General features: G+C 72.4%; 42 protein-coding genes, 1 tRNA gene and 1 pseudogene. 17 read left to right on the top strand and 27 right to left on the bottom strand.

What is annotated here, in order from left to right; all coding sequences use genetic code 11:
* On the bottom strand, positions 1 to 290 hold a 290-nt coding region (locus PSU4_RS21295; protein ID WP_147111297.1), incomplete at its 3' end, for a hypothetical protein.
* 392 nt (positions 291 to 682) lie between these two features.
* On the opposite strand from PSU4_RS21295, the gene PSU4_RS31460 reads away from it, so the two are divergent.
* The 3 genes from PSU4_RS31460 to PSU4_RS21310 all read left to right on the top strand — a co-directional run bounded on the left by PSU4_RS31460 (position 683) and on the right by PSU4_RS21310 (position 3,518).
* Positions 683 to 1,054 carry a hypothetical protein gene (locus PSU4_RS31460; protein WP_186817101.1) on the top strand — a complete coding sequence of 124 codons (372 nt, stop codon included), beginning with the start codon at positions 683 to 685 and terminating at the stop codon, positions 1,052 to 1,054.
* Positions 1,055 to 1,105: 51 nt separating this feature from the next.
* Positions 1,106 to 3,376, top strand: coding sequence for a protein translocase subunit SecD (secD, locus tag PSU4_RS21305; RefSeq protein ID WP_246115258.1), 2,271 nt, complete (start codon positions 1,106 to 1,108; stop codon positions 3,374 to 3,376).
* Between the two features lie 69 nt (positions 3,377 to 3,445).
* Positions 3,446 to 3,518: transfer RNA gene (locus PSU4_RS21310), tRNA-Gly, on the top strand.
* A 55-nt stretch (positions 3,519 to 3,573) separates the two neighbouring features.
* Here PSU4_RS21310 and PSU4_RS21315 read toward each other — a convergent pair.
* Genes PSU4_RS21315 through PSU4_RS21355 form a run of 9 tightly spaced genes read right to left on the bottom strand, consistent with a single transcriptional unit; the run spans position 3,574 to position 12,397 of the window.
* Positions 3,574 to 4,689 carry an acyl-CoA dehydrogenase family protein gene (locus PSU4_RS21315; RefSeq protein WP_147111303.1) on the bottom strand — a complete coding sequence of 372 codons (1,116 nt, stop codon included), beginning with the start codon at positions 4,687 to 4,689 and terminating at the stop codon, positions 3,574 to 3,576.
* An 11-nt stretch (positions 4,690 to 4,700) separates the two neighbouring features.
* On the bottom strand, positions 4,701 to 5,999 hold the full coding sequence (locus PSU4_RS21320; RefSeq protein WP_147111306.1) for an acyl-CoA dehydrogenase family protein: 1,299 nt from the start codon (positions 5,997 to 5,999) through the stop codon (positions 4,701 to 4,703).
* An 11-nt stretch (positions 6,000 to 6,010) separates the two neighbouring features.
* Positions 6,011 to 7,159 (bottom strand): thiolase family protein, encoded by a 1,149-nt coding sequence (locus tag PSU4_RS21325; RefSeq protein WP_147111309.1) that lies wholly within the window; start codon positions 7,157 to 7,159, stop codon positions 6,011 to 6,013.
* Complete coding sequence (locus PSU4_RS21330; protein ID WP_246115259.1) at positions 7,156 to 7,566, bottom strand: Zn-ribbon domain-containing OB-fold protein; 411 nt, start codon at positions 7,564 to 7,566, stop codon at positions 7,156 to 7,158. The genes PSU4_RS21325 and PSU4_RS21330 overlap by 4 nt, the downstream gene beginning before the upstream one ends.
* A gap of 11 nt (positions 7,567 to 7,577) precedes the next feature.
* The gene (locus PSU4_RS21335; RefSeq protein ID WP_147111314.1) at positions 7,578 to 8,387 is read right to left on the bottom strand and encodes an SDR family NAD(P)-dependent oxidoreductase; all 810 of its coding nucleotides are present in this window, start codon (positions 8,385 to 8,387) and stop codon (positions 7,578 to 7,580) included.
* Positions 8,384 to 9,619, bottom strand: a complete 1,236-nt coding sequence (locus PSU4_RS21340; RefSeq protein ID WP_147111317.1) for an acyl-CoA dehydrogenase family protein — start codon at positions 9,617 to 9,619, stop codon at positions 8,384 to 8,386. Before PSU4_RS21340 ends, PSU4_RS21335 begins: the two co-directional genes overlap by 4 nt.
* Positions 9,616 to 10,254, bottom strand: a complete 639-nt coding sequence (locus tag PSU4_RS21345) for a TetR/AcrR family transcriptional regulator (RefSeq protein WP_147111320.1) — start codon at positions 10,252 to 10,254, stop codon at positions 9,616 to 9,618. Before PSU4_RS21345 ends, PSU4_RS21340 begins: the two co-directional genes overlap by 4 nt.
* Positions 10,251 to 11,648: an acyl-CoA carboxylase subunit beta gene (locus PSU4_RS21350; RefSeq protein WP_147111322.1), complete on the bottom strand. Its 1,398-nt coding sequence runs from the start codon at positions 11,646 to 11,648 to the stop codon at positions 10,251 to 10,253. The genes PSU4_RS21345 and PSU4_RS21350 overlap by 4 nt, the downstream gene beginning before the upstream one ends.
* Positions 11,645 to 12,397, bottom strand: a complete 753-nt coding sequence (locus tag PSU4_RS21355) for an enoyl-CoA hydratase/isomerase family protein (protein WP_147111325.1) — start codon at positions 12,395 to 12,397, stop codon at positions 11,645 to 11,647. The genes PSU4_RS21350 and PSU4_RS21355 overlap by 4 nt, the downstream gene beginning before the upstream one ends.
* 98 nt (positions 12,398 to 12,495) lie before the next feature.
* Here PSU4_RS21355 and PSU4_RS21360 point away from each other — a divergent pair, with 98 nt between their 5' ends.
* Positions 12,496 to 13,632: a CaiB/BaiF CoA transferase family protein gene (locus PSU4_RS21360; protein ID WP_147111328.1), complete on the top strand. Its 1,137-nt coding sequence runs from the start codon at positions 12,496 to 12,498 to the stop codon at positions 13,630 to 13,632.
* A gap of 8 nt (positions 13,633 to 13,640) precedes the next feature.
* Here the strand turns inward: PSU4_RS21360 and PSU4_RS21365 are convergent, their stop codons facing one another.
* The 7 genes from PSU4_RS21365 to PSU4_RS21395 form a co-directional block, all read right to left on the bottom strand.
* Positions 13,641 to 14,330 carry an ABC transporter ATP-binding protein gene (locus PSU4_RS21365; RefSeq protein WP_147111331.1) on the bottom strand — a complete coding sequence of 230 codons (690 nt, stop codon included), beginning with the start codon at positions 14,328 to 14,330 and terminating at the stop codon, positions 13,641 to 13,643.
* On the bottom strand, positions 14,327 to 15,073 hold the full coding sequence (locus PSU4_RS21370) for an ABC transporter ATP-binding protein (RefSeq protein ID WP_147111334.1): 747 nt from the start codon (positions 15,071 to 15,073) through the stop codon (positions 14,327 to 14,329). The genes PSU4_RS21365 and PSU4_RS21370 overlap by 4 nt, the downstream gene beginning before the upstream one ends.
* Positions 15,070 to 16,107, bottom strand: a complete 1,038-nt coding sequence (locus tag PSU4_RS21375) for a branched-chain amino acid ABC transporter permease (RefSeq protein ID WP_246115260.1) — start codon at positions 16,105 to 16,107, stop codon at positions 15,070 to 15,072. Before PSU4_RS21375 ends, PSU4_RS21370 begins: the two co-directional genes overlap by 4 nt.
* Complete coding sequence (locus tag PSU4_RS21380; protein ID WP_147111337.1) at positions 16,104 to 16,967, bottom strand: branched-chain amino acid ABC transporter permease; 864 nt, start codon at positions 16,965 to 16,967, stop codon at positions 16,104 to 16,106. The genes PSU4_RS21375 and PSU4_RS21380 overlap by 4 nt, the downstream gene beginning before the upstream one ends.
* A gap of 3 nt (positions 16,968 to 16,970) precedes the next feature.
* Positions 16,971 to 18,503: a class I adenylate-forming enzyme family protein gene (locus PSU4_RS21385; RefSeq protein WP_147111340.1), complete on the bottom strand. Its 1,533-nt coding sequence runs from the start codon at positions 18,501 to 18,503 to the stop codon at positions 16,971 to 16,973.
* A 39-nt stretch (positions 18,504 to 18,542) separates the two neighbouring features.
* Positions 18,543 to 19,724: an ABC transporter substrate-binding protein gene (locus tag PSU4_RS21390; RefSeq protein ID WP_147111343.1), complete on the bottom strand. Its 1,182-nt coding sequence runs from the start codon at positions 19,722 to 19,724 to the stop codon at positions 18,543 to 18,545.
* Positions 19,725 to 19,935: 211 nt separating this feature from the next.
* Entirely contained in the window at positions 19,936 to 21,156 is a 1,221-nt protein-coding gene (locus tag PSU4_RS21395; protein ID WP_147111346.1) for a beta-ketoacyl-[acyl-carrier-protein] synthase family protein, read from the bottom strand.
* 185 nt (positions 21,157 to 21,341) lie between these two features.
* Here PSU4_RS21395 and PSU4_RS21400 point away from each other — a divergent pair, with 185 nt between their 5' ends.
* Entirely contained in the window at positions 21,342 to 22,004 is a 663-nt protein-coding gene (locus PSU4_RS21400) for a TetR/AcrR family transcriptional regulator (protein WP_147111349.1), read from the top strand.
* Positions 22,005 to 22,086: 82 nt separating this feature from the next.
* On the opposite strand, the gene PSU4_RS21405 is transcribed toward PSU4_RS21400, so the two are convergent.
* The 4 genes from PSU4_RS21405 to PSU4_RS21420 are packed head-to-tail and all read right to left on the bottom strand — an operon-like array spanning position 22,087 to position 24,617.
* Positions 22,087 to 23,157: a phosphotransferase family protein gene (locus tag PSU4_RS21405; protein ID WP_147111352.1), complete on the bottom strand. Its 1,071-nt coding sequence runs from the start codon at positions 23,155 to 23,157 to the stop codon at positions 22,087 to 22,089.
* Between the two features lie 4 nt (positions 23,158 to 23,161).
* The gene (locus PSU4_RS21410) at positions 23,162 to 23,587 is read right to left on the bottom strand and encodes a hotdog family protein (protein ID WP_147111355.1); all 426 of its coding nucleotides are present in this window, start codon (positions 23,585 to 23,587) and stop codon (positions 23,162 to 23,164) included.
* Positions 23,584 to 24,381, bottom strand: a complete 798-nt coding sequence (locus PSU4_RS21415) for an enoyl-CoA hydratase/isomerase family protein (RefSeq protein WP_147111359.1) — start codon at positions 24,379 to 24,381, stop codon at positions 23,584 to 23,586. Before PSU4_RS21415 ends, PSU4_RS21410 begins: the two co-directional genes overlap by 4 nt.
* A complete protein-coding gene (locus PSU4_RS21420; RefSeq protein WP_147111362.1) occupies positions 24,378 to 24,617 on the bottom strand; it encodes a biotin/lipoyl-binding carrier protein in 240 nt (79 codons plus the stop codon). The genes PSU4_RS21415 and PSU4_RS21420 overlap by 4 nt, the downstream gene beginning before the upstream one ends.
* 57 nt (positions 24,618 to 24,674) lie before the next feature.
* On the opposite strand from PSU4_RS21420, the gene PSU4_RS21425 reads away from it, so the two are divergent.
* The 3 genes from PSU4_RS21425 (at position 24,675) to PSU4_RS21435 (ending at position 27,655) form a co-directional block, all read left to right on the top strand.
* Complete coding sequence (locus PSU4_RS21425) at positions 24,675 to 25,028, top strand: nuclear transport factor 2 family protein (RefSeq protein ID WP_186817102.1); 354 nt, start codon at positions 24,675 to 24,677, stop codon at positions 25,026 to 25,028.
* 15 nt (positions 25,029 to 25,043) lie between these two features.
* Positions 25,044 to 25,958, top strand: coding sequence for an SDR family oxidoreductase (locus PSU4_RS21430; protein WP_147111368.1), 915 nt, complete (start codon positions 25,044 to 25,046; stop codon positions 25,956 to 25,958).
* A 152-nt stretch (positions 25,959 to 26,110) separates the two neighbouring features.
* Positions 26,111 to 27,655, top strand: coding sequence for a GMC family oxidoreductase (locus PSU4_RS21435; protein WP_147111369.1), 1,545 nt, complete (start codon positions 26,111 to 26,113; stop codon positions 27,653 to 27,655).
* Positions 27,656 to 27,704: 49 nt separating this feature from the next.
* Here PSU4_RS21435 and PSU4_RS21440 read toward each other — a convergent pair whose 3' ends face one another.
* The gene (locus PSU4_RS21440; RefSeq protein ID WP_147111372.1) at positions 27,705 to 29,336 is read right to left on the bottom strand and encodes an AMP-binding protein; all 1,632 of its coding nucleotides are present in this window, start codon (positions 29,334 to 29,336) and stop codon (positions 27,705 to 27,707) included.
* 351 nt (positions 29,337 to 29,687) lie between these two features.
* Between PSU4_RS21440 and PSU4_RS21445 the strand changes: the two genes are divergently transcribed.
* On the top strand, positions 29,688 to 31,175 hold the full coding sequence (locus PSU4_RS21445; protein ID WP_246115261.1) for an ATP-binding cassette domain-containing protein: 1,488 nt from the start codon (positions 29,688 to 29,690) through the stop codon (positions 31,173 to 31,175).
* 56 nt (positions 31,176 to 31,231) lie between these two features.
* Here PSU4_RS21445 and PSU4_RS21450 read toward each other — a convergent pair whose 3' ends face one another.
* Complete coding sequence (locus PSU4_RS21450; protein WP_373866085.1) at positions 31,232 to 32,296, bottom strand: helix-turn-helix domain-containing protein; 1,065 nt, start codon at positions 32,294 to 32,296, stop codon at positions 31,232 to 31,234.
* 119 nt (positions 32,297 to 32,415) lie between these two features.
* On the opposite strand from PSU4_RS21450, the gene PSU4_RS21455 reads away from it, so the two are divergent.
* Positions 32,416 to 33,555 (top strand): cytochrome P450, encoded by a 1,140-nt coding sequence (locus PSU4_RS21455; RefSeq protein WP_147111378.1) that lies wholly within the window; start codon positions 32,416 to 32,418, stop codon positions 33,553 to 33,555.
* Here the strand turns inward: PSU4_RS21455 and PSU4_RS21460 are convergent.
* Positions 33,548 to 33,943, bottom strand: a complete 396-nt coding sequence (locus tag PSU4_RS21460; protein WP_147111381.1) for a hypothetical protein — start codon at positions 33,941 to 33,943, stop codon at positions 33,548 to 33,550. The two genes, PSU4_RS21455 and PSU4_RS21460, sit on opposite strands and share 8 nt — an antisense overlap.
* Positions 33,944 to 34,054: 111 nt before the next feature.
* Here PSU4_RS21460 and PSU4_RS21465 point away from each other — a divergent pair, with 111 nt between their 5' ends.
* The 7 genes and pseudogenes from PSU4_RS21465 to PSU4_RS21490 form a co-directional block, all read left to right on the top strand.
* Positions 34,055 to 35,032: a quinone oxidoreductase family protein gene (locus PSU4_RS21465; protein ID WP_147111384.1), complete on the top strand. Its 978-nt coding sequence runs from the start codon at positions 34,055 to 34,057 to the stop codon at positions 35,030 to 35,032.
* A gap of 58 nt (positions 35,033 to 35,090) precedes the next feature.
* Positions 35,091 to 35,372, top strand: a complete 282-nt coding sequence (locus PSU4_RS31465) for a hypothetical protein (protein ID WP_186817103.1) — start codon at positions 35,091 to 35,093, stop codon at positions 35,370 to 35,372.
* Positions 35,369 to 36,304 carry a CobW family GTP-binding protein gene (locus tag PSU4_RS21470; protein WP_186817104.1) on the top strand — a complete coding sequence of 312 codons (936 nt, stop codon included), beginning with the start codon at positions 35,369 to 35,371 and terminating at the stop codon, positions 36,302 to 36,304. The genes PSU4_RS31465 and PSU4_RS21470 overlap by 4 nt, the downstream gene beginning before the upstream one ends.
* A 206-nt stretch (positions 36,305 to 36,510) precedes the next feature.
* Entirely contained in the window at positions 36,511 to 37,425 is a 915-nt protein-coding gene (locus tag PSU4_RS21475) for a polysaccharide deacetylase family protein (RefSeq protein ID WP_147111390.1), read from the top strand.
* 110 nt (positions 37,426 to 37,535) lie between these two features.
* Positions 37,536 to 38,528, top strand: a complete 993-nt coding sequence (locus tag PSU4_RS21480; protein ID WP_246115262.1) for an asparaginase — start codon at positions 37,536 to 37,538, stop codon at positions 38,526 to 38,528.
* 539 nt (positions 38,529 to 39,067) lie between these two features.
* Positions 39,068 to 40,081, top strand: a complete 1,014-nt coding sequence (locus PSU4_RS21485; RefSeq protein WP_147111393.1) for a LacI family DNA-binding transcriptional regulator — start codon at positions 39,068 to 39,070, stop codon at positions 40,079 to 40,081.
* A 125-nt stretch (positions 40,082 to 40,206) separates the two neighbouring features.
* Positions 40,207 to 40,923 (top strand): annotated as a pseudogene (locus PSU4_RS21490) (bile acid:sodium symporter family protein); the annotation flags it as partial.
* A gap of 159 nt (positions 40,924 to 41,082) precedes the next feature.
* Here the strand turns inward: PSU4_RS21490 and PSU4_RS21495 are convergent.
* The 3 genes from PSU4_RS21495 to PSU4_RS21505 all read right to left on the bottom strand — a co-directional run.
* A complete protein-coding gene (locus tag PSU4_RS21495; protein WP_147111396.1) occupies positions 41,083 to 42,102 on the bottom strand; it encodes a VOC family protein in 1,020 nt (339 codons plus the stop codon).
* Entirely contained in the window at positions 42,099 to 42,635 is a 537-nt protein-coding gene (locus PSU4_RS21500) for a VOC family protein (protein WP_147111400.1), read from the bottom strand. Before PSU4_RS21500 ends, PSU4_RS21495 begins: the two co-directional genes overlap by 4 nt.
* Positions 42,636 to 42,647: 12 nt before the next feature.
* Positions 42,648 to 44,406 (bottom strand): oxidoreductase (locus tag PSU4_RS21505; protein WP_147111402.1); only part of this gene is annotated, 1,759 nt, incomplete at its 5' end.

The raw sequence follows: 44,406 nt of genomic DNA on the forward strand, positions 1-44,406 counted from the left end.
GACTGGCCACCACCGTTGCCGCCGCGCTGGCCGTGACCGTCGCCGCGCGTGCCGTCGCTGTCGCCGCCGCGGTTGCGCTCGGTCTTCGGGTCTGCGCTGTGGCTGCGGGCGTTGGTGTGGTGGTAGCGAAGATCGTTCTTGTCGAAGGTCGCCGTGCTGGCGATGTCGTCGCCCGTCGTCTTGTGCGCTTCATTGTGGTTCTCGTCGGCGTGCGCCGCGGTGTTTGCCAGCAGCAACAGACCGCCCGACATGGCGGCGACGTACGCGCCACGGAGCAGGTTCTTGTTCACGTCCAGTCCTTCCAGCACGAGACGACCGGTCGGGGTGCCGGACGTCGGGAAATCTGCAGAAGCCTGGAGATACTCAGCGGGGAGCCGTATCTCCTTGATCTCCCCAGCGTTGGACATAGACGGGCCGTTACCGCCTTTTCCGAAGTTGCGCCGTGCAGCGCAACGGGTTGGCCGAAACTCGACGCAACCTCGGCCGTCCTCGCGCGTCCCAGAGGCGCGGGCGGCTCACCGACGATCACGGACCTTTCCGTCACGGTGCGCTCGTGTCTGGGCGGTCGCAAGGCGCGGGGCACCTTCCACATGGGTTGCACATGCCGCCGGCTGGACGAACCGGACATGTGGTGACGGACCGCCGGTACCGTGGCGGGGTCCGTCGATCCCCGAGGAGTGCCGTGTCCAGCGTCGCCGTGCGTGTGCCGCTGCGGTGGCCCGTGCTCCTGGCGCTGTTGGTGGCGTTGTTGGTGCCGGTGGGTCCGGTACCGGCGCGGGCGCACCAGCCGGGCGACGCGGCGACGCGGACGATCGGGACGGTGACGCCGGCGCGAGCGGAGTCGGGGACGCGGCGTGTGGCCGCGTCGGACTCCCCGGTGGTCCACGGTTCGACGGTCGCGTCCTGGCCCGTGATGTCGGCCGTCGTCGCGCCTGCCGCCACGACCCCGCGCCCGGCCGGGGCGTGGGCCTGTGGGTCCGAGGTCGCGACGACGGGGCCTGCCGCGACGTGGTCGCCCCGGTGCGGGCGCGGCCCTCCGGTGACGACGGTCTGACGCCGTCCGTCTCCTCACCCCGCCTCGCGCGGGCTCTCACCGAAGGTCCCTGTGAAAAGTCCTCTGCTCGCGCGCGCTCTGGCGGCGCTCGTCGTCGTCGGTGGGTCGGCCGCGGTCGCGGCGACCGGTTCCCCCACGCTCGGCCTGGATCTGCGTGGTGGCACGCAGATCGTCCTGGAGACCCGGGACGCCCCGGGTATCACCGCCGACTCCGAGGCGGCCGACCGTGTGCTGGAGGTGCTGCGGGGCCGGGTCGACGGGTTGGGGGTCGCGGAGCCGTCGCTGAACCGGTCGGGCGAGAGGCGCATCGTCGTGGAGCTGCCGGGGCTGCAGGACCCGGCGGAGGCCGCGGAGGTGTTGGGCCGCACCGCGCAGCTGACGATCCGGCCGGTGCTGAACGCGCCGTCGGCGGACAGCGAGCAGGTCGTCGACGACTCGGGGGCGCCGTTGCTGGTGGGCCCGCCCGCGCTGGTGGGTGAGGACGTGGAGTCGGCGCAGTCGGCGGCGGGGTCGCAGGGGGTGATCGGCTCGGTCGTCGACGTCTCGTTCTCGGGTGCGGGCGGGGAGAAGTGGCGGCAGCTGACGGCGGAGACGGCGTGCGCCCCGGCCGGGGATCCGGCGCGGCGGATCGCGATCGTCCTGGACTCGCAGGTGATCTCGTCGCCGCAGCTGGACCCGTCGATCGGCTGTGGCGTCGGCATGCTGGGTGGGAGCACGCAGATCAGCGGCTCGTTCAGCGTGGAGCAGGCCCGGGAGCTGGCGGTCCTGATCCAGGGTGGCGCGCTGCCGGTGCCGGTGGAGATCATCGAGCAGCGGACGGTGGGTCCGACGTTGGGTGCGTCGGCGATCGAGGCGAGCGTGCTGGCGGCGTTGATCGGGACGGCGTTGACGGGCGTGTTCCTGCTGGTGGCGTACCGGCTCGCGGGGTTGGTGGCGGTCGTCGCGCTGGCGGGGTACGCGTTGGTGGCGTATGCGGGGCTGATCGCGCTGGGGGCGACGTTGACGTTGCCGGGTCTGGCGGGGTTCGTGCTGGCGATCGGGATGGCGGTCGACGCGAACGTGCTGGTCGCGGAGCGGGCGCGGGAGGAGTACGCGAAGCGGCCGCGGCTGGAGCGGGCGTCGGAACGCGGGTACAAGGGCGCGTTCACGGCGGTGATCGACTCGGCGGTGACGACGTTGCTGGCCGGTGCGTTGTTGTTCTGGCTGGCGTCGGGGCCGGTGCGCGGGTTCGGGGTGACGCTGACGCTCGGTGTCGTGGTGTCGCTGTTCTCGGCGCTGGTGCTGTCGCGGCTGCTGACGATCTGGATGCTGCGCCGCAAGGTCATCCGCGCGCATCCGGCGTGGACGGGGTTGTCGACGATCGGGCCGGTGCGGCGCCGCTTGGAGAAGGCGGACCCGGGGCTGCTGCGGCCGGCGGGGCGCTACCTCGCGATCTCGGCGCTCGTCGTCGTGGCGGCGCTTGCTGGGCTCGCGGTGCGCGGGCTCGACCTGGGTGTGGAGTTCACGGGTGGGCGTTCGGTCGAGTTCACGACGACGAACCCGGTGGATGCGGACGCCGCGCGCGCCGCGGTGGCCGAGGCGGGGCTGGGTGGGCTGCCCGTCCAGATGACCGGCGACGGCGGTATCTCGGTGCGTGGCAACGACATCGTCGATACCGATGTGGCCGCGCTGCGGGAGGCCCTGGCCGCCGTGGGTGGCGGCGCGGAGCTGGAGCAGGACGAGCTGATCGGGCCGAGCTTGGGCGCGGAGCTGGCGCGGGGCGCGTTGATCGCCTTGGCGGTGGCGCTGGCTGCGCAGCTGATCTACCTGGCGGTGCGGTTCCGCTGGACGTACGGAGCGGGCGCGGTGGCGGCGCTGGCGGCGAACGTGGCGATCGTCGTCGGCTGGTTCGCGTGGACGGGCCGCATGATCGACGGCGTGTTCGTCGCGGCCCTGTTGACGGTGATCGGGTACACGGTGAACGACTCGGTGGTGGTGTTCGACCGGGTGCGGGCGGAGCGGGCGACGCGGCGGAAGGAGCCGTTCCACCGGGTGGCGGGTTCGGCGGTGCTGTCGACGTTGCCGCGCACCGTGAACACGGGTCTGGCGACGCTCGTGATCCTGGCGGCGCTGCTGGTGCTGGGCGGGGAGACGTTGGCGGACTTCGCGTTGGCCCTGATCCTGGGCATCGTCGCGGGCACCGTGTCGACGGTGACGGTCGCGGTGCCGCTGACGATCGCGCTGCAGCGACGGTTCGGTGACGCCGAGCCGGGGACGCGGAAGAAGCGGCCCGCGGGCCGGCCGACGCGCAGCCCGAGACGGGCCGACGGCGCCGTCGTCTGAGGGTGGCACCGGTGGCCGGCGTGATCGTCACGTCGGCTACCGTTGTCCCACCGGTCCGGTGCCGGACGTGCGGACGTAGCGCAGCTGGTAGCGCATCACCTTGCCAAGGTGAGGGTCGCGGGTTCGAATCCCGTCGTCCGCTCTCACACGCCCGAGAGCTCGTGAGTGGCGATAGTCGCTCTAGCGACTATCGCCGCTCACAGGGTGGTCACTCCTATCGCGGCGAGCAGCCGTTCGCGGTGTGCGGCGTGGTCGCCGAACAGCACGGCGTCGGTGGCGGCGCGCCGGAAGTGCAGGTGCGCCGGGTGCTCCCAGGTGAAGCCGATCCCGCCGTGCACCTGGATGTTCTCCCCGGCGACGAACCGGTACGCCGCGCCGCACGTCATGGCGGCGACGGCGACGGCCGCGGGCAGGTCCTCGGGTTCCTCGTCGGCGCAGGCGGTCACCCAGGCGACGGCCGAGCGGGCGGCCTCGACCTGGACGGCCATGTCGGCGCAGCGGTGTTTGATGGCCTGGAAGGTGCCGATGGGCCGGCCGAACTGCAGCCGTTCCCCGGCGTAGGCGACGGCGGCGTCGAGTGCGGCGGCGGCCCCGCCGAGCTGCTCGGCGGCGAGCGCGATGACCGCGCGGTCGAGGACGCTCGCGATCAGGGCACCGATGTCGTGACCGGCGCCGATGCGGCGTGCCGCGACGCGGGCCATGTCGACGCGGGCGAGCTGACGGTTGAGGTCGAGGGCCTCGAGCGGTGTGCGGGTCAGCCCCGTGGCGACGCTGTGCACGGCGAACAGCCCGAGCTCGTCGCCTGCGCGGGCGACGACGAGCAGCAGGTCGGCGCTCGCGCCTTCGACGACGAGGGTCTTGGTGCCGGTGAGCCGCCAGCTGTCGGCCCCGGGTTCGGCGACGGTCGCGACCGTGGCGGGGTCCCACCCGGCGGGGTCCTCGAGGTGGGCGAGGGTGGCGGTGGTGTCGCCGGACAGCAGCCCGTCGAGGAGGTCGACGGCGTCGTCGCACGCCGTGAGCGCGCCGACGGCGAGGACGGCGGTGGAGAGCCACGGCAGCCGCGACGGGACGCGCCCCAGTTCCTCGGCGACGACGGCGAGCTCGCGGATGCCGGCGCCCGCCCCGCCGAGGTCCTCGGGGACGTCGAGGGCGACGGCGCCGAGCTCGCCGGCGAAGCGGCGCCACACGCCCGCGTCCCAGCCGCGGTCGTCGCGCAGCTCGGCGAACACGGCGTCGACGGGGAGGTGCTTGTCGAGGAAGGCGCGCACGGTGGCGCGGAGCTCCTCGGCGTCGGCATCGGGCGTGTACCGCATGCGATCTCCCGTCAGTCGTCGTCGGCGGCAGCGGCCAGGACGTCGGCGAACCGGTCGTGGGCCGCGGCGCGCAGGGTGGGGCGGATGTAGGGCGGGAACAGCCCGTCGTCGGGGTCGGTGCCGCGCAGCAGGGCCTGCGCGAGGTTGACCTTGTGGATCTCGGTGGCGCCGTCGGCGAGTCCCATGTGGAAGGACTCCATGACCCATTTGCCGAAGGGCAGCTCGGTGGAGATGCCGAGCGAGCCGTGGATCTGGATGGCGCGTGACGACGCGTCGAGCAGGACCTTGGGCATGGCGGCCTTGACGGCGGAGATGTCGGCGCGGACCTTGCGGTAGTCGTTGTAGCGGTCGATCCGCCAGGCTGTGCGCAGCACGAGCAGCCGGAACTGTTCGAGCTCGATCCAGGTGTCGGCGATCATCTGCGCGACGAGCTGCTTGTCGGCGAGCCGGTCGCCCTTGGTGGTGCGGGAGACGGCGCGACGCTTCATCAGTTCGAACGCGGTCGTCACGAGGCCGACGGTGCGCATGGCGTGGTGGATGCGGCCGCCGCCGAGGCGGGTCTGGGCGACGGCGAACCCGGCGCCGCGCTCACCGAGCAGGTTCTCGGCGGGGACGCGGACGTCGGTGTAGCGCAGGTACTGGTGGGTGCCGACGGACTCCTCGTGCCCCCACACGGAGACGTCGCGGACGCGCTCGAGGCCGGGGGTGTCGGCGGGCACGACGAACATCGACATGGACTTGTGCCGCGGCGCGTCGGGTTCGGTGACGGCCATGACGATGAGGAAGTCGGCGAACAGGGCGTGGCTGGAGAACCACTTCTCACCGTTGATGACCCAGTCGTCGCCGTCGAGGACGGCGGTGGTGCGGAACCCGGTGGGGTCGGAGCCGCCGTGGGGCTCGGTCATGGAGAAGCAGGACACGATCTCGTTCGCGACCAGCGGTTCGAGGTAGGTCTTCTTCAGGTGCTCGGTGCCGTAATGGGCGAGGATTTCCGCATTGCCCGAATCGGGGGCCTGGCAGCCGAACACCACGGGCGCGGAGTGGGAGCGGCCGAGCTGCTCGTTGAGCAGCGCGAGCCGGAGCTGGCCGTAGCCCTTGCCGCCCAGCTCGGGCCCGAGGTGACAGGCCCACAGACCGCGGTCGCGCACGACGTCCTGCAGCGGCTTGATCAGCGCGTTGCGCGCCGGGTCGTGGACGTTCCAGGCGTGCTCGATCACCTGGTCGACGGGTTCGATCTCGGTGCGGACGAACTCGTCGACCCAGTCCAGCTCGCGCTGGACGTCGGGGTCGGTCTCGAAGTCCCAGCCCATGTGCGTGCCTCTCAGCGGGTCAGCACGGTGCACGCGGAGATGCCGGGTGCGCCGTAGACGTGGGTGAAACCGACGCGCGGATCGCCGGGGACCTGGTGGTCGCCGGCCTCGCCGCGCAGCTGCAGGGCCGTCTCGTAGACCTGCCGCAGCCCGGACGCGCCGATGGGTTCGCCGTTGGCGATGCAGCCGCCGTCGGTGTTGACGGGCAGGCTCCCCGTGATCGTGGTGGCGCCGGAGGAGATCAGCTCCTCCTGCGCGCCGTGCTCGCACAGCCCGGTCTCGGCCATGTGCATCAGCTCGGCGCCGGACTCGGTGTCCTGGACCTGGGCGACGTCGACGTCGGCGGGGGTGAGCCCGGCCTGCGCGAATGCTGCGGCAGCGGCGTCGACGGTGGGGCTCTGCGCGGCGTCCACGGCGAGCCAGGGGCTGAACACCTCGAACGAGCCGTAGCGCCGCGAGCGCAGCGCGGCCCCGCTGAGGTGGACGGGGTTCTCGCAGTAGTCGTGGGCCCGGTCGGCCCGGCACACGACGAACGCGACGGCCCCCTCCCCCGGCGAGCAGTACATGTACTGGGTCAGCGGGTGGCTGATCATCGGCGCCGCGGCGATCTCGTCGGCGCCGATCTCCTTGCGCCGCCACGCGTTGGGGTTGAGCGCGCCGTTGCGGAACGCCTTCTCGGCGATCGTCGCGAGCACCTCGGTGCCGATGCCGTGGGTGTGCAGGTAGCGCTGGATCTTCAGGCCGAAGAACTGCGTCGTCAGCATCAGGCCGGTCTCGCCGTACCAGGCGCCGATGCCGTGCGAGGCGGGGTCGGTGTTGAAGGCGCCGCGCGGGTGCTTGTCGAAGCCGACGACGAGCCCTAGGTCGTGGGTGCCGGAGCGGATCGCGGCGTCGGCGCCGATCAGCGCGCTGCCGCCGGTGGCGCAGCCGTTGGCGACGTTGATGAAGGGCAGGCTGGTCAGGCCCAGCTCGGAGACGAGGGTGTCGGGGTCGCCTGCCGACCAGCTGCCGCCGAACCCGAACTGCATGTCGCCGAACCGGACCCCGGCGTCGGCGAGGGCGGCGCGGACGGCGTGCACGGCCTGGGCCCGGCCGGAGACGCCCTCGGTGCGGCCGAAGGGATGGATGCCGATCCCGACGATCGCGAGCGCCGCGGTCACGACCGACCCACTGGTGTGAACGCGAACGTCAGCACGGGTTCGCCGGCGTCGTCGGTGCGGAACGGGATCATCTCCATGCGCATGGGCATGCCGATCTCCAGGCGGTCGGGGTCGTTCTCGGTGAGCCGGGCCTCGACGATCAGCTGCCCCGGCAGCTCGACGTAGCCGACGCCGTAGGGCTCGAACTCGTCCGGGCCCTGGTAGGGCGTCTTGGGCCGGAAACCCTGGATCGTGAACGACCAGAGCGTGCCCTCACGGGCGAGCGCGACGTCGGCCATCGAGGAGCCCGTGCAGCGCGGGCAGCCGCCCTGGCGCGGGAACGTGTGGGCGCCGCAGTCGTCGCAACGGCTGCCGAGCAGGGCCGTCCCGTCGGCGGTGAACAGCGAGTCGTCGACCGTGCGGGGCAAGGGACCTCCAGTCATGGCGCGGCCGTCCCGCCACCGTCGACGGTGAGCAGGGTGCCGGTGGTGAAACCGGCCGTCGGGCCGCACAGGTAGAGCGCGGCGCCGACGATCTCGGCCGGGTCGCCGCCGCGGCTCTGCGGCCAGTCGGCGGTGAGCCGGTCGAAGAACTCCATGTCCCAGCCGGCGGCGATGTCGGTGAAGAACGGCCCGGCGAGGATCGTGTTGACCCGCACGCTCGGCCCGTACTCCTGGGCGAACCCCTTGGTGAGGACGTTGAGCCCGGCCTTGGCAGCGGCGTAGGGCAGGTCGTGCGCGGTGGGCCGGACCGACGCGATCGAGCTGATGTTGAGCATCGCGCCCCCGCCGGCGGCGACCATCCGCTTCCCGGCCGCGGCCATGAACCGGAAGGGCCCCTTCAGGTTCACCCCGATCACCTTGTCCCACAGCAGCTCGGTGACCTCGTCGAGGCTCGGGTAGACCGGCGCCATCCCGGCGTTGTTGACGAGCACGTCGACGACGCCCAGCTCGGCCTCGACCTCGTCGAGCAGCGTCGGGACGCGTTCCCAGTCGGCGACGTGCGCGCCGTGGGCGGTGACCTTCTGGCCGGTGGCGTCGGCGAGCTCTTCGGCGAGGGCCTCGCAGGCGTCCTTCTTGCGGCTGACGACGGCGACGTCGGCACCGGCGGCGGCGAAGGCGATGGCGATCTCGCGGCCGAGGCCGCGGGAGCCGCCCGTGACGAGCGCGGTGCGCCCGGCCAGCGGTTTCTCGACGGCGCGCGCCGCGGCGACGGCCTCGGCGACGCTGCGGGGTCCGGGACGGGTCATCGCGGGATCTCCTTCCACGGGACGCCGCGGTCCCCGCGCGGTTCGGGCGGCAGGCCGAGCAGGCGCTCACCGATGATCGTGCGCTGCACCTCGTCGGAGCCGCCGGCGATGCGGTATCCGGGGGCGCCGAGGACGTGCTCGGTCCATCCGAAGAAGTCCCCGCCCGAGTCCGCGACGAGCTGGTTCCCCAGAATCGTCGTCGCCGCCTCGGACACCAGGGTCAGCCCCTGGGCCCACGCGAGCTTGCGCAGCGACCCGATCGGGCCGGGCGCGACGCCGGCGAGGCGGGCCTCCCGGTCGCGCTGCGCCGCGACCGACGCGAGCTTCTCGTGTACCCAGACGTCGGCGAGCAGGCGTCGAACGTCCGCGTCGCCGGTGCGGTCGAGGCGCTGCGCGGCAGCCAGGAGCTGGGTGAACCCGCCACCGACGCGGGCCTCGGACCCGGAGTGGCCGCGTTCGAAGCCCAGGGTCGCGAGCGCGACCTTCCAGCCGTCGCCGACCTCGCCGAGGCGCAGCACGTCGGGGATGCGGACCTCGTCGAGGAACACCTCGCAGAACGAGGAGCCGCCCGACATCTGCCGCAGCGGCCGCACGTCGACACCCGGGGTGTCCATCGGCAGCAGGAACGCGGTGAGCCCCTTGTGTTTCGCGACGTCGGGGTCGGTGCGCGCGATCAGCTCGCCCCACCCGGCGAACTGGGCGCCGGAGCTCCACACCTTCTGGCCCGTCACGACCCAGTCGTCGCCGTCGCGGACCGCGCGGGTGGCGAGCCCGGCGAGGTCGGAGCCCGCCGACGGCTCGGAGAACAGCTGGCAGGCCAGCTCGTCGCCGCGCAACAGCCCGCGCACGAGCCGTGCCTTCTGCGCCGGGGTGCCGAACATCTGCACGGTCGGCGCGATCAGCGAGACGCTCACCGAGGTCAGCTCGTGCTGGCCGGGGACGTCGAAACCGGCCTCCAGGTCGCCGAACGCCTCGGCATGCCGGTCGGACAAGCCCGCTCCCCCGGCCTCCTCGGGCCAGGTCAGCGCGCCGTAGCCGGCGTCGAACTTGGTGCATTGCCAGTCGCAGATGCGGTCGATGAGGGCACGTTCGCGGTCGGCGGGCAGGTCGTGGAAGACGGCGACGTCGGTACCGCGGTCGTCGCCGGGGCGCCGGGGTGCGGCGTGCTCGGTGAGCCAGGCGCGGGCGGTCTCGGTGAACTCCAGGAGCGTCGCCTCTGGGGAGGGCGTCATCGAAGCCTCCGTTCCGGTCGGGGGACGGGCACGCACAAGGCGTTGGCCCACAGCAGGCTGAGCTGGGTGACGGCGGTGTCGAGGTCGAACGGTTCGTCCTTGGCGACCCAGCCGTAGGCGAAGCGGTTGACCATGCCGCCGAGGGCGTGGGCGGCGTAGCGGGCGTCGACGTCCGGGTCGGCGCGGCCGTCGTCCTGCAGCCGCAGGATCGCGCGGCGGGTGCGGTCGACGACGGTGGCGCGGGCGTCGTCGATCAGGTCGGACAGGCCTGGGCTGACGCCGGGCATCTCCTCCCACAGGACCATGAGCCGGCCGTGCCGCAGGTAGGCCTCCAGGTAGCGCCGGTTCGCGGCCTCGATGGCGGTCCAGGCGTCGGGTGCGGGCGTCGGCCGGGTGTGTGCGGCGGGGAAGAACTCCTCGAGGAGCTCCTGGCTGACCGCGAGGAAGATCTCCTCCTTGGAGTCGAAGTAGGTGTAGAAGGTGCCGTGTGCGACGCCGGCGTGCTCGGCGATGTCGGTGATCCGGGCGCCGAACCCGTCGCGTTCGAAGATGTCCTTGGCGGCGTCGACCAGCGCCTCGCGGGTGCGCCGCCCACGGGGGGTGAGCCCGTCCTGCGCAGTGATCGGTGCGCTCACAGCGGCATGTTCCCCGGGCGGCCGCGCGTGTCGGCCGCGGCGGCGAGGGTCCGGGCGATCGCGTCGCGGGTGGCCGCCGGCGCGACGATCTCGTCGACGTACCCGGCGGCGACAGCGTCGGCGAGCCCGCCGGTCTCGCGGGCGTGGGTGTCGACGAGGGCGGCCTCGGCGTGGTCGCGCGCGGCGCCGTCGAGCCCGGCGAGGTCGCGGCGGTGCAGGATGCGTACGGCCGCGACGGGGTTCATGACGTCGACGGTCGCGGCGGGCCACGCGAACACCCGGGTCGCGCCCAGCGACGTGCTGTTCATGGCGATGTAGGCGCCGCCGTAGGCCTTGCGGGTGACGACGGTGACCCGCGGGACCGACGCGCAGGCGAAGGCGTGCAACAGTTTCGCGCCGCGCCGGACGACACCGTCGAGCTCCTGGGCGGCGCCGGGCAGGTAGCCGGGGACGTCGACGAGCACGACCAGCGGGACGCCGAGGCTGTCGCAGGTGCGGACGAACCGGGCCGCCTTGTCCGACGACGTCGCCGTGAGGCAGCCGCCGAGGCGCAGCGGGTTGTTGGCCAGCACGCCGACGGAGCGGCCGTCGATGCGCCCGAGCGCGGTGACGATGTTGGGCGCCCAGCGCGGGGCGAGCTCGTGGGCGGGAGCGTCGAGCAGGGCGTCGACGACGGGGCGCACGTCGTAGGCTCGCCGTGGCGAGGGCGGCATGAGCGTCGCGGGGTCGACGGCGCGGCGCACACGCGGTGCGGGCCGGCGGCGGTCGGCGAGCAGCCCGACGATCTCGCGCGCCGCGGTGTACGCGGCGTCGTCGTCGGGGGCGGCGACGTGGGCGACCCCGGAGTGGCGGGCGTGCACCTGCGGCCCGCCGAGCGACAGGGCGTCGACGTCCTCGCCGGTGACGCTGCGGACGACGTCGGGGCCGGTGACGAACACGCGTGCGTCGGGCCCGGTGACGACGACGTCGGTGAGCGCGGGCCCGTAGGCCGCCCCACCCGCCGATGGCCCGAGCACGACGCTGACCTGTGGGATCCGCCCGCTGGCCAGGGTCATCGCGCGGAAGATGCGGCCGATGGCGTCGAGGCTGCCGGCGCCTTCGCGCAGCCGGGCGCCGCCGGACTGCCAGATGCCGACGACGGGTTCGCCCGCGGTGAGCGCTGCGTCGTAGGCGCCGACGACGAGTGCGCAGCCGTCGCGGCCGAGCGCGCCGCCCTGGACGCGCGGGTCGGTGGCGAAGACCCGGGAGGCGACGCCGTCGAGGAGCCCGCGGCCGGCGACGAGCCCGTCGACGGCGACGACGTCGTGGAGCGTCCCGGGGTCGCAGAGGTCGGCGAGCCGGACGGCCGGGTCGCGGCGGGCGGCGTCGGGGACGTGCTCGACGGCGGCGCTCATGCGGTTCCGCCCGCGCGGTCGATCGCCGCCTGCACGGCCTGGACCTGCCGGACCGCCTCGGCGTCGAGGGCGGTGGCGAAGTCGGTGGTCTCGCCGTCGGTGAAGTTGGCCTTGATGCCGGCGACGGTGTTCGCGGGCGCGGCGGCGAGCGCGTGGGCGCGGTCGAGGACGGCGTCGAGGAAGCCGTCTCCCTCCTCGACGCCGGACACGAGTCCCATGGCCAGCGCGCGCGTCGCGTCGACGCGTTCGTCGAGCAGGTACAGCTCGCGGGCGCGGCCCCAGCCGACGATGCGCGGCAGCGACCAGGTGCCGCCGAAGTCGCCGGTGAGTGTGACGCCGAGGAACGACGTCTTGAACACGGCGGTGCGGGTGGCGAAGCGCAGGTCGGCGGCGCAGGCGAGGGCGAGCCCGGCGCCGGCGCACGGGCCGTTGACCGCGGCGATCGTGGCCTTGGGCATGTCGTGGAGCAGCAGGCTCGCGCGCTGCAGTTCGCGCAGGGCGGCGGTACGTTCGTCGAGGCCCAGGTCGGGACGGAAGTCGTCGATCGCGCCGAGGTCGCCGCCGGCGCAGAAGGCCTTGCCCGCTCCGGTGACGACGACGGCGCCGATCGCGTCGTCGGTGGCGGCGTCGTCGAGTGCGGCGACGAGGGCTCCGAGGAGCTCGTCGGTCATGGCGTTGTAGCGGTCGGGGCGGTTCAAGGTCACCAGCCGGACCCGGTCCCGGGTCTCGACCAGCACGGTGTCGGTCATCGTCGGCCCCCCTTCGTCCTCACCGTACGATTATCTGATTCCGACGTCAACTTCATACAAACTTGACGTCGACGTCGAGTCCGGATTGACTGCCGGACGTGACAGGACCCCTCACCGGAGTGCGCGTCGTCGAGCTCGCGGGGCTCGGACCGGCACCGTTCGCGGGCATGATGCTGGCCGACATGGGCGCCGACGTGATCCGCGTCGACCGCGTCACCCGCCACCACGAGGTGGCCGAGTCGACCGAGCTCAGCGAGGTCATCGAGCGCGGCCGGCGCAGCATCGCGGTGAACCTCAAGGACCCGCGCGGCGTCGCGATCGTGCTCGACCTCGTCGCCGGCGCCGACGCGCTCATGGAGGGCTACCGGCCCGGCGTCGCCGAACGGCTCGGCGTCGGCCCGGCGCCCTGCCTGGCCCGCAACCCCGCCCTCGTCTACGGGCGGATGACCGGCTGGGGCCAGGACGGCCCGCTCGCCCCGACCGTCGGCCACGACGTCACCTACATCGCCCTGACCGGCGTGCTCGACTCGATCGGCCCCGCGGGCGGCGGTGATCCCGTGCTGCCGCTCAACCTCGTCGGCGACTTCGGCGGCGGCGGGATGCTGCTCGCGTTCGGGCTGGTGTGCGGCATCGTCTCCGCGCGCACGACCGGTCGCGGGCAGGTCGTCGACGCCGCGATGGTCGACGGCGCCGCCCTGCTGATGGCGCCCTACCTCGCGCGCAGCGAATGGGGTCCGCGCGGCACCAACATGGTCGACGGCGGCGCCCACTTCTACGGCGTCTACGCCACCGCCGACGACCGGCACGTCGCCGTCGGTGCGCTGGAGCCGCAGTTCTACGCGGTGTTCCTCGACCGGCTCGGCCTCGCCGACGCCGACCTCCCGGCACAGATGGACCAGGCCTCGTGGCCCGCGATGCGCGAGCGGGTCGCCGCGGTCTTCCGGGGCCGCACCCGGGACGAGTGGTGCGACGTGTTCGCCGGTGCCGAGACCTGCTTCGCGCCCGTCCTCAGCCGTGACGAGGCGGCGGCCGACCCGCACCTTGCGGCGCGCGGCACCGTCGTCACCCGTGACGGCCTGCGCCAGCCCGCCCCCGCGCCGCGGTTCGACCGCACCCCGGCGACGCTCCCGCCGCCACGCCCGCGGCCCGGTGAGCACGGCGACGCGCTGCTGGCCGAGCTGGGCATCGACGAGGGCGAGGTGGCGGCACTGCGGGCGGGTGGCGTGATCGGCTGAGCGGTCGCTCACGGCCCCTCGACGGGCGCGAGCGTCGCCGCCTCCACCTCGTCGCGCACGACGCCCAGCTCCAGCACCAGCGCACGCGTCGCGAGCTTCGCCGCGAACGCCGCGTTCTGCTCCAGCAGCAGGATCGTCATGTCGTACTCCTGCTGGATCTCGCGCAGGAAGTCGGTGACCGTCACGACGGCCGACGGCGACAACCCGAGCGACGGCTCGTCGAGGACCAGCACTGACGGGAACGCCATCAGCGCGCGGCCGATCGCGAGCAGCTGCTGCTCGCCACCCGACAGCAGCCCACCCCGCACCGACGCACGTTCCGCGAGCCGCGGCAGCCGCTCGTAGAGCGTCGCCCGCCGAGCCTCCCAGTCGTGCTTGCGGCGCACGCTGAACGCGCCCGCCCGCAGGTTGTCGGCCACCGAGAGCTGGGTGAACACCATCCGGCCCTCGGGCACGTAGACGACGCCGGCACCCACCGCGGCCACGGCCGTCCTCGGCACGGCGACGCCGTCGAGCAGCACCTCGCCGGTCGAGCCGACCAGCCGGGCGACCGCCTTGCCCAGCGAGCTCTTCCCACCGCCGTTCGCCCCGACCACGGCCAGTGTCTCGCCGCGCCCGATCGCGAACGAGACGCCGCGGACGGCGAGGGCCTGCCCGTAGCGGACGGCGAGGTCGCGAACCTCCAGGTGCGGGGTCACGAGCTCAGGTAGTTCCGGGCGAGCACGTCGTCACGTGCGAGCTCCGCCGGTGTTCCCGCGGCGACGAGCCGCCCGGCGTCCAGGACGACCATCCGGTCGGCGAGGCGCAACGTCCGGCCGATGTCGTGCTCCACCATGCACACGGTCACTCCCGAGTCGTGGACCTGCTCGATCAGCGACGTCACCCGGTCGCGGTCGGTGTCGTCGAGGCCGGCGAGGGGTTCGTCGAGCAGCAGCAGCCTGGGCGTACGGACCAGCGCCATCGCGATGCCGACGAGCTTGCGCGTCGCCAGGCTGCAGTCCTCGACCGATCTGTCGCGCACGTCGGCGAGGTGCAGCAGCGCCTCGACCCGCTCGATGGCCTCGGGGTCGCGTCCGCGCGTCGCCAGTTCGAGGTTCTCCGCGACGGTGAGCCCGGTGAAGCCGCCGACGTTCTGGAAGGTGCGGACGAGCCCGCTGCGCGCGACCTTGTGGGCCTTCCCGCCGCGCAGGGGGGCGCCGTCCCAGCGGACCTCCCCGGTCGTCGCGGGCACGAACCCGGTGACGACGTTGAACAGCGTGGTCTTGCCCGCGCCGTTGGGCCCGATGATGCCGACGAGCTCGCCCGGCGCGATGTGCATCGTCACCTCGGACAGCGCCCGGACGCCGCCGAGGACGCAGGACACGTCGTCGACGTCGAGGAGGGAGCCGGCCCCGCTGGACGTGGCCGGGTCCGAGACCACGGCTCCGCTGCGCGCGGTCATCGGCCCGCCCCCGCCGGTTCCAGGGTGGCGTCGACGGGTCCGTCGGCGGGCGGTGGGTTCTTCGGCCGGCGCAGCCGCGTCCACAGTGTCGCGAGGCCACCGACGATGCCCGAGGGCTGCAGCAGCGCGACGACCGCGAGCAGCCCGCCGACGAGCACGGTCCGCAGCACCGGGTCCATGTCGAAGAGCGCGGGCAGCGTGACCAGGAGCGCGACGCCGACGAGCGCGCCGGTGATGCGGCCGACGCCGCCGATGATCAGCATGCCCAGCAGCAGGATCGACTGGTTGACACCGAGCGTGTCGGGGCTGATGAACCCGTTCATCGGCGCCCAGAGGACACCGACGAGCCCGGCGAGCATCGAGGCGAGGACGAACGCGATCCCCTTGTAGGTGGTCGGGTTGAACCCGAGACCGCGGGTGCCGTTCTCGTCGGCGCGCACGGCCTTCATCCGCAGCCCGAGGTGGGAGTTGCGGACGAGGACCACCACGAGCATGACGACGACCAGCACCACGACGAGCCACAGCGTGAAGTACCGGTAGACCGAGAAGTCGAACGGCATGTCCGAGCCGACGCCCCAGTCGATCGTGAGGCCCGACGAGCCGCCGAAGAATCCCGGCACGTTGGCGATCAGCTGGATGAGCAGCTCCCCGAACGCGAACGTGATGATCGCGAAGGAGAACCCGGCCGACCGGCCGACGGCGGGCAGCCCGATCAGCGCGGCGAGCAGCCCGACGATCAGCACGGCGAGCACGCCCGCGACGGGCAGCGGCAGCCCGGCCTTCTGGTAGAGCAGGACCGTCGCGTAGCCGCCGGCGCCGAAGAACGCCGCGTGTCCCGCGGGCATCATCCGCAGGTCGCCGACCAGCAGGTCCAGGCCGACGACGAGCGCGCCGTAGGCGAGGAACGCGTTGAGCAGCAGCACCCGGTTCTCGGGCACCACGAACGCCAGCACCAGCAGCACGACCCCGACCGCGAGCACACCCGCGCCGTGCCGCGTCCGCCGCGCCGACATCGCACTCCGACCGGCGCTCATCCGGCACGCACCTGCCTGCGATTGAACAGACCTGCCGGCGCGACCAGGAGGATGACGATCATGAGGACGAAGCCGTAGGCGTTGGTCAGCCCGGCCTCGACGTAGCGGGTGCCCAGGGCCTCGAGCAGGCCCAGCATCATCGCGGCGACGAACGTGCCCTCGATCGAGCCGAGCCCACCGATGATCGCGACGACGAAGCCCTTGAGCAGGAACGCCAGGCCCGTCAGCGGGGTGATCGGCACGACCAGGGCGATGCAGACGCCGGCGACCGCGGCGAGCACCCCGGCGACGACGAACGCGTACAGCCCGACCCGCTTGGCGGGCAACCCGACGGTGGAGGCGGCGAACTCGTCGTCACCGCAGGCCCGCAGGGCGAGCCCGATCCACGTGCGGCGCATGGCGAACGCGGTCACGACGACGACCACGACGGTCACCCCGATGACGATGAGCCGCCCGACCGGCATCTGTTCCTGGCCGATCAGGGCGACGGTGCCCTCGATGCGCGGGCCGCTGCGCGGGGTGGCCGTGAACGTCCGCATCATGAACGCCTCGACGAACAGCAGCAGGCCCAGCGAGAACGCGAGGCCCTGCAGGTGGTTGCCGATCGTGCGGCGGAAGCCGACGACGTAGAGCAGCGCCGCGATGCCACCCGCGACGAGCAGTGCCAGCGGGAGTGCGAGCCCGGCCCCGACGGCACCCGCGAACAGCACGAACGCGTAGGCGCCGACGGTGATGAACTCGCCGTGGGCGAAGTTGAGGATGTGGGTGACGCCGAAGGTGAGCGTGACCCCGAGGCCGACGAGCGTGTAGAGCCCGCCCTGCATGATGCCGAGCAGGATCGTCGTGACGAGTGCGTCCACCGCTCAGCCCGCCGGTACCGCGTCGTCGCGCACCGACTTCTCGACGACGAAGCGCTGCAGCTTGCCCATCGAGTTGCGCGGCAACGCCTCCGGCCAGACGACGACCGCCCGCGGGATCTTGTAGTCAGCGAGGTGGTCGCGGCAGAAGGCACGCAGGTCGTCGGACTCGACGCTCTCCCCCGGCTTCGCGACGACGACCGCGACGATCTGCTCGCCCCACTTCTCGTGGGGGGTGCCGAGCACGACGGTCTCCTGCACGGCAGGGTGCTGGGCGACGACCTGCTCGACCTCGGCGGCGTACACGTTCTCGCCGCCGGTGATGATCATGCCGTTCTTGCGGTCGACGATCCGCAGCCGGCCGTCGGCGTCCATGATCCCGATGTCGCCGGAGCGGATGAGGTCGCCGGTCCACGACGCAGCCGTGGCCTCGGCCAGGTTGAGGTAGCCGGACGAACAGGCGAGCGTCCGCAGCAGGATCTCGCCGCGCTCTCCCGGCGGGCACGGCTCGTCGTTCTCGTCGACGACGAGGATCTCGCAGCCGACCGTGGGATACCCGACGGTGCCGTCGAGCACGGTCTCGCGCGACTTGAGCTCGAACGTCGCGAACCCGCCCTCGGTCCAGCCGTAGGTCTCGGAGATCTCGACGTTCGGGAAGATGTCGTAGGCCTGCTCCAGCAGCACCGGCGACACGGCCGCACCAGCGGTCATCATCCGCTTCATCGCGGGCAGCGGGGTGCGGCCGCGGCGCTCCCACTCGGCCGAGATCATCGTCGTCATCGACGGGACGAGGAACGCCGCGGTGGACCGTTCGGCGAACTCGTCACAGGCCACGGCGGCGTCGAAGTTCGGCATGATCCGCACCCGGCCGCCGATCATCCAGCAGCACAGCGCGAAGCTGCAGTAGGACATGTGGAACAGCGGGCCGGGGACGAGCATGTCGTCGTCGGGGCCCAGCCGCAGCTGCCAGCCCCAGCGGAAGCAGTTGATCAGCCAGGTGTCGTTGGTCATCGTGGCGCCCTTGGGCAGCCCCGTGGTGCCCGACGTGTAGAACACCGCCGCCACCTGCTGCCCGACCGCCGGGTCGCCGGTGGGGTCGGGCAGCGGGGCGTCGTTGGGCACGGTGTCGAGGTCGAGCACCGTGACGTCGTGGTCGACGAGCGCGGCGACCTCGCGGGCCGTGTCGAGCAGCGCTCCGGCGGCGACCACCACGGTGGCGCCGGAGTCGGACAGGATGTGCGCGATCTCCGGCAGCGCCAGCCGCGTGTTGACGGGTACCGACGCCACGCCGGCGACCATGGCCGCCGGGTAGATCAGCAGCGCGTCGAGCCCGTTGGGCAGCAGCGTCGCGACCATCCGGCCGTTGCGCCCGGCCGGTGTGTCCGCGATCGCCGCCGCGAGCCCGCCGACGCGCTGCCAGACCTGTGCGAACGTCCACGACCGTTCCGGCGACGTCGGCGTCGCGAGCACCGTGGCGGCGAGGGCGTCGGGGCGGGACCGGGCGCTCATGCCCAGCATGTCGGCCACCGAGTACTGCATGTGCTGCTCCTCCGGGCTGTTCTTGCTGGTGAGGGCGGGTCAGCTGATGCCGAACGTGACGACCTTGCCGCCGCTGGGCGTGAGGAACCCGGCGCCCATCGGGCTGGTGTTGGCCCCGGACGGGTCGAACGAGACCTGGACGACGCCGTCGTAGGAGGCGCCGCGCAGCGCCGCCGCGACCTTGTCGACGTCGTCGGTCGTGCCGGCCTTCTCCATCGCCTGGGCGAGCATCGCGATGTAGTCGTAGTGCGTGAACGGGAACCACGTGACCTTGGCCGGGTCCACCTCGTACTCGGCCGCGTAGCGCGAGATGAAGTCCCTGACCTCGTCGGTGCTGGGGAAGGCCGGGTCGGCGCCGAGGACGAGCCACGCGTAGTTGTCGATCTTGTCGGCACGCTGCTGGCCGGGCAGGGCGGAGATGCCGCGGGTGATGAAGTTCTTGGTCAGGCCCGCGTCGAGCGCGGCGTCCATGATCGCGGCGGCGCGGCCGTCGCCGTTGTAGCCGATGAAGATGCCGTCGACGCTGCCGCGGGGGATCTGGTTGACGACGGCCGCGAAGTCCTGCGAGGCCGGGTCGAAGAAGATCTTCTGGGTGACCTCGACGCCGTTCTGGGCGAATGCGGGGACGTAGGAGTCGGCGAGCGCGCGGCCGGTGTCGTCGTTGTTCATCAGCATCGCGATGCGCTTGATGTCGGGCAGCGCCTTGGTGACGGCGGGGATGTAGCCGTTGTTCACCATCTTGTCGTCGGACGCCGAGAGCTTGAAGAACGGCTTGTCGGGCGCGACGTAGTTCTGCATCGAGGTCGTCACCGACAGGGCCATCACGTTGCCGGTGCGTTCGGCGGCGGTGACCATCGGCGGGATCGCGGGCGACATGTCGCCGCCGATCAGGTAGTGCGCACCGAAGCCGGTGATGAGGTCCTGGGCGTTGCGCGCCATGTTGTCGGGGTTGCTCTGCATGTCGGCCGACTTGAGCTCGAACGTGCACTGCTTGCCCGCCACGGTGAAGCCCTTGGCGTTGATGTCCTTGACGGCCATGTCGATCGAGTTCTGACCGTCGATACCGAATGCGGCGGCCGCACCGGTGGTGCTGAACACCGAACCGATCTTCACGACGCAGTCGCCGCCGGCGGCGGAGCTACCACTGCCCCCGCCGCAGGCGGCGAGGACCAGGGCTCCGGCGAGGGTGACGCCGACCGCGGCGGCACGGGTGGAACGCATTGCAGACTCCTTCGTCCGAGGGGGTCCCGCATGCGATTCCGGCCGGTCGGATGTCACGACTCGGGCGTCGATGCGGTTCGCGCTGGAGGGATTCGAGCAGATGTTGAAGTCGACGTCAAGTCCGAGTCACGGCCTCTGCCGCACCGTTCGCGCCCACACGACAGCACCCCGACCTGCGACGACGCCGCACGGGGTAGCGCTGTTGCGCCGATCAGTCGCGGCTGATCACGAGCGAGCTGTTCTGCCCGCCGAACCCGAACGCGTTGACCTGCACGACGCCGATGTCGGCCTTCGCCGGCTCGCCGGTGACGATCCGGAACTGCGCGCCGTCCTCGACCTCGGACGTGCCGCCCACCGGCGGCAGGGCGCCGGCGTCCATCGCCTGCAGCCCCGCGATCACGCCCATCGCCGCCGAGGCCGCGCCGGTGTGCCCGACACTGCCCTTGATCGACGTCACCAGCAGCGAGTCGCCGCGGTCGCCGAACACCTCGTTGACCGCCTTGATCTCCACGGTGTCGCCCTTGGGCGTGCTCGTCGCGTGGGCGACGATCGCGCCGACGTCGGACGCCGCGAGCCCGGCGTCGGCGTGCGCGCGCCGGATCGCCTCGGCCTCCCACCTCGCGCTCGGATCGGGCGAGGACGGATGGAACCCGTCAGAGAGCGAGGCATAGCCCCGCACGACGCCGTGGATGTGCGCGCCCCGGGCGACGGCGCGCTCGTAGCGCTCCAGCACGAGGACGGCCGCACCCTCACCCTCGACGATCCCGGTCCGCCGCACGTCGAAGGGCAGCATGGCCATCGCCGGGTCGGGCGCGCCCTGCGACATCCCGTACGACGTCTGGGCCCAGTAGAGGATCTCGGTCAGCCCGTGCTCGGTGCCGCCCGCGATCATCACGTCGGCCCGGCCGGACTCGATCATCTGCGCGGCCGTGCCGATCGCGTCGTTGGCCGACGCGCACGCCGACGACACCGTCAGCAGCGGGCCGTGCAGCTTCCAGCGCAGCGCCAGCTGGCCCGCGGCCATGTTCGGCCACGCCTTGATGTTGAGCTTGCGGTGGATCGCCTGCGGCCCTTCCAGATCCAGCGCACGCTGGGCCTCGGACAGCGACTGCACCCCCGACATCGTCGTTCCGAGGACGACCCCGGTGCGCTCGGCGTCGAGCTCCTCGTCGTGGTCGGCCACCGCCTGTGCTGCGGCCGCGATCGCGTACTGCGCGAAGACGTCGGTGCCGTCGACGACGCGGTCGTCCATCCACGCGTGCGGGTCGAAACCCTCGATGGTCGAGACCCAGGCGTGGCGTCCCGCGGCGGGGTCCGCCCACGGTGCCTCGACGATCCGGACCCGGCCGTCCTGGAGGCCGGAGGTGAACTCCCCCGCGCTCTGTCCGAGCGGGGAGACGATCCCGACCCCGGTGATGGCGACCCGCTCCATGCATGCCTCCGCCGACACGACTTCCTGGTTTCCGACGATCCGACCTTGCATGAAGTCGACGTCGAAGTCAATATTCGTAGCGGTCGCGCATCCGGCGCCGCGCGACGTCGGCGATACGATCAGCCGACCCCGTGCGGTGCCACACACTCCGCCGCGGCCGCAACGCGTGGGAGAGGTGCGACCCGATGACCGAGACCGCGGAGAGCGCGGCGACCGACGCCGCCGCGACCCCGGCCCGACGCGCCGTGCCCGCGACCGCACGTGGCCGGCGCAGCCGACAGGCCCTCCTCGACGCCGCCCGCGTCGTGTTCGCCCGCGACGGGTTCACCAACGCCCGCATCACCGACATCTCCGACGAGGCCGGCGTCGCGCACGGCTCCTTCTACACGTACTTCAAGTCGAAGGACGAGATCTTCCTGGCGCTCATCGAGGAGCTCGAGGAGGACCTGAGGGTCAGCGGCGACGGCGAGCGCGCAGGCGCCACCGACGGCTCCGCCTACGCCCGCATCCTGCGCGCCAACACCGACTACCTCACCGCCTACCACGACAACCGCGGGATTATGGTCGTCTGGGAGCAGGCCGCGACGCTCAACGAGGAGGTCGCCGAACTGCGCAGCCAGGCCAGCGAACGGGCCGTCGCCCGGATCGTCCGCTCCATCGAGCACATGCAGACCGCCGGCGACGTCCCCGCCGCCATCGACGCCCGCTACGCCGCCACCGCACTCACCGGCATGGTCAGCAACTTCGCCTACCGCTGGTGCCTGCGCGACGAGGACTTCGAGCTCGACAAGGCCGCCGAGCAGCTGAGCCGCCTGTGGGCCAACGCCCTGGGAATCCCGACCCCCTAAGCCCCTGTGAGCGGCAATAGTCGCTATAGCGACTATTGCCGCTCACAAGGCCTGACCTGCACGGACTCGACTCTCCCCCGGCTCAGGCGTTCGCCAGGATCGCCGTCGCCCGCCTCACCAACTGAGGGATCAGCTCGCCGCGCTGCGCCATCCGCGGGTCCGTGCTCTCCCCGCGCAGCCAGCGGCTGTGCAGCTGCTGGAGCACCACGATCGTCTTCCACGCCGCGAAGGCCTCGTACCAGGCGCTGTCGCCGACGTCGTGACCCGCGCGCTGCGCGTAGCGCTCCACGACCTCGCCCCGGGTCGGCAGCCCGATCGTCTCCAGACCGGGCGGTGTGATCGCGCGGGCGTCCGGTGCGTCCGCGGGGTCCGGCCAGTAGTTGAGCAGGATGCCCAGGTCGACCATCGGGTCCCCCAGGGTGGCCATGTCCCAGTCGAACACCGACACGACGACGTCGGGGTCATCGGGCGCGAACTGGCAGTTGTCCACCTTGTAGTCGTTGTGCAACACCGCGTTTCGAGGCGACTCCGGCATCGTGTCCGCCAGGTGCGCGCCGATGCCGTCGATCTGCCCGGCCAGCGCACCGGCGTCGCCACTCACGCGTTCCCAGCGCCGGTGCCACCCGCCGACCTGGCGTTCCAGGAACCCGTCCGGTTTGCCCAGTCCCGCCAGCCCGCATGCCGCCGGGTCGACGCGGTGCAGGTCGGCCAGGGCGTCGACCACCGCGAACCCGATCCGCCGGGCCGCGTCGGGCACGTCCGCCATCGTCGCCGGCACCGAACCCCACACGACGACACCCGGCCGGTACTCGACGACGAGGAAGTCCGACCCGACGACGTCGTGGTCGTCGCAGAACGCCAACGCCCGTGGCGCGCGCGGGAACTCCTGCCACAGCGAGGCGAGCGTCGTGTACTCGCGGCGCATGTCGTGCGCGCCGGGGGCGATCTCCCCGAACGGCGGCCGCCGGACGACGAGACGCCGGTCCCCGAACGACACCCGGTAGGTCAGGTTGGCCGAGCCGTTCGGGAACTGCTCGACCGCGAACGGCCCGTCGAGCCCCTCGACGTGCGTGCGCAGGTACCGCTCCAGCGCAGCCCAGTCGAGCTCCTCACCGGGCCGGACCGCCGCGACCTCGTCGGGTTCCTCGTTCACCCGGTCATCCCCCCTCGAAATGGAAGCGCGCCAACAACCGCGCGGTACAGGCGGGCTCAGCGGTCCCGTCGCGTTCGATGACAACACCCACCGCCACCTGGACCGCGCCTCCCCGGCCCGGCGCGGCCTCGTCGATCCGGGCCCGCAGCCGCACCCGTGAACCGACGGGTACCGGATCGCCGAAGCGCACGTCGTCCAGGCCGTAGTTGACGCCCATCGACGCGCCGGGGACCGCGAAGACCTCGGCCAGCAACGCGGCGGCGTAGGAGAGCACGAGCGTGCCGGGCAGCCCGTCGCCCCAGCCCTCGTCCGCGGTGACCTGGCTGAACGTGGCGGCGCGGGCGGCGTCGACCTCGACCCAGCCGGTCGTCCCGAGGTCGCGGCCCGACGCGGCGACGAGCTCGTCGGCCGTCGCGAAGACGCCGGTCACCGGCCCTCGAACCGCGGCGGTCGCTTCTCGACGAACGCCGCGACCCCTTCGGCGACGTCGGCACTGTTGTTGACGACGTCGACGGCGAACTCGGCGTCGCCCAGCGCGTGGTCGAACGACGTCCCCGCGGCGCGGAGCATCAGCTTCTTCGCGACGCGCACGGCCAGCGGCGCCTTGGCGGCGAGGACCGCCGCCAACCCGGCGGTGTGCTCGTGCAGCTTCTCGTCGGGCACGACCTCGCCGACGAGCCCCAGCTCACGGGCGCGTTCGGCGTCGTAGATCTCGCCGAGCAACGTCATCCGCAGCGCGGCCTCCATGCCCATCGCGCGCGGGAAGAGCCAGGCGCCGCCCTCGTCGGGCAGCAGGCCGACGCGCCCGCTCGTGTCGCCGAGCCGGGCGCTCGCACCGGCGACGCGCAGGTCGCACAGCAGCGCCAGGGTGAGCCCGCCGGCGACCGCGACGCCGTTGACCATGGCGATGGTCGGCTTGTCGAGGCCGTGCAGCAGCCGCCCGACGCGGTGCATGCCCTCGCGCATCACCATCGCGTGCCCGAGCTGGCGACGTTCCGCCTCGTCGACCTCGTCGCTGTTGCGGACGTCCCCACCCGCGCAGAACGCCCGGCCCTCGCCGGTGAGCACGAGCACCCTGGTGTCGTCGTCGGTCTGGTAGCGGGTGAGGACGTCGACGATCTCGTCGCACATGACCGTCGTGTAGGCGTTGAGCGCGTCGGGACGGTTCAGCGTGAGCCAGCCGATGTGATCAGCGGTCTCGTAGCGGATCGTTCGATACGTCATTCCGGGGCCTCCTCGGCGTCGACGACCGCGATCAGGTCGCCGCTCTGGACGACGTCGCCGACGGCGACGGCGACCGACACGACGGTCCCCCCGGTCTCGCTCACCACGGGAATCTCCATCTTCATCGACTCGAGGAGCACGATGGCCTGCCCGCCCGCGACCCGCACCCCGGCGGTGGCGCTGACCTCGAGGACGGAGGCGACCAGCTCGGCACGGATCTCCTCAGGGGGCTCCACGGGTGGCACGCTACGCACTAATTGATTTCGACGTCAAGTTCGGCTACTGTCCGCGTCGTGACCACGACGTCCGCCCACGCCGCCGACACCTTCTTCGCGGCGGCCGCCGCGGGCGACTGGGACGGCATGCGCGCCGCCGTCGCCGAGGACGCCGTGTTCTGGCAGAACGTCGACGGCACCGAACGCGGCGTCGAACAGGTCATCCGCTACACCGGCAAGCTCCGGCGCACCGGCGGGTTCACCTACACCGACGTGCGCCGCCTTGTCGCCGACGACGGCTTCTGCGAACAGCACACCGTCCGGTTCCACGACGCCGACGGCACGACCACCGCGGAGTACGCGGTCTGCGTCGTCGCCCGCGTCGACGGAGCCGGCCTGATCACCCGGCTCGACGAGTACCTCGCGGGCTGAACCTAGGAGGCACACATGGGAGCCCTCTGCGCGAGCCGGACCGTCCTTGTCACCGGCGCCGGACGCGGCATCGGCAGGGCGCACGCCCTCGAGTTCGCCCGCCAGGGCGCCCGGGTCGTCGTCAACGACAACGGGGTCGACGTCGACGGCTCCGGCGGCTCGCCCGACGTCGCCGACGCCGTCGTCGCCGAGATCCGGGCGTCGGGCGGCGTGGCCGTCGCCTCCTACGGCGACGCCGCGTCCACCGAGGGCGCCGACGCCGCGGTCGCGACGGCGCTGAGCGAGTTCGGCGGCCTCGACGTCCTGGTCAACAACGCCGGAATCCTGCGCGACCGGATGCTCGTCAACACCGCCGACGAGGAGTGGGACGAGGTCCTGCGCGTGCACCTGCGCAGCGTCTTCGCCTGCACGCGCGCGGCGTCGCGGCACTGGCGCGAACGCTCGAAGGCGGGAGACCCTGTCGACGCGCGGGTGATCAGCACGTCGTCGCCGTCGGGTCTGTACGGCAACGTGGGCCAGACGGGCTACGGCGCGGCCAAGGCCGGCATCGCGGCGCTGACCGTCATCGCCGCGACGGAGCTGCAGCGCTACGGCGTCACCGTCAACGCGATCGCGCCCGGTGCCCGCACCCGGATGACCGAGAACCTCGCGGTGCTCGACGGCGTCGCCGGGGCCGGTTCGGAGTTCGACGAGATGGCTCCGGAGAACGTCGCCCCGCTGGTCGTGTGGCTGGGGTCGACGCAGTCGGCGGGCATCACCGGCCGGGTGTTCAACGTCTGGGGCGGCCGGATCAGCGTGGCCGAGGGCTGGAGCGCCGGGCCGTCGGCCGACAAGGGCGCCCGCTGGGACGCCGGGGAACTCGGCGAGGTCGTCCCGGACCTGGTCGCGCAGGCCGCGAAGAACGCCGACATGTGGGGCCAGCGCCTGTGAGTGGCGATAGTCGCTATAGCGACTATCGCCACTCACGAGGCCTGACCTGCTGCTCCGCAACAGCCCCGCGTGAACCGCTCTCGAACTTGACGTCGATGTCGGATCCGGCTTAGCGTCGATCCGCACGCACGTCAGCTCGACGAGGAGACGACATGGCCGACCGCTACGACGACGTCATCGTGGGCGCCGGGTCCTCCGGGGCCGCTCTCGCCGCCCGCCTCTCGGAGGACCCGACCCGACGGGTGCTGCTGATCGAGGCAGGCCCCGACTACACCGACGACGAGGTGCCCGCCGAGGTCAAGCTCGGCACCTCACCGCTGATGACCGGCAGCCACGACTGGGGCTACCAGGCCGACGCCGGCACCGCCGGCCGGTCCATCGCCTACTTCCGCGGCAAGGTCACCGGCGGTTCGTCGGCGATCAACACCGCGATCGCCCTGCGCGGCACCCCCGCCGACTTCGAGAACTGGGTCGGGTTCGGGCTGCCGTTGTGGAGCTGGGAGGACGTCCTCCCCTTCTACATCGCGCTCGAGGACGACCCCGAGGGCGAGGGCCCCGACCACGGCAAGGACGGCCCGATCCCGATCCGCCGCAACACCTTCGGCCCGCTGCGCCCGGTGCAGAAGGCGTTCGCCGAAGCCTGCAACGAGCTCGGCTTCCCGACGGTCGACGACCTCAACAGCGGCGATCTCGACCCGCGGGGATCCGTCGGCAAGCTGCCGATGAACGTCGTCGACGACGTCCGGATGTCGACCGCGCTCACCTACCTCTCCACCGCCCGCAGCCGGGCCAACCTCACCGTCCTGGCCGATCGCACCGTCGATCGCGTCCTGATCGAGAACGGCACGGCGACCGGGGTCGTCGTCCGCAAGGGCGGCGTCGAGGAGCGCTACGACGCCGGCCGCGTGACACTCTCGGCCGGCGCGTTCGGCACCCCCGCGATCCTGATGCGCTCCGGCATCGGCCCCCGCGCGACCCTCTCCGCGCTGGGCATCGAGGTCGTCGCCGACCTCGCGGGCGTCGGTGAGAACCTCATGGACCACCCGACCTCCGCGCTCGCGCTGGCCCCGAAGCCCGGCGTCTGCAACGCCGCGGACCCGCTGGTCCAGATGATGCTGCGCTACACGTCGTCGGGCAGCTCCGACGTCGACGACATGCAGCTCTACTTCCTGTCCAACGTCGACCTCGGCGGCGGGTGGAGCACCGAGGCCGGCGAGATGGCGGGTGCCTCGCTCGCGCCGGTCCTCAACCCGGGCCTGCAGAAGCCACGCTCCCGCGGTCGCGTCACGATCACCTCCGCCGACCCCGACGCCGCGCCGTCGATCGAGCTGCGCTTCCTCTCCGAGGAGGAGGACCGTCGCAAGCTGATCGAGGGGGTGCGGATGTCGGCGAAGCTCGCCGCCACCACGCCCATCGCGTCGCTCATCGACGGCCTCGTCGGGCTCACCCCCGAGGCGCTCGAGTCCGACGCCGCCGTCGGGGAGTACCTCGAGGCGACCGTCACGACGATCCTGCATGCCAGCGGCACCGCCCGGATGGGCCGGGCCGACGACCCGAAGGCCGTCGTCGACGAGCGCTTCGGGGTGCACGGCGTCGCGAACCTGCGCGTCGTCGACGCCTCGGTGATGCCGGAGATCGTGCGCGCCAACACCAACCTGACCTGCATCATGCTGGCGGAGCGGGCCGCGACATTCTGACCGCTGCGCGGTCGTGAGTGGCAATAGTCGCCATGGCGACTATTGCCACTCACAGGTCTCCGGAGGCCACCTGCTCTCGGAGCACGAACTTCTGGATCTTTCCCGACGGCGTCCGCGGGAAGGTGTCGACGAAGTACCAGAGCTTCGGCGTCTTGAACGGCGCCACCCGGCTGCGGCAGAACGTGAACAGCTCGTCGGGGGTGGGCGGGTCCGCCGGGTCGGCGGCCTGCACGACCGCGCCCACCTGCTCGCCCCACTTCGGGTCCGGGATGCCGATGACGGCCACCTCGGCGACCTTCTCGTGTGCGAGCAGCAGCTCCTCGACCTCCAGCGGGTGGATGTTCTCCCCGCCGCGGATCACGAGGTCCTTGAGCCGGCCCGCGATCTGCAGGTAGCCGCGCTCGTCCATCGTCCCGATGTCGCCGCTGTGCAGCCAGCCGTCGGCGTCGATCGTCGCGCCCGTCGCGTCGGGCATGTTGAAGTAGCCCATCATGTTCTGGTAGCCGCGGGCGCAGATCTCGCCCTCGGCACCCACCGCGACCGGCGCCCCGGAGGGGTCGGCGATCTTGACCTCGACGTGCGGCATCGGCTGCCCCAGCGTCTCGGCCTGGTCGTCGTCGGAGTCGGTGGGGAAGGTCTGGGTGAGCACGCCGTGCATCTCGGCCTGCCCGAACAGGATCGAGAAGTCGCAGTTCCACGTGGACTTGGTGCGCCGCACCAGGTCCGCGGGCACCTTCGCGCCGCCGCACATGACGGTCCGCAGCGCGGACATGTCCCGCGAGGGCCGGTCGGGGTGGTCGAGCAGGCCGAGCAGGATCGTCGGCACCGTCAGGATGAGGGCGCCGCGCTCGGTCTCCATGAGCTCCAGCACGAGTGCGGGGTCGAACACCGGGACGACGACGTGCACGCCGCGCCTGGCCAGCGTCCCGATGCTCGCGAGGACTCCGCCGCCGGTGTGGAACAACGGGATCGGGTTGATCCAGGCGTCGCCGTCGCGGAAGCCGGCGCGCTCCGCGGAGAGCCGTGAGGCGTTGACGACGCCGAGGTTGTGCAGCAGCGCGCCCTTGGCGAAGCCGGTCGTGCCGGAGGTGTAGATGATCAGGTTGGGGTCGTCGGGCGAGACCTCGGGCAGCGGCGTCGACCGGTCGCCGCTCGCGACGAACGCGTCCCAGTCGGCGAAGCAGATGGTCTCGCGCAGGTCGGGCAGGTCGTCGCGGACGCTCTCGACGATGCCGCTCATCGACACCCCGCGGTGCTCGGTGCCGTGGACGATGCCGACGCTGCCGGACTGGCGCAGCGCGTAGCGGAGCTCCTCGGTGCGGTACTGCGGGTTGATGGTGACGACGACGATCCCTGCCAGCGCCGCACCCATCTGCAGGAGGACCCATTCGGCGCGGTTGGACTCCCAGACCGCGACGCGCTCCCCCGGCCGGAAGCGCGCGAGCAGCGCGGCCGCGACGGCCTCGGCGGCGTCGAGGATCTCGGCGTAGGTCCAGCGGCGGCGCTGCGCGGGATCGACCAGCCCGTCGACGAGCCCGATCCGGTCGGGCACCTCGGCCGCGACCCGGCGCAGCAGCGCGCCGACCGTCGTGACGTCGAGATCGACGTCCGTGGTCGCGGGCCAGTAGGAGGCCGCGGGCAGTGCCACGGGTTCCGAGATCGGCTGGTCCGAGATCGACATCCGCGTCGTCCTCCCGCTCTGCTGGGCGAGGATCGACGCTATTCGAAATCTGACCTCGACGTCAAGTTCGAACTTGGCGACGATTCGTCCGCCGCCACAGCCCCACCGACGACGGCCGCGCCGCCCTGGTCGGCGGCGAACTGCTCGACCTGTTCCACCGCCACCGCGGCCGGTTACTCGAAAACCGGTCGCCCGCCGACGCCACGCCCGGCTAACGTCCGTTTCGTGCCCGAGTACCAGCTCTACCTCTGACGACGTCCGCCTCCCCGGCGCCGCGGCTCCTGCGCGTGCGCCGACCTCGTCGTCCTTGTAGGCACCATCGCGGGCCTGTGCCCGCGTCCGGAGGCATCCGTGCTCCGCCATCGCTCACCCCTGCGCACCGCCCACGTCCGCGCCGTCGACGTCCACGTCGCCCGCGGCGGCCGACCCGTCCTGCGCGGCCTCGATCTCGTCGCCTCGCCGGGTGACCGCATCGCCGTCGTCGGCGAGAACGGCCGCGGCAAGTCGACGCTGCTGCAGGTCCTCACCGGCACCCTCGCGCCCGACCGCGGTGAGGTCCACGTCTGCGGTGGTCTCGGCGTCGCCGACCAGACGATCCTCGCCTGCGAGGGTCGGACCGTCGGCGACCTGATCGACCTGGAGCTGACCGACGCCCACGCCGCGCTGCGTGACCTCGACACCGAGACCGCCGCGCTCGCCGCCGGCGATCCAGGCGACGCGTACTCCGACGCACTCGCCGCCGCCGAAGCCCTCGACGCCTGGGACGCCGACCGCCGCGTCGACATCGCGCTGGCCGCCCTCGGCGCCGTCGACGACCGCGCGCGACTCCTCTCGACGTTGTCGGTCGGGCAACGCCATCGCGTCCGGCTCGCCTGCCTGCTCGGCGCACGCTACGACGTCCTGCTGCTCGACGAACCCACCAACCACCTCGACGCCGCCGGGCTCGACCACCTCACCGCCGCCCTGCGCGAGCACCCCGGGGTCGTGGTCGTCGTCAGTCACGACCGGACGCTGCTCGCCGACGTCGCGACGACCGTCGTCGACCTCGACCCCTCTGTCGACGGCCGCCCGCGCTGCTACGGCGGCGGCTGGGCGGGATACGTCGCGGGTCGCGAGGCCGAACGCGCCCGCTGGGAGGCCCTGCACGCGGAACAGGTCGAGCGCCACCGACAGCTCGCCGACGACCTCTCCGCCGCGCAGAACCGCCTGCGCGACAACTGGCGCCCTCCCAAAGGCACCGGCAGGCACGTGCGGGCGACGCGGGCGCCCGCTCTGGTCCGCGCCGTCCACCGCAGGCAGGACGATCTCGACGCCCACCTCGTCGACGTGCCGCCCCCGCCGCGGCGGTTCACCATGCCCGACCTCCCGGCCCATCCGGGAACGCTCCTGTCCGCCGACGGTGTGTCCGTCCTCGTCACCGGGCCCAACGGCGCCGGGAAGTCGACGCTGCTCGCCGTCCTGGCCGGGGCACTGGTGCCCGACCACGGAGCCGTGACGGCGGCGCGCGACGTCCGGATCGGCCGGCTCGGGCAGGAGTCGGCCGTGTCCGAGGGGACGGCGCTCCCGTCCGAGCTCGGGCTCCTCGGCCCCGACGACGTCGGCCGTCGGCTCGCGGAGCTGTCCGTCGGGGCGCGACGACGCGTCGACCTCGCCCACGTCCTCGCCGCGCGGCCCCACGTCCTGCTGCTCGACGAGCCGACCAACCATCTCTCGCCCACCCTCGTCGACGAGCTCACCGCGGCATTGCGGGCCACCGCCGCGGTCGTCGTCGCCACCCACGACCGTGGCCTCCTCGCCGACCTCGCCGACTGGCCCCGGCTCCACCTCTCGGCAGGATGACCACGGTCAGAGAACCGCGCGCAACCTCACTGCTCCGGAACGTGCCCGGCGGTCGCTCAGCGGGTGGCGGCGATCGCGTGGGCGGCGCCCCAGCCGTCGGCTCGTGCGGCGACCCGCCCGCCGACGAGCCGGATCCCGGCCTCGGTCACGTCCGACACGGAGGTCACCCCCGCTGCGGCAGCGAGCGCCCCGTCGTCGAGGGCGATCCGCAGACCGGGCGGGAGGAGCGTCGGGAAGATCGGGCGCAGCGCGGTGGCCAGCTCGGTGACGCTCAGCCGCGCGAGCATGCCCGCCTCGTGCGGGTCGGCGGTGACGAGCGCGGCGGTGATCTCGGTGCCGGGCGGCGCGGCACGGACCGCGTGTTCGAAGGCCTCCAACCGGTGCAGACCGAGCACGAGGACGACCCCATCGCCGGAGAACGTGATCGCGTTGCCGCGCAAAGCGTCGAGGGCCACGGGCGGAAGCCACGGCTCATCGACGGGCCGGGGTGTGGGCGCGTAGTCGGCGAAGGCGGGTTCGGCCCAGGTGTCGTCGAGGTCGGCGTCGGCGAGGTACTCGCAGGCGCGCACGACCGTGAATGGTTCGCCGAAGCCGGGTGCCGCGACGGCCAGGCGCGCGGCCCCCTGCAGCAGCGTCAACGCGGTCTCGGCGACGCGGACCATGCGGCGGTCCTCACGCCGCCGCAACGTCTGTTCCAGGGCCAGCCCGACGACGATGGCGTTCAACGCCTGGAGCTGCGCGAAGGGCACGCGGAGCTGCGCGTCGGCGGAGATCTCCTGTTCGAGGCCGGCGGCGAGCCGGACGGGCCCGCGGTGTTCGTCCACGGCGAGCGGCAGCCGGGCGAGCCATCCGCGGGCGAGGGCGGCGAGGGCGTCCGCGGCGGTGGTCGGCGCCTTCCCGGGCAGCGGATCGGCGTCGGCAGCGGCGGCGTCGGCGGCACTGGCGTCGGCGGCGAGGACCGCGAGGTAGAGGGCCCGCTTGCTCGGGAAGTTCGAGTAGACGGCCCCGCGGGTGAGCTCGGCCGCTGCGGCGATGACGTCGACCTTCGCGTCGCGGAATCCCTTGTCTCCGAACTCCTCGCGGGCGGCGGCGAGCACGCGGGCCCGGTTGCGCCGTTGCATCTCGGCGCGCGACGGCGGCGTCAATCGTCCTCCACTGGCTTGCTCCCGATGTCCGCCGACGATACCGTCGCCATCCAGATGATGTGAACATCTGAAGTCGACATCCAGAAGGCGGGACCATGAGCGCGGTCGAGATCGACCTGTCCGATCCGGAGTCGTCACGCGACCCCGCAACTACCTACGGCGCCGCACGCGAACGGTCGGCCGTCGCTCGGCTCGTCGCCCCGGGCATGCCGCCGATGTGGGCGATCACCCGGTACGCGGAGGCCCGCGCACTGTTCACCGACCCCCGGTTCGCCCTGACCGACGCGACCTTCGCACTGCTCCCGACCCTCGTCGATTCCGAGTACCTGCCCTACCTGCGGACGATGCAGCAGATGGAGGGCCCGGCGCACGCCCGGTTGCGGCGCGCAGTGTCGCCGGCGTTCACCCCCGCCCGCGCGGCGGCGTTCCGACCGCAGGCGGAGGCGATCGTCGACGCCGCGCTCGACCGGGTCGAGAAGGGTCGCGTCGACCTGGTCGAGATCGCCCGGCCGTTGCCGATCGAGATCATCTGCGCGCTGCTCGGTGTTCCCGAGGACGAGCGGGGGCCGTGGCACCAGTTCGGGGTGGCGGTGGCGACCGGGCACGGGCAGGCGTTCGTCGAGGCGGTCCCGCGGATCATCGACGCGGCGCGCGCCGCCGTCGAAGCGGCCCGGGCCCGGGACGGCGACGACGTACTGGCGGTCCTCGCCCGCACCCCGGACGGCCCCACCGAGACGGAGACGATCACGCTCGTCTGGCAGCTGCTGCTCGCAGGTCAGGTGCCGGCACTGCTCGTCCCCAACGCCGTGCACGCCCTGCTGACCGAGTCCGCGCAGCACCCCGATCCCGCCACAGCCGTCGACGAGCTGATCCGCTGGTGCGGACCGCAACTGCTGTCGTTGCCTCGGATCGCGCAGGAGGACGTCGAGGTCGACGGCGTCGCGATCGCGAAGGGCGACATGGTGTCGGCGTCGCTCGTCGGCGCCAACCGCGATCCACGGGTGTTCGACGACCCCGACACGCTCAGGCTCGACCGGCACAACGCGGGCGCACACCTCGGGTTCGCCCACGGCCCGCACTTCTGCCTGGGTGCGAGCCTCGCACGCATGCAGACGGAGGTGACACTGCGCGCGGTCCTGCGCCGCGACCCGCGCCTGGTCGCCCCCGACGCGGCCGCCCGCCGTCCCGACCCGGGGACGTGGCGGCTGACGACGTTGCCGGTCGAGCTCAGCTGACGTGGCGCTGCAGCGACCGGACCATCCCGAGGAGCGCGGCGGAGTCGGCGCACCTGGCACGGACCTCGACACGACCCGATGCGTCGGCACTGAACGCGGACACGTCGACGACGATCAGCAGTTTCTCGCCGTCGAGCCCGATGTCGAGGGTGGCGAACCGCCGGTCGGTCCAGGGCACGTCGACGACGGGACCGTGCGGCCCCAGCACGGTGAACCGACGCTGCGTCAGGATCACGGTCCAGCGCCGCAGCTCCTTCGCCCAGGACGAGGAGCGACCGGGGGCGCGGTAGTGCCGGTAGGTGATCGTCCCGCCGACCGTCTCCTGGTGGAGCAGCCCTTCGCGCGTGAACTCCGAGAGGTCCGGCCCCGATCTGCGCCACCACGCCACGCGTCGGACGTTACCCGCCGGAGGTGATCGAGACTCGTCACGAGGACCTCGTGAGCGGCGATAGTCGCTATAGCGACTATCGCCGCTCACAGGAGCAGGTAGGAAGGGGGCATGACCGCTCCCCCGGCGTCGCGGCGCGCCGTCCGTTTCGATCGCTTCGGACCGCCGGAGGTGCTGGAGCTCGGCACCGAGCCGCTGCCCGAGCCCGGGCCCGGCGACGTGGTGGTGGCGGTCGCGGCGGTGGGGGTGAACTTCGCCGACACGATGACGCGGCGCGGGGAGTACCGGCGCGACCAGGTGCTTCCCGACGTCCCCGGGGTCGAGGCCGTCGGGACGGTCGTGTGGGCGGGGCCCGGGTCGGGGCATGTCGTCGGCACGCCGGTGGCGGCGTTCCTGCCCGACGGCGGCGGGTACACCGATCATGCGATCGTCGAGGGCCGGCGCGCGTATCCGGTGCCCGGCGACGTCGACCCGGTGACGGTCGCCGGTGCGTTCCTGCAGGGCATGACGGCCTGGTACGCCGTCGACCGCTACGGGCGGACCCGGCCGGGCGAGACCGTGCTGGTCAGCGGGGCGACGGGCGGGGTCGGCGGGCTCGCGGTGCAGCTGGCCGCGGACGTCGGTGCGCGGGTGATCGGGACGGCGTCGACACCGGAGAAGCGGGCCGAGGCCGTCCGACTGGGGTGCGCGGAGGCCGTCGATCCCGCGGACCCCGACCTCCGGGGTGCGCTGCGCGAGAAAGTCGACGTCGTGGTCGACGTCGTGGGCGGGGCCGTGTTCGCCGCGGCGCTCGACGCGTTGGCGCACAACGGCAGGTTCGTCGTGGTCGGGTCGTCGACGCAGCAGCCGGCGACGTTCGACGCGCGCCGGTTGATCCCGCGCGGGCAGACGGTGAGCGGGTTCGTGCTGCGGCGGGTCTTCGAGGCCGATCCCGGCGAGCCGGCGCGGGCGATCGCGCACGTCCTGGACCGGGTGGCCGCGGGCGCGGTGCGGCTGCGGACCGAGACGTTCCCGCTCGCCGACGCCGCCCGCGTGCACACGCTGCTGGAGGAGCGCCGCAGCGTCGGCAAGATCGTGCTGGTTCCCTGACGGTCGGCGCCGTACCGTGGCGCGCAAACGATTTCGATCGTGAGACGGAGGGGCCGTCATGTGCGCTCAGTGCCGCGCGCCGAGCTCTCGGGTCGACTGGTACGCAGCCGGCGCGCCCGACACCCTGGCCGGGCGGCGCACCGCCCGCACCGAGCTGGCAGCCGCCGCCACCCGCCAGCTCGCGCCGCTCGGGCTGCGCGTCGATGCCCATCCGGGGTCGATGACGCTGGCGGTGCGGTCGGCGACAGGCCGGACCGTCGTGGTCACCCGGCTCGACGAGCTGGCCGACGCGGTGCGGACGCTCACCTGCCGCGAGATCGACCCGCTCGACGTGCCGTGATCGACGCGCCGCTGGTCTCCGGGTTTCTCGGTGCGGGCAAGACGACGTGGCTGGCCGAGCATCTGCGCCGACACACCTGCGATCTCGTCGTCGTCAACGACGTCGCCGACCAGGGTGTCGACGACGCGTTGCTGCGGGAGGCGGCGTCGGCGGCGGGCGCGCGGGTGGAGCCGATCGTCGGCGGCTGCCTGTGCTGCGACCGCGCCGACGAGCTGCGCCGCGTCCTGCTCGCCGAGATCGGGCGCCGGCACCGCGGGGACGCGGTACGGGACGGGCGGGTCGTCGTGGAGACGTCCGGGCTGGCCGCGCCGCACCGGATCACCCGCATGCTGGCCGACGACCCGGTGCTGCGGACGAACCTGTCGCTGCGCTCGCTCGTGGTCGTCGTCGACGGGCTGGGCGGCCGACGGCTGCTGAGGCACCGTCACGGTGTGCGCGAGCAGGTGACGCTCGCCGACCGGGTCGTCCTGTCGCGGGCCGATCTCGCGCGTCACGGCGAGCTGGAAGAGCTGGCGGCGACGGTCCGGCGGCTCAACGCGACCGCGGAGCTCGCGGCGTCGACGCTCGGCGCCGAGCGCCCGGTGACGCCCGCCGACCCGGCCGTGGCCGATGTGTTCGACGACGACGGGACCGTCGCCGAGCCCGACGTGCGCTCCTGCCGGGTCGATCTCGCCGAGGGCACGAGCTGGGCCGAGTACGCGTTGTGGCTGGAAATGATGCGCCGGGCGCATCCGGAGCGGCTGCTGCGCAGCAAGGGGATCGTCCCGACTCGGGACGGGCGGCTGCTGGTGCAGTCGATGGGCGGGGACGTCGCGTCGCCGGTGCCTGCGCCGGCGGGCGTCGACACCGGGATGGTGTTCGTGCTCGACCGGATCGCTCCGGAGGTGCTCGTGCGCTCGCTGCGCGCGCACGTCCCGAGCGCCGGCGTCTGAGCTCTCGCGGACCCGGAGCGAGAAAGTTTGCGCACGGTTTTCGCGTTCCTCTACGCATGATCGCCCCAGGTGAAAGCCTGGTCGTTGACGTTGTATGCATCTCGACCTACTCTTTTACGCAATCGTTCGCGTGCACTGGGTCACCCCACACTCGCGGGCGTGGATTCACCGCGAACGACCGCACCCCACGACGTCAGGAGAACTGCATGTCGAAGGAGATCAAGGTCTGCGTCGGCGCCGACATCGACGCGGTGGCCGGATGGCTCGGTTCGTACGGCGGCGAGGACTCCCCCGCCGACATCCAGCGCGGCATGTTCGCGGGCGAGGTCGGCATCCCGCGCCTGCTGAACCTCTATCGCAAGTTCGACATCACGACGACGTTCTTCGCCCCCGGGCACTCCATCGAGACGTTCCCGCACCGCATCGAGCAGATCGTCGAGGCCGGGCACGAGATCGGCGCCCACGGCTACTCCCACGAGAACCCCATCCTCATGAGCCCGGAGCAGGAGGAGGACGTCCTCAACAAGTCGATCGAGCTGATCGAGCACTTCTCCGGCTCACGCCCGCGCGGCTACATCGCCCCGTGGTGCGAGCTGTCCCCGGTCACCGCGGACCTGCTGCTCAAGAACGGCTTCCGCTACGACCACAGCCAGGCCTACCACGACTTCCAGCCGTTCTACGCCCGCACCGGCGACACCTGGACCAAGATCGACCTCTCCGGCCCGGCCGAGAAGTGGATGAAGCCGCTGGTCCGCGGCGACGAGATCGACCTCGTCGAGATCAACTTCAGCTGGTACATCGACGATCTCCCACCGATGATGTTCATCAAGGGCAGCCCGAACAGCCACGGATTCGTCAACCCTCGCGACATCGAGCAGATGTGGCGCGACCAGTTCGACTGGGTCTACCGCGAGTACGACTACGCGATCTACCCGATCACCATCCACCCCGACGTCTCCGGCCGCCCCCACGTCCTGCTCATGCTGGAGCGGCTCTTCGAGCACATCCTCGGCCACGACGGCGTCAGCTTCGACACCTTCGAGAACGTCGCCGAGGACTTCCGGAGGCGCTTCCCGTTCGCGGAGAACAAGCGCTACCCGTTCGACCGCGACCTGTCCTGAGCCGCGACCTGCCCTGAGCCGCGACCTGTCCTGAGCCGCGACCGGCTCTGGCCCTCGACCCGCCTGACCCTCGACCCGCCCCGCGTCTCGACCTGTCCGGAGGAGAGTTCGTGAGCCCCGCCCGCCCGCACGTCCTCGTCGTCACGATGGGCGGGACGATCGCCTCGGTGCCCGACGCGGGGGGCCACGACGCGGTCCCCCGTCTCGGCCCCGACGAGCTGCTGGCGTCGGTACCCGGCGCCGACCGGATCGCGACGGTCAGCACCGAGTCGTTCCGGCAGTACCCGTCGGGCGACCTCACGGTGCGCGACGTCGTCGAGCTGGCGCAGCTGGTCGTCGAGCACACGGGCAAGGTCGACGGGGTGGTCGTCACCCAGGGCACTGACACCCTGGAGGAGACGTCGTACCTGCTCGACCTGCTCCTCGACGACGACGCACCACCCGTCGTCCTCACCGGGGCGATGCGCAACTCGGGACTCGCCGGGGCCGACGGGCCCGCCAACCTGCTCACCGCGCTGAAGGTCGCGGCCGACGAGCAGGCCCGGCGGCTCGGCCCGCTCGTCGTGTTCGCCGACGAGATCCACCTGCCCCGCTTCGTCCGCAAACTGCACAGCTCGAGCATCCACGCGTTCGGGTCGCCGAACGCCGGACCGGTCGGCTGGGTGACCGAGGACCGCGTGCGGATCTGGCTCGCGCCGCGCCGGCGCGACCCGGTCTGCACGCCCGGCGATCTCCCCGACGACATGCCGTCGATCGGGATCGTCCGCGTCGGGCTGGGCAGCGACCCGATCCGCCCCGAGCACGTCACCGGGTTCGACGGGGTGGTCGTCGAGGCGTTCGGCGGTGGTCACGTACCGGGGCGGGTCGTCGAGTCGCTGTCGGGGATCGTCGCCCGGATGCCCGTCGTGATGACGACCCGGACCGGGGCCGGCGAGCTCTACGAGTCGACCTACGCCTTCCCGGGCTCCGAGCGCGACCTGCTCGGACGCGGAGTCATCAGCGGTGGCGCGCTCGACGGCGCCAAGGCCCGGCTGCTGCTGACCCTGCTGATCGCGAGCGGAGCCGACCGCGCCGCGCTCCGCCGCCGGTTCGCGGCGGTCTGACCCGGCACGACGCGGCCCGGCGCCCGGGCCCGCGGACTGCCCGACCTCACAACCTCACCCACCTCGCACGTCCGGTCGCCCACGTCCGCGCAGGTCCGCGGGGGTGGCGGCAGCACGGCCCGCACGACCCACCGTCGTCCGTCGGATCACCCGCGCCCGCGAGGAGTCCCTGCCATGCCATCGATCGTTCTCTCACCCGCCGACGAGGCGGCCCGCATCAACGCGGCCGTCACGCGCATCGACGTCCGGCGCGCGACGCACTCCGCCCGCCACACGGCCACGGGGACGTCGTGAGGCGGGCCGGACGACGGGTCCTCGTCGTCGGCGCCGGCGTGCTGGTCGACGCGTCCCGCGTCGTCGGGCAGTCATCCTGCGCCGCGCGCCGCTCGACGAGCTGACCGAGAAGGCGGCCGCGTCGTCCGGTTCCTGACGTCGGACGCCGCCACCGACGTCACCGGCCGGGAGACCGTCCTGAGGTCCGGGTCGCGTACCTGCGCGGATACAGTGGCGCGCAGACCGAGGATTCGGGAGGCGCAGCGTTGGCGGCATCCGAGCCGGTGACGCTGGCTCAGATCGCCAAGCGCGCCGGCGTCCACATCTCGACCGTGTCCAGGGCGTTGGCCCTCAACTCGACCGGCGTCGGGCTCGACACGGCCACCCGTATCCGGGCGATCGCCGAGGAGATGGGCTACCACCCCGACCCGGCGGCGTCGGCGTTGCGCACCCGGCGCAGCGGGGCGCTGGGGATCATCGTCCCCCGTATCACCGACTACGTGCTGGCCCGCATCTACGAGAGCGCCGACGACGCAGCGCACGCCCGCGGGTACACGACGCTCGTCGCCAACTCCAACGACGACCCCGGGCTGCGCATGGAGCGGCTGGAGAAGATGCTGGCGCGTCGCGTCGAGGGCTTCCTGATCGGCGACGCCCGGCTCGACGGTGACGACCTCGTGCAGGCCCTCAAGCGGCGCGGCATCCCGTACGTGCTGGTCAACCGTCGGTTGCGGGGTCATCCGTCGGTCACCACCGACGACGTCCGCGGCGGGCGGCTCGCCGGGGAGCACCTCATCGGGCTGGGACACCGCAACGTCGGGGTGATCGCCGGGCCCGAGTACGCGAGCACCTGCGTGGAGCGGACGCACGGGTTCGTGGAGCGGTTCCTCTCGGCGGGGATCAGCGTGCCGGACAGCTGTGTGCAGCCGTCGGCACCCGACGGTGAGGGCGGGCACGCGGGCGCCGATGCGCTGCTGACCCGCCACCCCGAGATCACCGCGCTGTTCGCGATCAACGACTTCGCCGCGATCGGGGCCGTCGGCGCCGCACGGGAGCACGGCCGGATCGTGGGCCGCGACATCGCGGTCATCGGCTACAACGACATCCCGCTGATGAGCTGGTTGCCGGTGCCGATGAGCTCGATCGCCTCGCCGATGGACGAGATGGGCCGCCGCGGGTCGGAGGCGTTGCACGACATCCTCACCGGCGTCGACCGCGAGCCGGAGCTGCTGGAGCCGACGCTGCAGGCCCGCGATTCGACGTTGCGCGTCGAGCTGTAGGCCCCGTCCGGCGGACGACCTCCACCGCCGGAACGAATAGCGTCAACCGGACGAATCCCCCCGAGGAGGCGTTCGTGGACTCGTCGATCATCTCGGTCGTGCTGCCGGTCGTGCTGGCCGTCGTCATGTTCGGGCTCGGGCTCAGCCTCACGGTGGCCGACTTCGCCCGCGTCCTCACCGCGCCCCGCGCCGTGCTGGTGACGCTCGCCTGTCAGATGATCGTGTTGCCGCTCATCGTGTTCGGGCTGGTCGTCGCGTTCGGGATCGGACCCGACCTGGCCATCGGCATGATGGTCCTGGTGGTGTCGCCGGGCGGGGCGACGGCCAACGTGTTCAGCCATCTCGCCCGCGCCGACGTCGCGCTCAACATCACCGTGACCGCCGTGAACTCGGTGCTGGCGATGATCACGCTGCCGTTCGTCGTCGTGTTCTCGGTGCGGTTCTTCGCCGGCGCCGAGGCGACCATCGGGCTGCAGCTCGACAAGCTCGTGCAGGTCGCGGCCATCGTGCTGGTTCCGGTGGCGCTCGGGATGCTCGTCCGCCGGCGGTGGCCCGCGTTCGCCGAGCGGATGGAGCGGCCCGTGCGCATCGCGGCGGTGGTGGCGGTGTTCCTGGCGATCGCCGCAGCGATCCTGCAGCAGCTCGACCAGTTCCTCGACGGGCTCGTCGCGATCGGGCTGCTGTGCCTGCTGGTCAGCATGCTCAGCCTGGCGGTCGGCTACACGGTGCCGCGGCTGGCCCGGATCGAGCACCGCCAGGCCGTCGCCGCGGCCATGGAGATCGGCATCCACAACGCCGTCCTCGCCATCACGGTGCTGGTCACGGTGCTCGACAACCCCGCCGCGGCGCTGGCTCCCGCGATGTACGGGGTGCTGATGTACGTCCCGGCGGCGATCTTCGTGCGGATCGTCGTGCGCGGGCGGGTGCCGATGGGCTCACCGGTCCGCGGGTCGTGGGCGGCAATAGTCGCTATAGCGACTATTGCCGCTCACAGGCGGTCGTCAGGCGACCGTGGCCGCCACCCGGGTCCCGATCTCCGACGCCGTGATCAGCGACTCCTGCCCGGCGACGGGCGGGGTGCCGTAGACGAAGTACGTCTCCGCGGGCAGCGTCGCGCCGCCGATGGCGATACCGGTGTCGAAGTCGGCCAGGTCCCAGGTGACGGTCTCGAAATCGGGCTCCAGCTCCAGGATGCCGGAGTTGCCGAACAGCTCGATCCGGTTCCCGCCGGGCTCGAACACGTAGAGGAACGCGCCCTGGGTGATGCCGTGGATGTCGGGCCCGGCCTCGATCTGCACGCCGTACTCGCGGCACAGCTCCGCGGCGTCGGTGTTGTGCTGAGGAACCCCGTACCAGAACGCGAGATGGTGCAGCCGCCCGCGCGAGCCGGTGGAGTCGGCCATGATCGCCATCTCGTGGCCCAGGATGTTCACGCTCATCCACGCGCCGATCTCGGTGCCGCCCCCGGCGACGTCGACGACCCGCTCCCGCGTCCCGAACCCGAGGGTCTGCTCGAACATCTCCTTCTGGACGGTCACGTCCGACGCCATCAGGTTGACGTGGTCGAGCCGGCGCGGGGGCAGCCCCTGCAGGGGCCGCTTGGAGCGCCGCGTCAGGATCGGGCTGCGCAGCTCCGGCGGGGCGAGGTACTTCTCGACGTCCCAGACCAGCTCCATCGGGTGCCCGTCGGGGGACTCGAACGCGAAGGTGCGCCCGACGCCGAGGTCGCCCTTGGTCCACCCGCGACCGAGGCCGGCCCTGTCCAACGCGTCGGCGCGGCGTTCCAGGGCGTCCGCCGAGGTGGTGCGCCAGCCGAGGTTGGCCAGACCGGGCGCGTCGGCGGCGGTGACCTTGAGGCTGTGGTGGTACGGGTCCTCGTAGCAGCGCAGGTACACCGAGTCACCCTGGCGGGCGACCTCCCGCATGCCGAGCAGCTCGGTGAAGAACCAGAGCGTGCCCTCCATGTTCGGGGTCAGCAGCTCGGCGTGAGCGAGATGGGCCAGTTCGAAACGGGGGTTCATGACTCCTGCTCGGTGTGGTCGGCCGACGGGGCCGGGCGCCAGCGCCGCAGCGCCGTCCCCGACTCGTAGGCCTGCGGGGACGGGTAGGTGACGAGCTCGACGGTCGAGCCCCACGGCGTGCGGGCGTAGACGTAACGGTTGCCGGGCCCCTCGTCGCCGCCCGGCAGCTCGCCGGGGGCCGACAGCAGGGTGCCGCCGGCCTTCTCCAGCCGGGCCGCGGCCGCGTCGATGTCGTCGACGTAGACGCAGAAGTGCTGCAGCCCGTAGTCCGACGGGACCGCCGGGTCCCGTTGCGGCACACCGGAGTAGGTGAACAGCTCCAGGTTCGGGCCGTTGCCGAGGCGCAGCATGCGGATCGCCTCGATCGTCGCGCCGGCCGGGACGCCCAGACCCGATTCGATCGCCGGGCCGGACAGCGCCTCGTCGATCATGTCGTAGACGTGTTCGGCGCCGAACGCCTCGGCGAAGAACGTCGTCGCCTGCTCCAGGTCGGGCACGGTCAGCCCGATGTGCTCGATCGCGCGCACGGTCATCGTCGTCTCCGCTCAGATCTCGGCCGCGGCCCAGAACCCGGACTGGGTGGCCTCGTACATGCGGCCACCGCGGGCGCGGGTGCCGATCTCGCGGACCCGCTCACCGTCGACGGCGTCGGCGAGCACCCGCGACGGGGTCCGTCCGGTCGCACGGACGGTCGTGGCGCCGCCCGGGTCGGCGACCCCGGTCGCGACGGTGACGCCGTGCTCCTCCAGCAGCCCGGCGAGGTGCCCGTTCTGCATGTCGTTGGTGTCGACGCCGACCGCGTCGAGCGGGGACACCAACGTCGTGCGCCTGCCCTGCTCCGCGAGCCAGAGCGCAGCGAACATCGCCGTCTCGGTCTCCCCGAAGACGGTGACCTCGTCGCCCTCGGGGAGGGCACCTGACGCGAGCATCGCGACGGCGTCGACCCCCTCGTCGCCCGCGACGGTGCCCGTCGCCAGCAGCACATGGTCGAACCCGGCGCGGTCGACGTCGGCGACGTCGGTCCCCAGCCGGACCTCGACACCGGCCAGGGTCAGCTCGTCGGTGTAGAAGCCGATCAGGTTCGCGATCTCCGCGCGGAACGGGCTCGCCGCGCCCCACGCATGCAGCTGGCCCCCGACCCGGTCGTCACGTTCGACGAGGACGACGTCGTGCCCGCGCTCGGCAGCGAGCAGCGCCGCCTCGCAGCCCGCGGGGCCGGCCCCGGCCACCAGCACCCGCTTGCGGACGGGCGCGGGCCGGCGCGCGTCGGCGGCGCGCTTCTCCTGGCCCAGACCGGGGTTGATGACGCACTGGGTGCGCTGCCCGTTGAACATCCAGCGCGAAACGCACTCGTTGACAGCCAGGCAGCGCCGCACCCGGCCGACCTCTCCGCGGCGCGTCTTGGCGACGGTGTCGGGGTCGGCGAGCTGGCTGCGGCCCAGCGACACGAAGTCGAGCTCGCCGTTGCCGACGGCCTTCTGCAGGTCGTCGAGCAGCCAGGTCAGCCGGCCGACGCCGATCACCGGCACCGTCACCCGCTCCTTGACCGCGCGGGCGTAGGGCAGCAGCGACCCGGGGGCGACCATCGGCAGCAGCGTCATGGCGGTGTCGTAGTTGCCGCCGGTGATGTCGAGGGCGTCGACGAGCGGGTCGAGCAGCTCGCAGAACGCGAGCCCGTCCTCGGTGGACAGGCCGCCCTCGTACGGCTCCTCCAGGCTGAGCCGGTACAGCACCGGGAAATCGGGTCCGACCTGTTCGCGGACCGCCTTCACGACCTCCAGCGCGAACCGGGCCCGGTTCTCCAGCGGCCCGCCCCAGTCGTCGGTACGCCGGTTCGTCTTGGGCGAGAGGAACTGCGACAGCAGGTACCCGTGGGCGCCGTGCAGCTCGACGGCATCGAACCCGGCAGCGACCGCGCGGCGCGCCCCCTGGGCGTAGAGGTCGATGAGCCCGGGGATCTCGGATTCCTCGATGGCCCTCGGCGGCGTCCCGAACGCGCTGGTGATGCCCGCCGTCGGGGCGATCGGCGGCTCGTTGCGCTCGGTGTTGCCCTGCGAGTTCTGCCGGCCGGTGTGGTGCAGCTGGACCGCGATCTTCGCGCCCTCGTTGTGCACCGCCTCGACCAGGTCGGTGAGCCCGGCGCGGAACCGGTCGTGGTCGATCCGCATCGGGTTGCCGACCGTGCGGCCCAGCTCCCAGTCGACCGACGTGTTCTCGGTGATGATCAGGCCGATCCCGCCGCGGGCGCGCGCCCGGTGGTACTCGATCAGCCGCTGGTCGACCTCACCCCACGTGGTGGCGAAC

This window comes from Pseudonocardia sulfidoxydans NBRC 16205 (genome assembly GCF_007989085.1).
GTDB classification, from domain to species: domain Bacteria; phylum Actinomycetota; class Actinomycetes; order Mycobacteriales; family Pseudonocardiaceae; genus Pseudonocardia; species Pseudonocardia sulfidoxydans.

Excerpts from the sequence above, each read along its gene's own strand:
- PSU4_RS21315 (WP_147111303.1), bottom strand. The coding sequence starts at position 4,689 with ATGCGGTACACGCCCGATGCCGACGCCGAGGAGCTCCGCGCCACCGTG.
- PSU4_RS21320 (WP_147111306.1), bottom strand. The coding sequence starts at position 5,999 with ATGGGCTGGGACTTCGAGACCGACCCCGACGTCCAGCGCGAGCTGGAC.
- PSU4_RS21335 (WP_147111314.1), bottom strand. The coding sequence starts at position 8,387 with ATGACCCGTCCCGGACCCCGCAGCGTCGCCGAGGCCGTCGCCGCGGCG.
- PSU4_RS21340 (WP_147111317.1), bottom strand. The coding sequence starts at position 9,619 with ATGACGCCCTCCCCAGAGGCGACGCTCCTGGAGTTCACCGAGACCGCC.
- PSU4_RS21350 (WP_147111322.1), bottom strand. The coding sequence starts at position 11,648 with ATGAGCGCCGCCGTCGAGCACGTCCCCGACGCCGCCCGCCGCGACCCG.
- PSU4_RS21355 (WP_147111325.1), bottom strand. The coding sequence starts at position 12,397 with ATGACCGACACCGTGCTGGTCGAGACCCGGGACCGGGTCCGGCTGGTG.
- PSU4_RS21370 (WP_147111334.1), bottom strand. The coding sequence starts at position 15,073 with ATGACCGCGCGCAGCGGAGCCGTGGTCTCGGACCCGGCCACGTCCAGC.
- PSU4_RS21375 (WP_246115260.1), bottom strand. The coding sequence starts at position 16,107 with ATGAGCGCCGGTCGGAGTGCGATGTCGGCGCGGCGGACGCGGCACGGC.
- PSU4_RS21385 (WP_147111340.1), bottom strand. The coding sequence starts at position 18,503 with ATGCAGTACTCGGTGGCCGACATGCTGGGCATGAGCGCCCGGTCCCGC.
- PSU4_RS21390 (WP_147111343.1), bottom strand. The coding sequence starts at position 19,724 with ATGCGTTCCACCCGTGCCGCCGCGGTCGGCGTCACCCTCGCCGGAGCC.
- PSU4_RS21395 (WP_147111346.1), bottom strand. The coding sequence starts at position 21,156 with ATGGAGCGGGTCGCCATCACCGGGGTCGGGATCGTCTCCCCGCTCGGA.
- PSU4_RS21400 (WP_147111349.1), top strand. The coding sequence starts at position 21,342 with ATGACCGAGACCGCGGAGAGCGCGGCGACCGACGCCGCCGCGACCCCG.
- PSU4_RS21415 (WP_147111359.1), bottom strand. The coding sequence starts at position 24,381 with ATGACGTATCGAACGATCCGCTACGAGACCGCTGATCACATCGGCTGG.
- PSU4_RS21430 (WP_147111368.1), top strand. The coding sequence starts at position 25,044 with ATGGGAGCCCTCTGCGCGAGCCGGACCGTCCTTGTCACCGGCGCCGGA.
- PSU4_RS21435 (WP_147111369.1), top strand. The coding sequence starts at position 26,111 with ATGGCCGACCGCTACGACGACGTCATCGTGGGCGCCGGGTCCTCCGGG.
- PSU4_RS21440 (WP_147111372.1), bottom strand. The coding sequence starts at position 29,336 with ATGTCGATCTCGGACCAGCCGATCTCGGAACCCGTGGCACTGCCCGCG.
- PSU4_RS21450 (WP_373866085.1), bottom strand. The coding sequence starts at position 32,296 with ATGCAACGGCGCAACCGGGCCCGCGTGCTCGCCGCCGCCCGCGAGGAG.
- PSU4_RS21455 (WP_147111378.1), top strand. The coding sequence starts at position 32,416 with ATGAGCGCGGTCGAGATCGACCTGTCCGATCCGGAGTCGTCACGCGAC.
- PSU4_RS21465 (WP_147111384.1), top strand. The coding sequence starts at position 34,055 with ATGACCGCTCCCCCGGCGTCGCGGCGCGCCGTCCGTTTCGATCGCTTC.
- PSU4_RS31465 (WP_186817103.1), top strand. The coding sequence starts at position 35,091 with ATGTGCGCTCAGTGCCGCGCGCCGAGCTCTCGGGTCGACTGGTACGCA.
- PSU4_RS21475 (WP_147111390.1), top strand. The coding sequence starts at position 36,511 with ATGTCGAAGGAGATCAAGGTCTGCGTCGGCGCCGACATCGACGCGGTG.
- PSU4_RS21495 (WP_147111396.1), bottom strand. The coding sequence starts at position 42,102 with ATGAACCCCCGTTTCGAACTGGCCCATCTCGCTCACGCCGAGCTGCTG.
- PSU4_RS21500 (WP_147111400.1), bottom strand. The coding sequence starts at position 42,635 with ATGACCGTGCGCGCGATCGAGCACATCGGGCTGACCGTGCCCGACCTG.